Origin of the sequence: Lysinibacillus sp. NPDC092081 (genome assembly GCF_044755845.1) — a bacterium.
Classification (GTDB): Bacteria; Bacillota; Bacilli; order Bacillales_A; family Planococcaceae; genus Lysinibacillus.
Window position 1 is genome coordinate 1 of record NZ_JBIVRU010000010.1, and the last position, 57671, is coordinate 57671.

At 35.7% G+C, this 57671-nt stretch carries 50 protein-coding genes, 3 pseudogenes, 2 riboswitches and 1 other annotated feature (1 of these 56 running past the window's edge); of the genes and pseudogenes, 44 read left to right on the top strand and 9 right to left on the bottom strand.

Annotated elements, in window-relative coordinates; translation table 11 throughout:
* Positions 1-164 precede the first annotated feature (164 nt).
* Complete coding sequence (locus ACIQLB_RS14925; RefSeq protein ID WP_400727120.1) at positions 165-359, bottom strand: hypothetical protein; 195 nt, start codon at positions 357-359, stop codon at positions 165-167.
* Between the two features lie 416 nt (positions 360-775).
* Between ACIQLB_RS14925 and ACIQLB_RS14930 the strand changes: the two genes are divergently transcribed.
* From ACIQLB_RS14930 to ACIQLB_RS14970, 9 genes are all read left to right on the top strand, one after another.
* Positions 776-1750 (top strand): PstS family phosphate ABC transporter substrate-binding protein, encoded by a 975-nt coding sequence (locus ACIQLB_RS14930; protein ID WP_400727122.1) that lies wholly within the window; start codon positions 776-778, stop codon positions 1748-1750.
* 64 nt (positions 1751-1814) lie between these two features.
* Positions 1815-2762, top strand: a complete 948-nt coding sequence (gene pstC / locus ACIQLB_RS14935; RefSeq protein WP_400727124.1) for a phosphate ABC transporter permease subunit PstC — start codon at positions 1815-1817, stop codon at positions 2760-2762.
* 1 nt (position 2763) lies between these two features.
* Entirely contained in the window at positions 2764-3642 is an 879-nt protein-coding gene (gene pstA, locus ACIQLB_RS14940) for a phosphate ABC transporter permease PstA (RefSeq protein ID WP_400727126.1), read from the top strand.
* A 12-nt stretch (positions 3643-3654) separates the two neighbouring features.
* On the top strand, positions 3655-4488 hold the full coding sequence (gene pstB, locus ACIQLB_RS14945) for a phosphate ABC transporter ATP-binding protein PstB (protein WP_400727128.1): 834 nt from the start codon (positions 3655-3657) through the stop codon (positions 4486-4488).
* A 12-nt stretch (positions 4489-4500) separates the two neighbouring features.
* Positions 4501-5160 (top strand): phosphate signaling complex protein PhoU, encoded by a 660-nt coding sequence (gene phoU / locus ACIQLB_RS14950; protein WP_400727130.1) that lies wholly within the window; start codon positions 4501-4503, stop codon positions 5158-5160.
* Positions 5161-6224: 1064 nt separating this feature from the next.
* Positions 6225-7097 carry a vWA domain-containing protein gene (locus ACIQLB_RS14955; protein WP_400727132.1) on the top strand — a complete coding sequence of 291 codons (873 nt, stop codon included), beginning with the start codon at positions 6225-6227 and terminating at the stop codon, positions 7095-7097.
* 72 nt (positions 7098-7169) lie between these two features.
* The gene (locus ACIQLB_RS14960; protein ID WP_400727134.1) at positions 7170-8240 is read left to right on the top strand and encodes a mechanosensitive ion channel family protein; all 1071 of its coding nucleotides are present in this window, start codon (positions 7170-7172) and stop codon (positions 8238-8240) included.
* Positions 8241-8279: 39 nt separating this feature from the next.
* Positions 8280-8545 (top strand) — a binding site (T-box leader).
* A 184-nt stretch (positions 8546-8729) separates the two neighbouring features.
* Positions 8730-10115, top strand: coding sequence for an anthranilate synthase component I (gene trpE / locus ACIQLB_RS14965; protein ID WP_400727136.1), 1386 nt, complete (start codon positions 8730-8732; stop codon positions 10113-10115).
* On the top strand, positions 10112-10684 hold the full coding sequence (locus ACIQLB_RS14970) for an anthranilate synthase component II (RefSeq protein WP_400727139.1): 573 nt from the start codon (positions 10112-10114) through the stop codon (positions 10682-10684). The genes trpE and ACIQLB_RS14970 overlap by 4 nt, the downstream gene beginning before the upstream one ends.
* A gap of 80 nt (positions 10685-10764) precedes the next feature.
* Here ACIQLB_RS14970 and ACIQLB_RS14975 read toward each other — a convergent pair whose 3' ends face one another.
* Positions 10765-11262 carry a hypothetical protein gene (locus ACIQLB_RS14975; RefSeq protein WP_400727142.1) on the bottom strand — a complete coding sequence of 166 codons (498 nt, stop codon included), beginning with the start codon at positions 11260-11262 and terminating at the stop codon, positions 10765-10767.
* A 3-nt stretch (positions 11263-11265) separates the two neighbouring features.
* A complete protein-coding gene (locus ACIQLB_RS14980) occupies positions 11266-11718 on the bottom strand; it encodes a hypothetical protein (RefSeq protein ID WP_400727145.1) in 453 nt (150 codons plus the stop codon).
* A 151-nt stretch (positions 11719-11869) separates the two neighbouring features.
* On the opposite strand from ACIQLB_RS14980, the gene rpmG reads away from it, so the two are divergent.
* From rpmG to ACIQLB_RS15000, 4 genes are all read left to right on the top strand, one after another.
* Positions 11870-12019 carry a 50S ribosomal protein L33 gene (gene rpmG, locus ACIQLB_RS14985; protein ID WP_008408521.1) on the top strand — a complete coding sequence of 50 codons (150 nt, stop codon included), beginning with the start codon at positions 11870-11872 and terminating at the stop codon, positions 12017-12019.
* Positions 12020-12185: 166 nt separating this feature from the next.
* Entirely contained in the window at positions 12186-12770 is a 585-nt protein-coding gene (locus ACIQLB_RS14990) for a 5-formyltetrahydrofolate cyclo-ligase (RefSeq protein ID WP_400727151.1), read from the top strand.
* 1 nt (position 12771) lies between these two features.
* Positions 12772-12981 (top strand): YqgQ family protein, encoded by a 210-nt coding sequence (locus ACIQLB_RS14995; RefSeq protein ID WP_049663926.1) that lies wholly within the window; start codon positions 12772-12774, stop codon positions 12979-12981.
* A 282-nt stretch (positions 12982-13263) separates the two neighbouring features.
* A complete protein-coding gene (locus ACIQLB_RS15000; protein WP_400727155.1) occupies positions 13264-15159 on the top strand; it encodes an LTA synthase family protein in 1896 nt (631 codons plus the stop codon).
* A 343-nt stretch (positions 15160-15502) separates the two neighbouring features.
* Here ACIQLB_RS15000 and ACIQLB_RS15005 read toward each other — a convergent pair whose 3' ends face one another.
* Positions 15503-15682 (bottom strand): DUF2759 domain-containing protein, encoded by a 180-nt coding sequence (locus ACIQLB_RS15005; protein ID WP_370042986.1) that lies wholly within the window; start codon positions 15680-15682, stop codon positions 15503-15505.
* A 167-nt stretch (positions 15683-15849) separates the two neighbouring features.
* Here ACIQLB_RS15005 and ACIQLB_RS15010 point away from each other — a divergent pair, with 167 nt between their 5' ends.
* A complete protein-coding gene (locus ACIQLB_RS15010; RefSeq protein ID WP_400727159.1) occupies positions 15850-16494 on the top strand; it encodes an MBL fold metallo-hydrolase in 645 nt (214 codons plus the stop codon).
* A gap of 441 nt (positions 16495-16935) precedes the next feature.
* Here ACIQLB_RS15010 and ACIQLB_RS15015 read toward each other — a convergent pair whose 3' ends face one another.
* Both ACIQLB_RS15015 and ACIQLB_RS15020 read right to left on the bottom strand, forming a co-directional pair.
* The gene (locus tag ACIQLB_RS15015; protein WP_376074512.1) at positions 16936-17178 is read right to left on the bottom strand and encodes a DUF2626 family protein; all 243 of its coding nucleotides are present in this window, start codon (positions 17176-17178) and stop codon (positions 16936-16938) included.
* Between the two features lie 119 nt (positions 17179-17297).
* Positions 17298-18008 carry a helix-turn-helix transcriptional regulator gene (locus tag ACIQLB_RS15020; protein WP_400727163.1) on the bottom strand — a complete coding sequence of 237 codons (711 nt, stop codon included), beginning with the start codon at positions 18006-18008 and terminating at the stop codon, positions 17298-17300.
* 326 nt (positions 18009-18334) lie between these two features.
* Here ACIQLB_RS15020 and comGA point away from each other — a divergent pair, with 326 nt between their 5' ends.
* From comGA to ACIQLB_RS15080, 12 genes are all read left to right on the top strand, one after another.
* On the top strand, positions 18335-19354 hold the full coding sequence (gene comGA / locus ACIQLB_RS15025) for a competence type IV pilus ATPase ComGA (RefSeq protein ID WP_400727166.1): 1020 nt from the start codon (positions 18335-18337) through the stop codon (positions 19352-19354).
* On the top strand, positions 19332-20405 hold the full coding sequence (gene comGB, locus ACIQLB_RS15030) for a competence type IV pilus assembly protein ComGB (RefSeq protein WP_400727168.1): 1074 nt from the start codon (positions 19332-19334) through the stop codon (positions 20403-20405). The genes comGA and comGB overlap by 23 nt, the downstream gene beginning before the upstream one ends.
* Before the next feature lie 10 nt (positions 20406-20415).
* Positions 20416-20754: a competence type IV pilus major pilin ComGC gene (comGC, locus tag ACIQLB_RS15035; protein WP_400727170.1), complete on the top strand. Its 339-nt coding sequence runs from the start codon at positions 20416-20418 to the stop codon at positions 20752-20754.
* Positions 20754-21194, top strand: a complete 441-nt coding sequence (gene comGD, locus ACIQLB_RS15040; RefSeq protein WP_400727173.1) for a competence type IV pilus minor pilin ComGD — start codon at positions 20754-20756, stop codon at positions 21192-21194. Before comGC ends, comGD begins: the two co-directional genes overlap by 1 nt.
* The gene (locus tag ACIQLB_RS15045) at positions 21187-21504 is read left to right on the top strand and encodes a hypothetical protein (protein ID WP_400727176.1); all 318 of its coding nucleotides are present in this window, start codon (positions 21187-21189) and stop codon (positions 21502-21504) included. The genes comGD and ACIQLB_RS15045 overlap by 8 nt, the downstream gene beginning before the upstream one ends.
* Entirely contained in the window at positions 21497-21922 is a 426-nt protein-coding gene (comGF, locus tag ACIQLB_RS15050) for a competence type IV pilus minor pilin ComGF (RefSeq protein ID WP_400727179.1), read from the top strand. The genes ACIQLB_RS15045 and comGF overlap by 8 nt, the downstream gene beginning before the upstream one ends.
* Positions 21900-22100 (top strand): hypothetical protein, encoded by a 201-nt coding sequence (locus tag ACIQLB_RS15055; protein ID WP_400727183.1) that lies wholly within the window; start codon positions 21900-21902, stop codon positions 22098-22100. Before comGF ends, ACIQLB_RS15055 begins: the two co-directional genes overlap by 23 nt.
* A gap of 19 nt (positions 22101-22119) precedes the next feature.
* On the top strand, positions 22120-22635 hold the full coding sequence (locus ACIQLB_RS15060) for a shikimate kinase (RefSeq protein ID WP_400727186.1): 516 nt from the start codon (positions 22120-22122) through the stop codon (positions 22633-22635).
* A 147-nt stretch (positions 22636-22782) separates the two neighbouring features.
* A riboswitch (glycine riboswitch) is annotated at positions 22783-22875 on the top strand.
* A 269-nt stretch (positions 22876-23144) separates the two neighbouring features.
* The gene (gcvT, locus tag ACIQLB_RS15065) at positions 23145-24248 is read left to right on the top strand and encodes a glycine cleavage system aminomethyltransferase GcvT (RefSeq protein ID WP_400727189.1); all 1104 of its coding nucleotides are present in this window, start codon (positions 23145-23147) and stop codon (positions 24246-24248) included.
* Positions 24249-24273: 25 nt separating this feature from the next.
* On the top strand, positions 24274-25620 hold the full coding sequence (gene gcvPA / locus ACIQLB_RS15070) for an aminomethyl-transferring glycine dehydrogenase subunit GcvPA (protein ID WP_400727192.1): 1347 nt from the start codon (positions 24274-24276) through the stop codon (positions 25618-25620).
* Entirely contained in the window at positions 25613-27076 is a 1464-nt protein-coding gene (gcvPB, locus tag ACIQLB_RS15075) for an aminomethyl-transferring glycine dehydrogenase subunit GcvPB (protein WP_400727195.1), read from the top strand. The genes gcvPA and gcvPB overlap by 8 nt, the downstream gene beginning before the upstream one ends.
* Before the next feature lie 897 nt (positions 27077-27973).
* Positions 27974-28900, top strand: coding sequence for an iron-hydroxamate ABC transporter substrate-binding protein (locus tag ACIQLB_RS15080; protein ID WP_400727197.1), 927 nt, complete (start codon positions 27974-27976; stop codon positions 28898-28900).
* Positions 28901-29242: 342 nt separating this feature from the next.
* Here ACIQLB_RS15080 and ACIQLB_RS15085 read toward each other — a convergent pair whose 3' ends face one another.
* On the bottom strand, positions 29243-30496 hold the full coding sequence (locus ACIQLB_RS15085; RefSeq protein WP_400727200.1) for a DUF418 domain-containing protein: 1254 nt from the start codon (positions 30494-30496) through the stop codon (positions 29243-29245).
* Positions 30497-30856: 360 nt separating this feature from the next.
* Here ACIQLB_RS15085 and comX point away from each other — a divergent pair, with 360 nt between their 5' ends.
* From comX to ACIQLB_RS15130, 9 genes are all read left to right on the top strand, one after another.
* Positions 30857-31018, top strand: coding sequence for a competence pheromone ComX (gene comX, locus ACIQLB_RS15090; RefSeq protein ID WP_400727203.1), 162 nt, complete (start codon positions 30857-30859; stop codon positions 31016-31018).
* Positions 31009-33342, top strand: coding sequence for a sensor histidine kinase (locus ACIQLB_RS15095; protein ID WP_400727206.1), 2334 nt, complete (start codon positions 31009-31011; stop codon positions 33340-33342). Before comX ends, ACIQLB_RS15095 begins: the two co-directional genes overlap by 10 nt.
* A 291-nt stretch (positions 33343-33633) precedes the next feature.
* Positions 33634-34932, top strand: coding sequence for a serine hydrolase domain-containing protein (locus tag ACIQLB_RS15100; RefSeq protein WP_400727209.1), 1299 nt, complete (start codon positions 33634-33636; stop codon positions 34930-34932).
* 242 nt (positions 34933-35174) lie between these two features.
* Complete coding sequence (locus ACIQLB_RS15105) at positions 35175-38228, top strand: rhoptry family protein (RefSeq protein ID WP_400727212.1); 3054 nt, start codon at positions 35175-35177, stop codon at positions 38226-38228.
* Positions 38229-38424: 196 nt separating this feature from the next.
* Positions 38425-41289 (top strand): hypothetical protein, encoded by a 2865-nt coding sequence (locus ACIQLB_RS15110; RefSeq protein WP_400727215.1) that lies wholly within the window; start codon positions 38425-38427, stop codon positions 41287-41289.
* 429 nt (positions 41290-41718) lie between these two features.
* Positions 41719-43023, top strand: coding sequence for a hypothetical protein (locus ACIQLB_RS15115; RefSeq protein ID WP_400727218.1), 1305 nt, complete (start codon positions 41719-41721; stop codon positions 43021-43023).
* Positions 43024-43485: 462 nt separating this feature from the next.
* The gene (locus ACIQLB_RS15120) at positions 43486-44712 is read left to right on the top strand and encodes an MFS transporter (protein WP_400727221.1); all 1227 of its coding nucleotides are present in this window, start codon (positions 43486-43488) and stop codon (positions 44710-44712) included.
* 32 nt (positions 44713-44744) lie between these two features.
* Complete coding sequence (locus ACIQLB_RS15125; RefSeq protein WP_400727224.1) at positions 44745-46160, top strand: M20 family metallopeptidase; 1416 nt, start codon at positions 44745-44747, stop codon at positions 46158-46160.
* A gap of 139 nt (positions 46161-46299) precedes the next feature.
* Complete coding sequence (locus ACIQLB_RS15130; RefSeq protein WP_400727226.1) at positions 46300-47268, top strand: glutaminase; 969 nt, start codon at positions 46300-46302, stop codon at positions 47266-47268.
* A gap of 139 nt (positions 47269-47407) precedes the next feature.
* On the opposite strand, the gene ACIQLB_RS15135 is transcribed toward ACIQLB_RS15130, so the two are convergent.
* Together ACIQLB_RS15135 and ACIQLB_RS15140 are read right to left on the bottom strand one after the other, a co-directional pair.
* Positions 47408-48760 (bottom strand): amino acid permease, encoded by a 1353-nt coding sequence (locus tag ACIQLB_RS15135; protein ID WP_400727228.1) that lies wholly within the window; start codon positions 48758-48760, stop codon positions 47408-47410.
* A gap of 161 nt (positions 48761-48921) precedes the next feature.
* Positions 48922-48998, bottom strand: a riboswitch (glycine riboswitch).
* A gap of 522 nt (positions 48999-49520) precedes the next feature.
* Positions 49521-49904 (bottom strand): rhodanese-like domain-containing protein, encoded by a 384-nt coding sequence (locus tag ACIQLB_RS15140; RefSeq protein ID WP_376074129.1) that lies wholly within the window; start codon positions 49902-49904, stop codon positions 49521-49523.
* A gap of 611 nt (positions 49905-50515) precedes the next feature.
* On the opposite strand from ACIQLB_RS15140, the gene ACIQLB_RS15145 reads away from it, so the two are divergent.
* The 9 genes and pseudogenes from ACIQLB_RS15145 to ACIQLB_RS15185 form a co-directional block, all read left to right on the top strand.
* A complete protein-coding gene (locus ACIQLB_RS15145) occupies positions 50516-51346 on the top strand; it encodes a lipoate--protein ligase family protein (RefSeq protein WP_400727231.1) in 831 nt (276 codons plus the stop codon).
* 209 nt (positions 51347-51555) lie between these two features.
* A pseudogene (locus ACIQLB_RS15150) lies at positions 51556-52347 on the top strand (ribonucleotide reductase N-terminal alpha domain-containing protein); the annotation flags it as partial.
* 351 nt (positions 52348-52698) lie between these two features.
* A pseudogene (locus tag ACIQLB_RS15155) lies at positions 52699-53346 on the top strand (vitamin B12-dependent ribonucleotide reductase); the annotation flags it as partial.
* Between the two features lie 100 nt (positions 53347-53446).
* The gene (locus ACIQLB_RS15160) at positions 53447-53908 is read left to right on the top strand and encodes an HNH endonuclease (protein WP_400727239.1); all 462 of its coding nucleotides are present in this window, start codon (positions 53447-53449) and stop codon (positions 53906-53908) included.
* A gap of 202 nt (positions 53909-54110) precedes the next feature.
* Positions 54111-55238: pseudogene (locus tag ACIQLB_RS15165) on the top strand (hypothetical protein); the annotation flags it as partial.
* A 194-nt stretch (positions 55239-55432) separates the two neighbouring features.
* Complete coding sequence (locus ACIQLB_RS15170) at positions 55433-55873, top strand: LytTR family DNA-binding domain-containing protein (RefSeq protein WP_400727243.1); 441 nt, start codon at positions 55433-55435, stop codon at positions 55871-55873.
* Between the two features lie 10 nt (positions 55874-55883).
* Complete coding sequence (locus tag ACIQLB_RS15175) at positions 55884-56351, top strand: DUF3021 domain-containing protein (RefSeq protein ID WP_400727246.1); 468 nt, start codon at positions 55884-55886, stop codon at positions 56349-56351.
* Positions 56341-57066, top strand: coding sequence for an ABC transporter ATP-binding protein (locus ACIQLB_RS15180; protein WP_400727249.1), 726 nt, complete (start codon positions 56341-56343; stop codon positions 57064-57066). The genes ACIQLB_RS15175 and ACIQLB_RS15180 overlap by 11 nt, the downstream gene beginning before the upstream one ends.
* Positions 57063-57671: the 5' portion of an ABC transporter permease gene (locus tag ACIQLB_RS15185; RefSeq protein WP_400727252.1), read on the top strand. 123 nt of this gene lie beyond the right edge of the window; 609 of the gene's 732 nt are visible here — the first part of the coding sequence; it begins with the start codon at positions 57063-57065; its stop codon lies beyond the right edge, outside the window. Before ACIQLB_RS15180 ends, ACIQLB_RS15185 begins: the two co-directional genes overlap by 4 nt.

Below are 57671 nucleotides of genomic sequence, written 5' to 3' on the forward strand. Positions count from 1 at the left end.
CAAAAATCTTATTAAATTTAAAGTATAAAGAAATCGGAGTTCATTTGGGCTAACGTGCTGAGAGATTAGTGCACCCCAACATTTGACTTAGAACCCAAAAAAACACGGTATGAAAGATCACAATTTTCATACCGTGTTTTAATTATTTTTATATACAAGACTTACTATACAGATAATTGTTGGATAGCTATTTCAAATTGTTGTTTCGGTTTTATTCCATAAAGCTCTATATTATTACAGAAATAAGACTCTACCATAAAATCAACGGCTTCCTGTAGAGTAAATTCCCGATGTTCCATAACAAGTGTTAAATATGTTTTAAAGTAATCGGCATTTGGTACTTTTGCATGCTTAACCACAAAGTCAAACTCCTCTTAAATTATTTCCTGACACAATTGATTATTATAGCATCTTTCCAATAGGAAGCAAGTTTATCTTCATTCAGAAGAAGACTCTCAACCCTGGAGGTGGTGAGATGAATACGGATGTGGTCCCTTTTTCAACGGGTATCCATACACCTACTGAAATAGAGGAACTCAGTCTAAGAACGCCACGTATTGTGGTAATTTATATGTAGCGAAAGTAAAGCGACAGCTACAATTACGCTAAGGCGAAATTAATTGCAATTGTAAATTCATCTTTACAATCATTTACAAACCATTACATTCCTTTACGTCTCTTTTACGAACTGTTTATACGACTTCAACATTTAGTCATTATAGTAAAGATTGTAAGACAAATAACTATAAAAATGTTAGTAACGGAGGCAAATGAGATGAAAAAGTGGAAGTACTTAACGATGACAGCGGTAATGGGTTCAGCATTAATGCTTGGTGCATGTGGTAGCGATTCTGCACAAAAAGGTAACAATGCAGAAACTAGCGCACCAGCGAACTCAGGACAAAGCACTGCTGACGAAAAACTGCAAGGGACTGTAACGGGAGATGGCTCATCAACAGTTGCACCAATTATTGAAGCAGTTGTAGAAAAGTATGCAGGGACTCAACCAGATGTCAAAGTATCGGTAGGTATTTCTGGTACTGGTGGTGGTTTTGAAAAATTCATCGCAGGTGAGACAGACTTTTCGGACGCATCTCGTAGTATAAAAGATGAAGAGAAAGCGAAACTTGACAAAGCAGGAATTGCTTATACAGAGCTTCCTTTAGCATATGACGGTATATCAGTAGTTGTGAATCCTGAAAATGATTGGGCGAAGGATTTAACAGTTGAGCAATTAAAGAAAATTTGGATGGAAGATGGTAAAGATAAAAAATGGTCTGACATTGATCCATCATGGCCAAATGAAAAAATCGTGTATTACTCAAAACCTACTGTCTCAGGGACATTTGATTACTTTGATGAAGTTATTTTAGACGGCGCTGATCTAGTAAAATCAGCAACATTATCAGAGGATGATAATATACTTGTGCAAGGTGTAGCAGCTGATAAAAATGCAATTGGTTTCTTTGGTTATGCTTATTACCTAGAAAATAAAGATAAATTAGGGCTAATAAAAGTAAATGGCGTTGAGCCAAATAATCAAACAATCGAATCAGGTGAATACAAACCACTTTCTCGACCACTATTCGTATATGTGAAAAATAGTGTTATCAAAGATAGCGAAGCGGCATATGATTTCATGAAATTTACACTTGAAAACGCAGGAGAAATGGCAGATGCAGTAGGTTATGTCAGTCTACCTGCAGAAAAATATAAAGAAGCTTTAAAAACTTTAGAAGGCTTAAAATAAGTAGACATGCATAGAGGGAAAGAGATGTATGCTCTTTCCCTCTCTTGTATGAAAGGAGTTCCCAATGGTTTCTCAAAAAGAAAATAAGACATCATCTGTGCAGCAATTAATTGCAAAATCGCGCAATCATAAAACAAAGAAAATAGTGGAAAAAGCAATGCCAGCTCTATTATTTTCTGCAGCTCTTATCTCAATATTGACGACATTTGGCATTGTTTTCACCCTTATTTTTGAAACGTTTGAATTCTTTAAACGTGTTTCGATTACAGATTTCCTATTTGGTACACAGTGGCTACCATTTTCAGGAAAGGAACCGTTATTTGGGATTTTACCACTAATCGCTGGAACAATGAAAATTACGCTAATTGCTGTAGTAGTAGCGGTGCCGTTCGGAATTGGTTCAGCCATTTATTTAAGTGAATATGCAAGTGAAAAAACAAGACGTATTGTTAAGCCTATTTTAGAGGTGTTAGCAGGGATACCAACTATCGTTTATGGATTCTTTGCATTAACATTGGTGACACCATTATTACAGCAAATTATTCCAGAACTGAAACTTTTCAATGCACTAAGTCCAGGGATTGTTGTTGGGATTATGATTTTACCTATGATTACGTCACTTTCAGAGGATGCTATGTCATCTGTTCCAAATAGTATGCGTGAAGGGGCTTTAGCTCTTGGGGCGACGAAGTTTGAAGTATCTATTAAAGTAGTTTTACCAGCTGCATTATCAGGTATTATTGCTTCGATTGTTCTCGCCATTTCCCGGGCAATTGGAGAAACAATGATCGTATCACTTGCCGGTGGATCTACACCTAAATTTGATTTCAATGTGTTAGACTCGGTTCAAACGATGACTGCCTATATTGTACAAGTTTCAACAGGTGATGCTGGCTATGGTACGACGATTTATTACTCTCTTTATGCAGTTGGATTCACACTATTTATCTTTACATTAGTGATGAATTTACTCGCTCACTATATTTCGAAACGCTTCAGGGAGGTTTACTAACATGCGCTATATTGATGATAAGGTCGTCATGAAACGAATGACAAAGCGTATTGCATTCAACAAAGTCTGGAAAGTTTTATTTTTCCTAGCAACTGCCTTTGCATTAGTAACATTAGCTATTTTGCTTTATCGTATTTTGACACAAGGCGTCGGCTCTTTATCGATGGATTTCTTAACAAATTTCGCATCACGTTTTGCAGATAAAGCCGGTATAAAGACTGCATTAGTAGGCTCTCTTTGGCTAATGGCAGTTGTTGCTCCAGTGTCCATTATTTTAGGTGTAGGGACTGCGATTTATTTAGAGGAATATGCAAAGAAAAATAGATTAAATGACTTTATTCGTATGAACATCTCTAACCTATCAGGTGTACCTTCCATTGTTTTTGGTTTACTTGGGTTAACAATTTTCGTTCGAATGATGGGACTAGGAAAAAGTGTTTTAGCGGCCGGCTTAACAATGAGTTTGTTAATTTTACCAGTTATTATTGTTGCGGCACAGGAGGCGATCCGCGCAGTACCAAATGAGCAACGAGAAGCTTCATATGGTATGGGGGCAACGAAATGGCAAACGATTTTGCATGTTGTATTACCAGCAGCCATCCCCGGGATTGTAACAGGAAGCATATTAGCATTATCTCGTGCTATTGGTGAAACAGCACCGCTTGTTGTTATTGGGGTTCCTGTTATTTTACAATTTTTACCTAATGGTTTGTTGAGTCAATTCACTGCGTTACCAATGCAAATTTATGATTGGGCAAAGCGTCCGCAAGAGGCATTTCAAAGTGTAGCAGCCGCCGGTATTTTAGTGCTTATGATAGTTCTATTATTGATGAATTCTATTGCCGTCTTTATTCGAAATAAATTCCAAAAACGTTATTAATGAGGTGACCTTATGGTACTAGATTTAAAAGAGGAAAAAGCAGTTGTCCAATCGATTCATACGGCTACAAAGCCTTTAGCCGATGTTGCCAAAAAAGTAGTATATGATACACGTAATTTAAATCTATGGTACGGCGATCATCATGGTTTAAAAGATATCAATTTAAACATCTATGAAAATGAAGTAACAGCAATTATTGGCCCATCTGGCTGTGGGAAATCTACCTATTTAAAAACTCTTAATCGAATGGTAGAGCTTGTACCGAGTGTTCGAACATCAGGGGAAATCGTTTATCGTGATCGTAATATTTTAGATAAAGGCTATACTGTTGAGGAGTTGCGGACTCGTGTTGGGATGGTATTCCAGAAGCCAAACCCATTCCCGAAGTCTATCTATGATAATATTGCTTATGGCCCACGTATCCACGGGATAAAAAATAAGAAGATTCTTGATGAAATTGTCGAAAAGTCTTTACGTGGTGCGGCAATTTGGGATGAAGTAAAGGATCGCTTAAATCAAAATGCATATGGTTTATCAGGTGGTCAGCAACAACGAATCTGTATGGCGCGTTGTTTAGCGATTGAACCAGATGTTATATTAATGGATGAGCCAACATCTGCACTTGATCCGATTTCTACATTAAAAGTAGAGGAACTTGTACAAGAGCTGAAAAAAGATTATTCAATTATTATTGTGACACACAATATGCAACAAGCGGCACGAATTTCTGATCGTACAGCATTTTTCCTAAGTGGAGAGGTCGTTGAATACGATAAAACAGACGTTATCTTCCAAACACCAGCAGATCAACGTACTGAAGATTATATTTCAGGTCGTTTCGGTTAAGGAGGAGATTAGATGGTAGTGCGTGAACGTTTTGAACAGGAATTAAAAGAAGTCCAAGAACAATTTATCGAGATAGCCAATAGTAGTATCAACGCTCTTAAAATAGCATTTGAAGCATTATTAAATCAGGATTTAGAAACATCCTTAAAGATTCTTGAGGACGATTTAATCATCAATCGTCTTGAAGAAGAAATTAATGATCATGTTATTTTAATGATTGCTAAGCAGCAGCCTGTTGCTACTGATTTGCGTCGTCTCATGGTGCTTGTCAAAGCAGCATCTGATATGGAAAGAGTGGGGGACTATGCAGTTAATATTGCAAAAGAGACAATTCGAATTGGCAAAGAACCACTTGTCTTTCCTACAACAAATTTGCAAACGATGTGTAATAAGACTGTAGAAATGCTAGAGAGTATTATCAAAGCTTTTACAGAAGAAGATACTGTTCATGCCAAGGAAATTGCTGAACTAGATGATTACGTGGATGATTTATATGGAGCGACAATAACGCTATTGCTACGTGCCGGAGCTGAAAATTCAGCACATATTTCACAAATTACACACTTAACTTTTGTTTGCCGATATTTAGAGCGCTCGGCTGACCATGCAACAAATATTGCTGAACACTTATTTTACTTAGTTAAAGGTAAACATTATGAATTAAATAATTAGTTAGAGAAGAGCCAATTATAGGCTCTTTTTAGTTTGTCGGCACAAGAATAAAAATTAAATAATGTGTATCAATCAACAAAGGTTGATTTTCACTCCGAGTTGGCGCTTTCCGCGGGCTTGGCTTCAATCTCCTCGTCACTCCGTTCCTGCGGGGTTTTCAGCACAAGCTTATCCCAGGAATCGCCACTCTCCGTGAAAAAACAACAGTTCCTCATCATTAGTATGAGCGGATAAGCTGAAACAAAATATTATTATGACTATGATTAACAAATAAAAAAGATCTGGTTATAAAGGAGTGTGTTCCGTTATTTTCTATATAAAGAAAGTCTCACCTTAAAAAAGCGAGACGATTTCAACGCTCCTACAAAATACTGATTGTTTAAGACTCACGATTAAATCATCATACAGCTTAATTCAATTAGGGGTAACATTAGTCTGCAAATCAGAGAAGAGCCAATAATAGGCTCTTTTTTCATAGTGTTAAAAAACAAACGGTTAAGGAGATTATTGTAAATATGGTGTTGCTTTAAATGAGAATTGTTCCATGCTACTCGCTTTCCTATGGCGAGTATCCAGCCGCTTCCTTCGCTTGCGTTATTGCTATCGTTCCACTTTCGTAAAACCACTTCTGTTGCCACCGCTCCGCTTTCGCACATAAAAACATTGCTGAAGTTGTGTTTTAACACTATAAATTAGAATAAAATGCCAGAATATACATACTACGCGGAGTGTTTAATTGGAGTGGAGGCTGGGCGACTCCTTAGGGATCAGCGTCACAGATGAGACCCTGGAGCGAGCAAAGCGAGTGAAGCGGCTCATCGGACGCCCCTAGGAAAGCGCCCAGCTGGAACGGAAATCAAACACTCGTTTTATCGAAGTGCCATACTTTATTTAATAGAATACTTAATTTTGTAGGCATATAGTTTTTAATGACATTATTAATAACAGCAACATTGTTATTAAAAATAGCGTCAAAATACTGCAAGCGATATTGTATTGTCAAAAAAATATTTTGGTTATACTATAGACATTATCAAAAAAATGTGCTGAGGAGGTGCTGCTTCGTGAAAGACGCTGTAGAATCACTCATAGAGAAATTTGATCTGGAATTCACATCAGAACAACGTGATTTTTTACGTTTTCTATATGAAAACTTACATCTTGAGGAATTAAGTAACAAGGAACAACATTTTTTTATTGATTATTTTTACAAGAGTGAAACATTACGAAATATGGCAGCATTTGCACTTGAATTGGCAGATAGTATGCATGAAATATGCGAAAATATACCGGCTATTCAGCAAGCAGAACGATTGGCCAATGGAAAAGAGCAACGCATGTATTATGAGCGAAAGTGGCAGGTAGCTAGGCGCCAAAAGTTAAATCGTCAAACAATAAAAAAAGGAAACATCCTATATGTTCCGTTTGATGAATACAAAAAAGAAACAGGTCCAATTATTATCTGTCTTGAACAAACAACTGGTATGGCGGCATATTCTGAGCTTTGTAAAAGCATAATTTTACCGTTATTTATGAACGCTCATCGTGAACATCGAGATTTGTATATCGTTCCGTATGACTGTCAAATTCATGTACATTATCGATTCGAAAACGGCCATTTAAATTTATCCGATTTTAAGGATTTTATTGAATACAAGGCAAAGGGAGAAGCTGCAGTTCTGCCTGTTCTTCATTTTGTTAAGGGCTTGCTACAAGAAAATCAAGATTGTACAGAAGCGGATATTATTATTTTTACAGAAGGTACTCCGACCGATGGGCAGCATCTCGTTGGAAAGCAAGCGAAGGCTGTCCTTGAGGAAATGAAACGTAAGTATCATGCTGAATTTTCGGTGATCGCTATGCATGAACATAATTTTAATGAGCAGCAATTTTGGTTTGCCAATAAAGCTTTTTTTGCGGATGACGCTATTCAATAAAAACGGAGCTGATCGCATTGGTGATCGGCTCTTTTTCTGCGAATATACATAGTAGTTAGAGGAGAATGAGATTTGAATTCATTGAAATGGTTATTACCAGATATTTCAACCCCAACGTGGATGGAAGTTATTATTGCCGTTGCACTTTGTGTAATTGGTTGGCTTTTTCAGCATTTTGTTATAAAGAAAGTTATTAATTTTACTGTTACATTATTGAGAAATCGTCAGCGTAACTTTCAGGCAACAGTGCTCGCACAATTTAATAAAGCGATTCGCTATGCATTTATGTCTGCAGTGATTGTACTCAGTTTATCGATATTATTAGAAATCTTTTTATTTACACATGTAGCAACTAAAAATTTTGTGTTGTCTATTATGGTATTTTTTGCCTTTAAAGGCGTATATGATGTATTACATTTTTATACAAAGCAGCCACTACCGTTGAATAATGATGAGGAACCAAATGTCCTGTTACCTTTTTTTCTTCGTATAGGAAAAGTACTTATCATGATATTAGCAATGTTTTCGATTGCTTCATTCTGGGATTTTAATTTAAATGGCTTTTTAACGGGGATTGGTTTAACGGGTGTGGCAATTGCCTTTGGTATTCGGGATACACTAGGGCATGTTTTTGGTGGGATGTCAGTCGCATTAGACAACCCGTTTCAAATTGGCGATTGGATAGCAACAGAGGACCAAAAAATCGAAGGAACCATCGAGGATATTAATCTTCGAAGTACTTTAATTCAAACGGGTGATAAAGGGCTTGTTTATGTACCTAACTCCTATTTGGTAAATCGACCAATCTATAATTTATCGAAACGAGAAAAACGAAAATGTGAGCAATTTTTATTTGTAGCTGCTGAAAATGAAGAAGAAACATTACGCAGTGCTTTAAGTGCCATTCAAAAGCAAATTTATTTACATGCTAAAATAGAAAAAGAAATGATTCATGTATTTATAGATGAGTTTTATCCAAACTCTTATCGCGTCCTTGTGCGTTTCTATGTGGCAACAAATGATACGGCTGAGATGTTAAATGTGCGACAGGATATTTTGTTTGCTATTCGTCAAATCTTTCAAGAACTAAATATAATACTAGCAAATCCAGCTGAAGATGAATGGCTTCGTAATAAAAAATAAATTGAATTGTTAGTTTTTATACTTTACAATGAATACATGTAATCAGCTTTGATGAAGAGTAGTAGCTATTATTATTTGTTATAGAGAGCTAGTGGTTGGTGGAAACTAGTACAAATGAATGGTGAATGGACTTCGGAGCTCTAATCCTGAATAAAGTATGGATTAGCGTCTGCCTACGTTACAGGGTATAAAGTGGGTCTTTTAACTCTTTCAGCGGGTATCCAAACATCAGCTGAATGCAATTATGCCGGGGCATAATTGATGAAGACCAATGAAGGTGGCACCACGGCTTTTCCGTCCTTTTGTGATGGAAAGGCCTTTTTATATGTTTTGGTGGGAATGAATTGTGTTTACACAGTTCAAAATACGGACGCAATGTTTATAGAAGAGAAAGAGAAGTGCTAAAGAAACGGCAGCGTCCATTACGCCAATGCATAATTGATTAATTTTGGTGTAGAAGAGCAGAGCAGAGAAAAGGAGAGAAAGAGTATGACAGTTGAGCTTAGAAAGTTTGCTATGAAGGCATTGCAGGGTGATATGATGACGCCAATTTCAGTTTATCAATCACTTGAAGGAAAGCATAAGATGCTTTTCGAATCGTCTGCCAAGCATGAAGAAAATGGGCGTTACTCGTTTATTGCCGTCAACCCAATTGCAGAACTGATTGGAGATAGGAATGGTTATTCATTTACCAAAGATGGAGAAACAGAAACATCGAGCGACAATGTATTAGTAAAATTACAGCAAGTTATGCCATTTCATAAGGCACAGTACCCTTTTGCCTTTTTTGGGGGAGCCATCGGTTTCTTTGGTTACGAAACAGCGTTTTATACCGAGAAAATAGGTGAATACTTGCAGGATGATTTAGAAATGCCAGATGTTCATATCTTTTTCTATGATACATTCATTGTTTTTGATCATTTAAAGCAAGAGGTAACATTAGCAGCGATTGATTTATTTGGTGAAGGGCGTTCATATGTAGCGATGGAGCTGGCTATCTCTAAGATGGAGGAACAGCTATATGCTGGAATAACGTTTGACGTCATGACGGTTGGCGAGCTAGATTTCAGACCAATGATTGCCAAAGAAAATTTTGTAGCAATGGTTGACCGCGCTAAGCAGCATATTCGTAAGGGAGATATTTTCCAAATTGTCTTATCACAACGTTTCACTTCACCATATTCAGGTAATCCTTTTGCTGTATATCGTCAGTTACGTACTTCTAATCCATCACCATATATGTTTTATATGGATTATGGTTCGTATACCATTTTAGGAACATCCCCTGAAAGTCTCGTCAAGGTGAAGAATCGAAAGGTAACGACAAATCCAATCGCAGGAACGAAGCCTAGAGGTAAAACCGTGGAGCAGGATAACGCAATTGCGGAAGGGCTACTAAATGATGAAAAAGAAATTGCTGAGCATCGTATGCTAGTGGATTTAGGTCGGAATGATCTTGGACGTATTGCCAAAGTGGGCTCAGTGAAGCTAATAAAATATATGAATATTGAGCGTTATAAACATGTTATGCATATCGTATCAGAGGTTATCGGCGAATTACGTGATGATGTCCATGTATTGGATGTTCTTCGTGCTTGCTTACCTGCGGGTACAGTATCAGGTGCGCCGAAAATTCGCGCTATGCAGCTTATCAATGAGCTTGAGCCTGTGAAGCGGGGGGTCTATGCAGGGGCGGTAGGCTATATTTCCACTACAGGGGATATGGATTTAGCTCTAGCCATTCGGACAATGATCATTAAGGATCATCGTGCTCATGTTCAGGCAGGGGCTGGAATTGTTTACGATTCAGCGCCATTGTCTGAATACGAGGAAACACTGAATAAAGCTCGCGCACTATTGGAGGTAAAAAAATGATTTTACTGATCGATAACTATGATTCATTCACCTATAATTTGTTTCAACAAATATGTATACTTGGGAAAGATGTAAAAGTAGTGCGTAATGATGAAATAACAATTGAAGACATTAAGAAAATGCAACCTGAAGCCATTATTTTATCGCCCGGCCCAGGTACGCCAATTGATGCAGGAATAACAGTGGATGTTGTCAAAGAGCTTTATACGAAATTTCCGATTTTGGGCATTTGTCTTGGACACCAATCGATAGGGCAAGCCTTTGGAGGTAGCATCGTTCAAGCTAAAAATATAATGCATGGAAAATTATCTACGATTCAATACGAAAAAACAGGCTTATTTGCTCAGTTAGACGGTAAAATCGAAGTAATGCGTTATCATTCCCTCGTCATTGAGCAAAACACCTTACATGAGGATTTTAATATTTTAGCAAAGTCCAGTGATGATGGTGAAATTATGGCAATTCAACATAAGGAGTACCCACTTTTTGGACTACAATTTCATCCAGAATCTATTGGGACACAAGAGGGTAATATAATGATGAAAGCTTTTTTAGAACAAATTTCATAAACTAAACAAAGTAGGCTGTCGTCAAAAATCAATAGTTGTGATTTTTGGTGACAGCCATTTTTACCAATGGGATCGTAATGTTATTGCTTTTTCCCTGTAATCAATTTTGCAATTTCCTCTAAAGACATCGAAGAATGGACCTCGTAGGAGCCAATTTGTAAGCTTCGAGCGTATTTAGGGTTAGCAAGTAAAAGTTCCATTTCAACACTATTTTCGATGATGCCACCATCTTCAAGCTTTTGCGCCACAATATATGGTGTAATACCGCTGTAAATTTGGAGTGTCATTGTTGTAGCATTTTTCGGTGTATCTGCCGGTTTATGATTGTCTTTAGCCTTTGTTTCAGGTGCATCTGTCTTCTGATTATTTTCCTTTGGAGCTTGCTTAGCTTGTTCCTTTAACAAAGCAATTTCTTTATTTGCCTGTTCAAGCTCTTTTTGTAGCTCCTCTACATGTTCTGTATTTTTGGAAGCTTTAGTTGGAAGACCGATATTGAGATCAAAACGAGCGGCTAAAGCTAACAATGCTCCGACAAGAAAAAGTGCAATGCCAAATGCACGGATAGCGGATTTATTCATGAATTACCGACCTCCGTTTGCAATCACTTGGCGGACTTGCTCTTCAGTTAAATTTGAACGAATACTTATATCTGCTACAGAAAGACCCTGCTTATTTAGTTCAAGCACCTGACTTATTATAATTTGATGTATAGGTTTCGTTTTTGGAGCAACTTGTCCTGTTTTCGATGTTTGAGCAGCCTGTTGAACCGCTTGCATGACCTGTTGGACCTTTGGATTTGGAATAGTGTTAGTTTGCGCTGACTGTGATTTAACCTGAAACTCTGGCTCTAATAACAGTTCCTCTTCAACAATTTTTAGACGACGTTTTAAAGTATTTGTTTCTTGAAAAATTGAGATGGATAGCTCCTCTACATCTTGTTCGACTTTTTTTGCGCTATTTTTGAAAAAGAACGACGCAATAATTAGGAGAATCCCCACAATCATAAGTATGATGGATAAATCCAATAGTTTCACCTCATTAAGTTATGTAATTATAAGGTATTTTACCATATGCGAACTTAATATGAAATGAAGGTAGATTTTTTTTCGTTTTATGTTATAATAGGTTAGTCGTATAAATCATGCTCAAAATTTAAATTCTTGATATAGAGTGGGAGGGTTAATAATGCGCGTAAACATTACTTTAGCTTGCACAGATTGCGGCGAACGTAACTACATTTCTAAAAAGAACAAGCGTAACAATCCAGAGCGTCTTGAACTTAAAAAATATTGCTCTCGCGAGAAGAAATACACTCTTCACCGTGAAACTAAGTAATCGCTCATTAAGCCAAAACCACAAGTGGTTTTGGCTTTCTTACATTTTATCTTCGATAAAGCCTCCGGCGGATGTCACGGATTTTCAAAGGAATGAATTGTGCTAGCACAATTCAAAATCCGGACGCAATTACGCCAAGGCGAAATTGATTAGGAGGTAGCTTAACTTGGACAAAACAACTTTGCGGAACGAGGTAAAGGAAGCTCTTGCCAAAATGAGCAGAGTAGCTTACCACGATCAATCATTTGCTGTAGTAAAAAAAGTGCTACAGGAACCATATATAATAGAAGCAACTACAATAGGTATCACCATTTCTAATATGCCAGAAGTCGACACAATTCCATTAATAGAAGAACTGTGGCAACTTGGTAAAAAAGTCGCTGTACCTAAATGTAATCCAAAAACAAGAGAAATGTCATTTTATGCCATAGAATCATTTGCCCAGCTTGAAACTGTTTATATGCATTTGCGTGAGCCAATTCCAGAGAAGTGTGAGTTTGTTGACGCAAATGAAATGGATGTCATCCTTGTTCCAGGAGTTGTTTTTGATCAGTTCGGCTATCGAATAGGCTATGGCGGTGGTTATTATGATCGCTATGTATTAAACTATACGAAGGGTAAGCTCATGTCTCTGCTATTTAATGAACAGCTATATGAACACCTACCTACAGAAGCGCACGATTGCCCAGTAGATATCATTGTGACACCGACAAAACGTATTGACTGTGTAACACAACGAGGAGCGAACTAAAATGGACAAAATGTTAGATATTTATGAATTATTAAAAACATATGGCACTTATATTTACACACGAGATCCCATTGGTGATTTGATGTTAATGGAGGATGAAATTCGTGAGTTGTATAAAGCGAATGTACTAGATATTAAAGATTACCAAATGGCATTATTACTAATTCGACAAGAAACAACAAAGCTTCGCATGAAAGAAAATAATCAGTAATGTTTTAAATATAATTCATTTGTGGTATTGTAAAGATAATGTAACATGTATGTAATATTCTTAAAAAACAGTGGTTTTTCCACTGTTTTTATGATTTACGAAACTTTTTACAAACAAAAACGTATATATTACTATCCGGCGCATATACGAACAAGGAGCACAGTTTTTCCCAAAATATATCTATTGATTATCTGTAAAAAATGGATTAAGATATATTTTGTTTCAGTAACAAATTGTTAAAAATTATTATTTTTTTGTAAGAAAGTAGGGAGGATGTTAGGGATGAAATCAATAAAGTGGCCTAAACATTCATTTATGATACTAGCAATTGTAGCAACTTGGATAAAAACGGTCATTGTTTATCACACAAGCTTTGAGATGAAAATCGAAAATGCGATGCAACAATTTATTTTGTTTATTAATCCATTAAGCTTCGTGCTATTCGCTTATGGTATATCGTTATTCTTTAAATCGCCAAAAGTTAAAAGTCGTTATATAATAACTATTAGTGTTATTTTGTCCATTGTCTTATATGGGAATGTAGCGTTCTATCGTTTCTACAATGACTTTATTACGTTACCGGTATTATTCCAAACAAGTAACTTTGGTGATTTAGGAACTTCAGTAGCAGCGATTGTTAGCCCTTGGGATTTATTATATTTCATCGACGTACTTATTCTAATTTTAGCTAATAAATATTTGCCTAAAATGAAAGATGCAGTAAAAGTCAACGTGGAATTCCGTCGCGCGTACTTCGTATTAGCGATTGCTGTGTCGTTCTTAAACTTAGGATTAGCTGAAACAGAGCGTCCACAATTGTTAACACGTAGCTTTGACCGTGAATTACTTGTGAAAAATATTGGTACTTATAACTACCATTTGTATGACATTTATATTCAATCAAAATCTTCTGCTCAACGTGCACTAGCGGATGGCAGTGAATTAGTAGAAGTGAACAACTATATTCGTTCTAATCAAGCAGCAATCAACCCTCAAATGTTTGGTAAATACAAGGGTCGTAATTTGATTCTTGTTTCGATGGAGTCTTTACAAAACTTTGTGATTAATAATCAAATGGATGGTCATGAAATTACACCATTCTTAAACTCTTTAACAAAAGATAAAGATACGTATTATTTCAGTAACTTCTATCACCAAACTGGATTAGGGAAAACTTCTGACTCAGAGTTTATTACAGAAAACTCATTGTTCGGCTTAGGTCGAGGTGCGGTATTCTTCACGCATGGTGGAAATACGTATAACTCAATGGCTGAGCGCCTTGGAGATAATGGCTACTTTACAAATGTCATGCACCCGAATAATAAATCATTCTGGAATCGTGACATGATGTATCAATCATTACACATTAATAAATTCTATGACATAGATTCATATAAGATTGGCGAAGGGCAAGCTGTTAACTGGGGTATGAAAGATATCCCATTCGTAGAGCAATCTGCAGCATTAATGAAAGATATGCCACAGCCATTCTATTCTCGACTAATTACTTTAACGAACCACTATCCATTCACATTGGATCCAGAAGATGTAATGATTCCTGAATATACTTCAAACTCAGGTACATTAAATCGTTATTTCCAAACAGTTCGTTATATGGATGAAGCACTTAAAGACTTCTTCCAAAGTTTAAAAGATCAAGGTGTATATGATAACTCTATTATTGTAATGTATGGTGACCATTACGGTATTTCAGAAAACCACAATAAAGCGATGGCTCAATATTTAGGAAAAGATAGCATTACACCATTTGATAATGCATTGCTACAAGAAGTACCTTTATTCATCCACATTCCTGGATCAGGTGAAGGTAAAGAAATGAAAGAGGTTGCTGGACAAATGGATTTACGTCCAACAATTTTACATCTTCTTGGCGTTGAAACTTCAAAAGATATGCAACTTGGTGCAGATCTATTCTCACCAGAGCATGAAGACTTCGTTGTTTTCCGCGACGGTCGTTTTGTAACAGATAAATATGTATATGCTGGTGAAGCTTGTTATGACAAAGCAACTGGCGAAGAAATTGATGGTGAGCCTTGTCAGCCATACGCTGATCGAGCTACGAAAGAACTTGAAAATTCGGATGCCATCATTAACGGTGATTTACTACGCTTCTATGATACAAAGACAGGTAACTTGAAGCAAGGGGCAGCCAAGTAACAAAAAAGAGATCTCACGTTAGTGAGATCTCTTTTTTGCACTGCTGAGGGTGAGGCACGATGTTCAATCTTCATTTTCTGATTTTTAACAGAAGTGACGAGCTATTTCCCTCCATATGATGGATACCCAAACGAATAGTGTGAACACTCCTTTTAACACTTCAAGTAAGGGCATATGGAAAAATTTTAATGTATAATATCAAATTGAAATTTTTAACGCACGGGTAGCCAAATAAACAGCTTAAAGGAAAGTGGTTATTATCATTTTTGGAAGGGTATAAATATAAAAACGACAGAAAAAGAGCAGTCTCGTAATGGAGACCGCTCTTTTTTCTGTCTGAATTTTAGTGTAATTTTGGTGGGTATCCGCTATTAATTACAGTCATAATTACGAACCAACCGAATACTACAGCACTTAATAAGTTGAAACCGATGCTTAAAAGGTTCTTTTCTTTAAGTGCTTGGAATGTACCAACTACTGCTAAAATTGCAACTAGACCAAAAATAACCATTAATAAGTTCATTAGAAATTGACACTCCTTTCGACATCAGAAAATGAATGTCGTAACAATATTCCTCCTTAATTGTAAACGTTCTACCTGTTTTTGTCGAGAACTAATATAGCTTAAACTATGAACATTTATCGTCAAATTGTGGCAAAGGTTGTATAATTGTAATTGAGGTGATAACAATGATGAACGTACGAAGTTATTCACTTGGACCTGTCCAAACGAATTGTTATATCGTATCGAATAAAAATAAGGAATGCTTAATATTTGATCCTGGAGAAGAAGCAGATCGAATCATCAAGGCTATCCGCAGTAACAATCTAAAACCACTAGCCATTTTTTTAACACATGCACATTTCGACCATATCGGCGCAGTGGATGCTGTCCGCGAGACTTTTAATGTTCCAGTATGGATTCATGAAAAAGAAGTGAGCTGGTTAGGAGATCCAACAAAAAATGGCTCTAGTAAATACGCAGCATTACCAGATTATATTGTCGGTGCCCCAGCTGAAGAAAATATTATTAAAGTAGAACAGCTATTTGAAATAAGCGATTTTTGCTTTAAAGCTATTTTTACGCCAGGGCATTCACCGGGTAGTATATCATATATATTTGAAAATGATGGCTTCGCTATTGTTGGAGATACACTTTTTGAGCAAGGTGTTGGTCGTACAGATTTACTTGGGGGCTCAACAAAAATATTACTTGCATCCATTCATGATAAGTTATTGACTCTACCTGAAGATACTATTATCTACCCTGGTCATGGTAATTATACAACGGTCGGTGCAGAAATGGAGACAAATCCTTTTTTAAATGGATTTTAAGATTAGGCGATAGTTAAAAATGGCTCATCATAGCGTGGGTTGAGTTCCGTTTCGGCTGGGCTTTCCTGGGGGCGTCGAGGCAACAGATGTTTTTTGTGCGAAAGCGAAGCGGCAGCGACAGGATGTTGGTCATGAAGGTGTTATCACAGACGTGATGCTTTTAGCCTTCGTTCCTCTATTGCTGATCCTCAAGGAGTCCCAGCCTGCACTCCAATGAACTTACAGAGCTTCGTGTTTAATAAATTAAAGCCTAAATTAACTTTATAAAATGAAAAAATCCCTCTAGCATTTCGTAGGATAGATAGAATCTAACCTATTTAATGCAAAGGGGGATTTTACTATGCTTTGATAAATGATCATCTATAATTTCTGCATCTGATGAATAAATTTACATAAAAAAAGCATGTCTCATACTTAATGAGACACGCGTTTTTCTCTGTATTAATGACCGACACCAGGTACGTGAATGAATGTTGTATAGTACGTGAAGCCAGCAAAGAATACAGTTAAATATGCTCCGAAAATGTACATGTACATACGTTCTGAAAGGTTTAAGAAGCCTAATAATAAGAATAAACCTGTATTACCTACGAATAATAGCGATACTTCGTTCATACCACCAAGGTAGAACATAACTGCAAAAATACCTGTCCAGAATGCCATAACTTTATACATATTATCCATGAAGATTTCCCCTCCTTTTGCCCACGACACAATAATCTCTTACTCATTATAAATGATATGAAAGGTATCTGTAAACTGGAACTTCTTCTTCTTTGTGACAAACAATTGATTTTTAAAAATTAGCTATCGATTTCTGTCACGTTTATTTCATATTTACATAAATCGCAATTATGTATCATGCTATCAATTTGTATTAACTCATTGCTCGAATATAACGCATCTACCTGTCCCTTTAAATAGGATTCATGTAAAGAACAAACAATTTCTGAATGAGTAGTAAGCTGCTCCTGGAATGGACAATTAAAAATGGAGAAAGTCACACTTTTACCATGCTCTGTTTGTAGTACTTGCGGAATATAGCCAATTAATGCTGCGTTGTCAGTTAATAGCTGAAGCTTCTGTTCGAAGGAAAGGGTATTATTTAATTGTAACTCAGCATTTACATAATTCTTCATTTGCTGATAACCATCTTGGTAGCTAATATCCTGACATCTTTCTAATGCAGATGGTCCAAATTCTTCAATTAGTTGGATTGTCCATTTTAATAGTCGATCTTCATCACGTCTCGGGAACGTTAATGATACACCTTTATCTGAGGCCTTATAAACACGACCAGGTCTACCACCTTTCCCAGTTTTGGCAAAATCAGCTGTAATTATATTGATTTCTGAGAGCTTTGTTAAGTGTAAACGTGCAACGTTTGGATGGATACCGAATTTATCAGCGATATTTTGGACCGTTACAGTTTTCTTCTCTTGTAGTATGTACTCATAAATAGAGTATCTAGTTTCATCGGCTAATGTACTAGTAATTTTTAATGGATGGATCATTTTCTTCACCTCTATGTAATATTTTTGAATATTATTTTTTCTACCAAGTGTAGGAAAAAAATCATGTTGTTTCTATTATATTGCATTATTGAAAAAGATACAGTTCCTTTAGTCATAAATATTAACTTTTTCATAGGATTATGTTCAAATTTAGTGAAAATTTGCATGTTATCCACATTTTTATAGCAAAAAACATGTTTGATAGGAAATTTTATAGCAAATTTTTATTTTAAGAAAAGGGCTTTTCTCGTGACAAGTTTCTATCTATACTAGGAAATAACGAATAGAGCGGTCATATTCGAATGAACCAGAAGAGGGGTGCGAGTATGCAGAATTTTGAAACAGTTGTTGAACAAAAGTGTGAGCAACTTTTACTAAAAGCCTATCATTTCGGTGCATCAGATTTATTATTAGTTCCAGAGCGTATACGATATCGTATTTATTTTCGAAAATATGATAAGTTACTCCAAGCAGGTGAATTACCAAACGATCTTGCGGAACGAATGATTTCCTTTTTTAAATTTTTATCGGCATTAGATATTAGTGAGCGTCGCAAACCCCAAAGCGGCTCCTTCCAAAAAGCTATGGAACAAGATCAATATGCCTTTCGTGTTTCTACACTTCCCTCGGTATTTTTAAAAGAAAGCCTAATTATCCGATTGCTTCTACAAAATCATGCATTCCCACTTACTTCCTTATCTTATTCCAAGTATGCAGCAGACTTGTTAATGGAACTAGTGAAACGTCAACAAGGACTTTTATGTTTCACAGGTGCAACAGGCTCTGGTAAGTCAACATCCTTATATTCCCTAATCCATTACTGTTCGACAGAGCTAAATCGACATGTCATTTCATTGGAGGATCCTGTAGAAAATAACCAAGCAAACCTTTTACAAATTCAAGTAAACGAACGAGCTGGCGTTACATATGCTACAGGATTAAAGGCTATTTTACGCCACTCACCTGACATTATTATGATTGGTGAAATACGTGATAAAGAGACTGCAAAAATCGCAATCGAGGCTTCATTAACAGGTCATTTAGTGGTAACGACCATTCATGCCAAGGATTCGGTAAACTGCCTTTATCGATTTATAGACTTAGGTGTTTCAATAGAAGAACTTCGCCAAACTTTGGTAGGAATTGTTGCTCAGACACTTTTCCAATCACCAATAGTCCAGGAGGAACGCCGTGCATTGTTTGAAATATTAAGCGATGTTCATCTTCAAATGGCCATTAAAGCAATTATGCAAAAAACTAGCTACGAGCTACCACAGGATTTAACGCTTACAGGTCAAAAAGAATTGATAGAGAGTCAGAACTATGCGAATACGAAAGTTTATTGAAAGAATTCGATTAAATTACAAGAAGGCAACAAAATGGCGAGTAAGAGAACAAGCTCGTTTTTTTAGTCGATTAAGCGTGTTAATGCACGAAGGTTATTTATTCCCACAGGCTATTTCAATTCTATTACCTCATCATATTGAAGCACATGAAGAAATACAAAAGCTAATCAATGAAAAGCTGAGGCAAGGAGTTGGTGTTGCAGGGGTTTTTGAAGCATTGCAACTTCCAAAGCAGCATTTAGTCGCCATTACAGTTGCAGAAAACAATGGGGATATGATTGAGACGTTAAAAGGTGTGGCCAAGCAAATGGCTTTAAGTGAAACGACGAAGAAAAAATTAATGAAGCTACTCTTATATCCAGTAGTACTCATTTTATTTTTGTTGCTGTTGTTTTTAGTATTTCGCACCATATTCTTTCCTAATATAGAAAAAATGGTAACAAGTCGAACTGTCGGCACGGAGGGGACAAGCATTGCTTTATCAAAAGTATTATTGCATTTTCCCGATGCTTTAATAGTCGCTGGCATAGCAGTAATATGTAGCATTTTGATTTTCCAATTTTATCTCAAACGACGTCCGATCGCTCGCCAGTTAAACATTATCCTAAACACGCCATTGATTCGGATTTATATACGAATGTCTTTAACGAGACAATTTGCTGCGTATTTAGGAAGTCTACTACAAAGTGGATTTTCTTTACAGGCAAGTCTACAAATCTTAGAGGAGCAGCGACTTCAACCGTTTCTACAGTATCTGGCACGATGCATAAAGGAGCGTGTTGTTTTTGGTGATACACTTACACAAGCTGTTAATTTGATGACAGTTTGGCAGAAGGATTTCTCGATATTTGTTGAACATGGAGAGCAAAGCGGCTATTTAGGAAAAGAGCTAGTACTATACAGCGAATTATTGACAGAAAGGCAAGAGCAACTATTGCATAAAGTCCTTGCGTTTGTGCAGCCTATCTTCTTTATCATTATTGCGATGTGCATAGTTGCCGCATATGTAAGTTTATTATTGCCAATATATCACATGATTGAACTAGTATAGGAGGATAATAATGAAACGTATAAAGCAGCAAGCTGGTTTTACATTGATTGAAATGCTAATTGTCCTTTTGATTATTTCGGTATTAATTTTAATTACAATCCCCAATGTTACAAAACATTTTGCTACCGTCGATGAGAAGGGTTGTAAAGCGTATGTAAGCATGGTACAAGGGCAGGTAGAGGCGTATCGAGTAGATTTTATGGCTTATCCAACAATTCAAGATTTGGTAGAGAAAGGCTATTTGAAGAAGAATGAAACGACTTGCCCTAATAAAGAAGAGATTATGATAACTAAGGATGGGGAGGTACGATTGGCGAAAACTTCTACCGATACTGGTTCTAGTAACTGATGGATGATATTAAAAGTGAGCGTGGCCATACGTTTGTTGAAATGCTAATTGTATTGTTTATCGTTATGTGTTTAACAACGATTGTCGTAAAGTATTCGTTAAAAGCAGCGGAAAATAGGGAGCTTGAGCGATTTTTTACACAAATTCAATTAGATATCCAATATATCCAAACTTATAGTATGCACCAAAGGGAATATATCTCGATGAAATTTGAGAGCTCATCAAAGAGATACATCATTAAAAAGGATATTTTTACAGAATTATTTGAACGACCTTTTCCAAAAGGGGTTGAGTTCATGCCTACGTCAAGTTCGATTTACACGATTATATACAACTTCAATGGAAACGTCATGACCCCAGGAACGGTTTATTTTAAGACGCCCAAAGGCATTAAAAAGGTTGTTATTACGTTAGGACGAGGGAGATCGAGAGTTGAATGAATCTGGTTATTCATTTGTAGAAACGATTTTATCAGTAGTCATTGTCATGTTATTATGCACGACATTAATACCAATTAGCTACACGATGAAAACGACTCTTTATAACAAGAAGTTAGAAGTTATCGCAACGGAAACTGCCTATGAAGGCTTAAAGCATTTTCGCTATTTACAGCAAACGGAAGGTACTAAAACAATTGAAAATGTAGATTTTCAGTGGTCTATGAATGGACAAGGGATATGTGTAAGTTTTCAAAATACGCGAGAATTACGCAAAAAATGTATACAACTGACAGGTGTAGTCGATGAATGAGAGAGGTTATACTTTATTAGAAGCGTTGTTTCAATTAGTTGTTTTTGTGCTTATTGCGCATCTTGTCGTGTTCATTATGCTTTGGTTTGCAGAAATGAAAACAACGGTACTATCTGATGAACAATCAAAGTGGGAGCTTTTTGTTTATGATTTGAGTATGTATTTAAAGGATATTTCATCTTTTACGATTCGACAAGATCAAAAGAGAATTACCTTCCAGGCAGAAGATACGATTCATAATATTGATTGTTATAGCAATATAATTCGTGATCAAGTAAATGGTGGTCATGTTCCAATGCTAATTGGTATTAATAAATGTCAGTTCCAATTTGAAAAAGATATGTTAACAGTAGCTGTTGAATATCCAAGTGGTATCAAAAAGGAGCGAACTTTCTATGTTCCAGTTATTGAAAAATGACAGAGGGGCTATTTTTTTAATCGCAATTGCATTATTATTTTTTGTAACTACTTTTGTTCTTACGTATTGTACGTCTTATGAGATTCAGTTTCGAACATATGATAGCCTAGAAAAGCTGAATGTTCGAGCTACGATAAATTTATTAGGACAAATTTTGTCAGACAGTGTAGAATCGTAGTTATAAGAAGGTGATTCGAATGCGAAAAATATATTTAGTGGGCTTTATGGGCTGCGGGAAAAGTGCGTTAGGAAGACGTTTAAGCTATTTGTTAAAGATGCCATATTATGATATGGATCATGAAATTGTTAGACAGCAGGGTATGACAATTCCACAGATATTTGAAAAATACGGAGAAGCACGTTTTCGAGAAATAGAAACAGAATTTTTGAAAAAATTCCGAGACGAAGCTTGTATTATTTCAACTGGTGGTGGAGTTGCAGTCAATGCTGAAAATCGAAAAATAATGAGACGCAGCGGACTCGTGTTTTTTTTAGATGCGACATTCGAAGATATATATATACGAATACAGCATGATCCGAACAGACCGATTGTACAGAGTTCAACGAAAGAGGAACTAGAGAAGCTGTATCATTACAGAAGAAGGTTCTATCGTGAGGCAGGACATATACAGGTGTTAACAGAGAGGCGAACAATCCGCCAAATTCTTGAGTATTTAGTATTCCAAGTCAAAAGACTGAAAGGCGAACTATAACGAATTTAAACAAATGGAATGTTCGTGTTTTAATATAAAATAAAAAATGTTTGCCTTTTCAATGCAATTAATGTTAGGATATAGACAAATAAGTAACTTAATGTTCATTGAATACTAAATAGTACCAAGATGAATAATCTTGGGCGGATGATTGTACGGGGAGAGCACGTATAGACGTCACCGAAGGAGCAAATAGCAAAATGTTATGAATCTCTCAGGTAAAAGGACTCGTACAAGACGCAACTCTGGAGAGAGCTGTAGTACAACAGCCACCAAAGGGGAAAGCCGGCTGATTGGCATTGTAGGTATGCGAGTCAGTCTGGTGTAACTTTCAGGTTTAAGGACAGAGAATCCCGAAAAGGGGTTCGTCTGTCTTTTTTTATGTCTAAATGTTTCTCCTGTTATTTCCTTATTTGGATGAACAAACAGGGGAAGCATGAGTGTACAAATAAAAAGCAGACGAACTACTACCAGTAAAAAATGTAACTAACAATAAGGGGGCAAAAACAATGACGAATGAATTACAACGTACACCTCTATTTGAAGAATATGCAAAGCATGGTGGTAAAACAATTGACTTCGGTGGATGGGAATTACCAGTGCAATTCTCTTCTATTAAAGAAGAGCATGATGCAGTACGTAATCGTGCTGGCTTATTTGATGTATCACATATGGGTGAAATTTTAGTAACTGGACCTAATTCACTAGATTTTTTACAAAATCTTTTGACAAATGATATTTCAAAAATTGCAGTAGGTCAAGCGCAATATAATGCTATGTGTTATGAAGATGGTGGCGTTGTCGATGATTTATTAACGTATAAATTAGCAGATAATCATTATTTATTGTGCGTAAATGCTGCAAATATTGGAAAAGATTATGATTGGATGATGGAAAATCAACATCAATATGATGTGACTATCGACAATCAATCAGATGCTTATGCACAAATTGCCCTTCAAGGCCCATTAGCAGAAGAGGTTCTTCAAACATTAACAGATACTGATTTAAAAACGATTAAATACTTCCGTTTCCAAGCAGATGTTGAAGTTGCTGGTCATAAAGCATTAGTATCTCGTAGCGGTTATACAGGAGAAGATGGTTTTGAATTATACGGCTCTCCAGAAGATATTAAAGCTTTATGGAATGAAATTTTAGAGGCTGGAAAAGACAAAGGTGTTGTTCCAGCAGGTTTAGGTTGTCGTGATACACTGCGCTTTGAAGCAGGTCTTCCATTATACGGGCAAGAGCTATCAGCGACAATTTCACCTCTTGAGGCTGGTATTGGTTTTGCTGTGAAATTAAATAAAGAGGATTTTAATGGTCATGATGCATTAGTGGCACAAAAAGAAAATGGACTGTCACGTAAAATTGTAGGCATTGAAATGATCGATAAAGGAATTCCTCGTCATGGCTACAAAGTGTTTAAGGATGGTAAGGAAATCGGTGAAGTGACAACAGGTACACAGCTTCCTTCCTCTAAACGTAATGTTGGTCACGCATTAATTGACAGTCAATTCGCAACTATCGGAACTGAATTAGAAATCGAAATTCGTGGTAAGCACTTAAAGGTAGTAACAGTTGAAACACCGTTTTACAAGCGTTCAAAATAAAAATTGAAAAGAGGGACCTACATTTATGAAACATCGTTATTTACCAATGACGGAGCAAGATAAACAAGAAATGTTAGACGTAATTGGCGTATCCTCAGTTGATGAGTTATTTGGGGATATTCCAGAAAAAGTACGTTTTAAAGGCCTATATGATATTAAAGAAGCAAAATCTGAATCAGCTTTATTAAAAGAATTAACGGCACTTGCTGGAAAAAACAAAGATACAAATGCTAACGTATCGTTTTTAGGTGCGGGCGTATATAACCACTATAAACCAATTATCGTGGACCATGTTATTTCTCGTTCAGAGTTTTACACAGCGTATACTCCATATCAACCAGAAATTTCACAAGGGGAATTACAAGCAATTTTTGAATTCCAAACGATGATTGCAGAGCTTACAGGTATGGATCTTGCAAACTCTTCTATGTATGATGGAGGAACAGCATTAGCTGAAGCAGGTATGCTTGCAGCTGGACATACACGCCGTAAGAAAATTTTAGTATCTGAAACGGTTCATCCTGAGTACCGCGATGTCGTTGCTACATATGCATACGGTCAATCCATTGAAATTGTTACTGTTCCACATAAAGATGGTGTGACAGATGTAGAAGCTTTAAAAGAACTAATGGATGACAATACGGCAGCTGTTATTACACAGTATCCTAACTTCTTTGGTCAAATAGAGGACTTACAAGTAATTGGCGACATTGCACATGAAGCAAAAAGTTTATTTGTCGTATCTTCAAACCCACTTTCACTAGGAGTTTTAACACCACCTGGTAAGCTAGGTGCTGATATTTGTGTAGGGGATGCACAGGTCTTTGGCATTTCTGAAGCATTCGGTGGTCCGCACTGTGGTTTCTTTGCAGTAACAACGAAGCTAATGCGTAAAGTTCCAGGTCGTCTTGTGGGTGAAACAGTAGACGGTGAAGGTCGTCGTGGTTATGTTTTAACATTACAAGCGCGTGAACAACATATCCGTCGTGATAAAGCAACGTCTAATATTTGTTCGAACCAAGCGCTTCTTGCACTTGCTGCTTCTGTAGCAATGACTGCTCTAGGTAAGCAAGGCGTTCGTGAAATGGCTATGCAAAATATCGCGAAAACTCGCTATGCTAAAAATGCCTTTGAAGCGGCAGGCTTCACAGTTGCATTCCAAGGTGCACACTTTAACGAAATCGTAGTGAAGACAAATAAATGCGTGAAAGAAATTAATAAAGGCTTAATTGAAAAAGGTATCATCGGTGGTTATCCTTTAGGTCAAACATATGACTCTCTTAAAAATCACGTGCTAATCGCAGTAACAGAATTACGCACGAAGGAAGAAATTGATGCACTTGTTGCAGAAATGGGGGCTCTTAATGCATAACGAAAATCAATCACTCATTTTTGAAATTTCCAAAGAAGGTCGAGTTGGCTACAGCTTAGAAGCGCTTGATGTACCAGAGGTTGATCTTGCAGATTTACTTCCTACAAACCTAGTACGCGCGGAAGCAGCGGAATTACCAGAGGTATCTGAGCTTGATATTATGCGTCACTATACAGCACTTTCTCGTCGAAACCACGGTGTAGACTCTGGCTTCTACCCTCTTGGTTCTTGTACGATGAAATATAATCCTAAAATTAACGAGGCTGTTGCACGAATTTCTGGTTTTGCCAATGTTCACCCATTACAGGATGAATCAACAGCTCAAGGTGCAATGGAGCTTCTTTACGATCTACAAACATCATTAGTTGAAATTACAGGTATGGATGAAGTGACATTACAACCAGCGGCTGGTGCACATGGTGAATGGACAGCGTTAATGATGATTCGTGCCTTCCATGAGGCAAACGGTGAAGGTCATCGTAATAAAGTTATCGTTCCTGACTCTGCTCACGGTACTAACCCAGCATCGGCAACTGTTGCAGGCTTTGAAACTATCACTGTTAAATCAGATGAAAATGGCTTAGTAGATATTGAAGATTTACGCAAAGTAGTTGGTTCTGATACAGCTGCATTAATGCTAACAAATCCAAATACACTTGGTCTATTTGAAGAAAATATTATCGAAATGGCAGAGCTTATTCACTCTGTTGGCGGTAAAGTATACTATGACGGAGCAAACTTAAACGCAGTTATGAGTAAAGCACGTCCTGGTGATATGGGCTTTGACTGCGTACATTTAAATTTACACAAAACATTTACAGGTCCTCACGGTGGCGGTGGCCCTGGTTCAGGTCCAGTAGGTGTAAAAGCAGATTTAATTCCATTCCTTCCAAAACCAGTTTTAGTAAGAACAGAGGAAGGAACATATCACTTCGATTCCGATCGTCCACAATCAATCGGACGTGTTAAACCTTACTACGGTAACTTTGGTATCAACGTACGTGCATACACTTATATCCGTACAATGGGTCCAGATGGCTTAAAAGCTGTAACAGAATACGCTGTATTAAACGCAAACTATATGATGCGTCGCTTAGAGCCATTCTACGATCTACCATATAACCGTCATTGTAAGCATGAATTTGTATTATCAGGTCGTCGTCAAAAGAAACTTGGCGTTCGTACTTTAGATATTGCAAAACGACTGTTAGACTTTGGCTACCATCCACCAACAACTTACTTCCCATTAAATGTGGAAGAGGCATTAATGATCGAGCCAACAGAAACAGAATCTAAAGAAACATTAGATGCATTCTGCGATGTAATGATTCAAATTGCAAAAGAAGCAGAAGAAAATCCATCAATCGTACAAGAAGCACCACATACAACAGTCGTAACTCGCTTAGACGAAACACGCGCTGCTCGTACACCTGTGCTTCGCTATCAAAAAGCATAATTAACTGCCATAAGGCGTCCAATGAGTATTTTGTTACTTATTGGACGTTTTTTTTATTCTTTTTTTGATAGGCATTTAAATGAAAAAGAGTTGGATCAATGAGGCAGAGCTTAGAATAGAACTCACGAATAATGGATAAAAGAGGCAGCGTATCTGATAGAACCAGCAGATTGATGGAAATAAGAGCTAAAGTGATAGATAGAACTGCAAAGTGACGGATTGAAATGTCAAAGTGAAGCGAGCTTCCGACGAGATTAACGCTAAGGTGCAAGCATGGAAGGCCAAATGGCAAAAAGAGCTAGAAAATCATTAGGGTAAAACTTAGAAAAGCAAGCGAAGAGGGGCTGTCAACTGACAGCCCCTTAGTTCATTTTATCGAGAAGAATCCTAAATTCATCTTATTTTACACTATGTCGTATCTAAAGTACTTTAACAAAGAGAATTGTTGCCTATCAAGGTTTTTTTGACTCAGTGAATCTATTTCATCAATTGTAAAAATAGTTAAGTTAAGAGAGGTACTTACTTTAGGTAATTATTGGTAGATCTTGCGTGTATTGTCATATGATGCTAATGGCGATAGCTTCTGATTACGTTAGATGTTAGGGACGATATAAGGTAGTAGTGAAACATCTTAAAAAAGTATTTGACAAAACCTTTTCGAATAACTAGACTAACCTTAGTGATAATGATTATCATTATCGTTGTTTTATGATTACCTTGGAAAGTGAGGTCACGTATTTTTACAAGCTAAATCGATTGGAACGGAAACTATACTTTTTAATATAGAAGCATTTGTATTCTACAATCGATTTTCATATTGATGCATTCTTGGCAAGAACTCACGTACTAATAAGCCAATGTGCATTACATAGAACACTATTAAAAGGAGATTTGACAATGAAAAAATGGTTATTACCGATGATGATGGTGGTCATACTAGTGCTAGCAGCGTGTGGCAATAAGGAAGACAATTCGAAGAAAGATGATGAGGGTACAAAAGAAGCTTCTTCAGCGGAAACAATTACTTATCAATCAGAAACAGGTCCGATCGAAGTACCAGCTCATCCAAAGCGTGTAGTAGTGTTATCATCATATGCTGGAGATTTGTTGCAGCTTGGAGTTAAAGTTGTGGGTGTTGATGCATGGGAGGCAAATAATCCAAACTTCCATGATGACCTTAAAAATGCGAAAATAGTTGAAAATACGGATATTGAAAAAATTATTGAACTTGATCCAGATTTAATTATTGGATTAAATAATATTGAAAATGGAGACAAATTAGCTGAAATCGCACCAACTGTACTGTTTACATACGGTAAAGCGGATTATTTACAGCAATTTATCGAAATTGGAAAAGTTGTTAATAAAGAAAAAGAAGCAACAAAATGGGTAAAGGATTTTAAAGCACGTGCTTCAGAAGTAGGTAAGAAAATTAAAGAAAAAATCGGTGAGGATGTCACAGTTACTGTTGCAGAAAGTTTTGATAAACAATTATATGTTTTTGGAGATAACTGGGCCCGTGGAACAGAAATTTTATATCAAGAAATGGGCTTGAAAATGCCAGAAAAAGTGAAGGAAGTGGCCTTAGAGCCAGGCTATTTTGCAATTTCACAAGAAGTATTAGGCGAATATGCTGGTGACTATATCATTTTAAGTGTACCAGAAGACCAAGATTCTTCATTTACAAATACAGCATGGTTTAAAGATATAAAAGCTGTAAAGAATGATCATTTATATGAAGTGAATGCGAACACATTTTACTTTAATGATGCAAAAACTTTAGAATACCAATTAGATTTTTTTGAAAAGAAATTCTTACAATAACCAATACAGTAAAGGTAAGATCTTCGTCATATGTCTATTTTTTTAAAAAAATAAGAAGTGAACAGAAAGAGGTTGGGACATAACTAAATGGTTCCTTCATTAAGCCAAATAATCTCTAAATTAACAAAACACGATAAATAGAAAAACCGAACTATTCCGAAACACTTCATGAGCGTTTCATTGGATAGTTCGGTATTTTTGTTTGCTGAAACACTTTTGTCCCAGCCTCTTTTCCATTATATTTAGAAGCGATATGTTAAATCTGGAACCGACTTTCATGTTTACTTGAAAATTTGTGAACTACAAATCAAGCGGATTTCCGTTATGTTAAATAACCAAATATTATTTTTTGATACCTAAATAAGTGAATGACCTCCAAACATATTCTAATGGCCCGAAGTGGAATTTGGATAACCAAAGCTTACTTATAATCATTTGGAAGACAAAAATGACAATGGCAATAATGATAGCTGACGTTAAGTGGAGTTTTCCGTATACGCCAAATGCAAATGGTCCAAATAAAAATGTACAAATGATAGATTGGCCGATATAGTTTGTGAATGCCATTCTTCCAGGGAACGCTAACCACTGTAAAACTTTCTTCCCTTTCACCGAGTGATAAATAAAGATCAAGCTAATAGCATAAAAGATTGTTAGAAGTGGTGAGCTAATATATTGAACAGCTGAAAAATTTTCTAAAAGGAAAGGTAAGATCCAGCACAATGTTCCACCAAAAATAAATGTTAGCAACCACGTAATGAAAAAGCCTTTTCGATATTCTTCAAAACGGTGAATCCATTTTTTCTTCGCAACAGCTGCTCCGAATAAGAACATTAGTAAGAACGGAAGATTTGTAAATAAATAAAATATAGGGTTTCCTAGTGAAAGAACATATAACCCATTACGCATTGTATAAAAAGTTCTTTCCATAAAATTAGCATTCATTAATTCTTGAAGACTACCATTTTGATGGGCATCTATCGTAAATTGCATGAGCTGACGACTTTCCTCTGACATTGCCATTGACATTGTCGTAGTAGATTCGGAGGATAGAGCTCCTAACGTAAATAATCCAAAAAGTAAGCTATATAAAATTACGCTAATGATTAACATAGCATTAGCTTTTAACTTATGCATGAATAGGAGTAATAACCCTAAGATTGCATAGTCTGTTAAAATATCTCCGAACCAAATGAAATAGGCATGGATACAACCAAAAATAAATAACGCAATAAGTCGTCTAGAATAAATTGCCCAAAAGTTTAGTTGCTTTGCGGTTGCTCTTTCCTGCATAATGACCATTCCAAAACCGAACAGCATGGAAAAGAGCATAACAAATTTCCCATCGACAAACATTGAAAGAATAGTATGAACTGTATAATCTGCTTGATTCCAAAAAGAAGTCCATTCATTTTTAAAACTTAGATCTTCCTGCATATAGGCCGGATAAAGGAACCAAACAATATTTGCTAATATGATTCCTAATAATGCGAACCCCCTTAATACATCGAGTGTTTCAATCCGCTCTTTTGCAGATATGGGTGAAAGCTTTTGCTTCATATAATCATCCTTTTCATTGTTATTTTGTTCTTTCAACAAGTGCCTACTGTTGAAAAAAACCTTGTTAATGAAACTTTAAATTATAATTATCAGGATTTTATAAGGGGAATTAAGGAATCTAAATTTGTTAAATATTTCTGCTGAATTTATTAACAGTAGAAATTTATAATAGCGATATGACGAAGTATTGCGAAAATTGGTACATTTTGTGAAAAATACTACATAATCTATTATTTTTTAGCAATTAATAGAAAATATTGTTGATTAAGTGTAAAACGATAGTATAATGAAGTTGTAATTACATTTATGGTTTTTAATCCCTTGTGAAATAATTGGTATCATATCTTGGTGAAATAATAGATGTGATTACAATAACTAATGAAATGAGGAGATTTTATGATTAACGTTATTCAATATTTAGAGCAAAATCCGTCGTTGATAACTTTGTTAAAAGAAAAAAAGGTTTCTCTAGTTGGTGTTACAGAACTTGAACTAAATGCGATCATCGAATCCTTTGATGAAGAGGTACGTTTAGAAAGTACTGGCTTTTGGTTCTAAAAACTATAAAAAATAACTGGCTTTGGCTTGCTATAAGTACTTATCTCATATTGGGATGCTATTTACTTTATGTTACTTATAGCACGCCTTTTTTGGGAATTAAGTTAAAAGAAGAGAATGGACAATGGCTAGTAATTGAACCGTATTCTAAGGGATGGGCAGATTCGGAAGGAATTTCGACTGGGGATATTATAGTAGAAGTTGATGGCGAAAATATTGATGAAAATATAAAATATGATCCTATTATTAGGGTCGCTAAAGAGTTAACGTTGATAAAGCAAGATAGGCAGTTACTTCAAATACAAATAGACGCATTGGACATTCCTGAACAACTTTTGTATATATTGATTCTACCGGCATGTTTTTACTTATTAAGTCTAATTATTTCTATCTTCTTATATTATAAGCAAAAGAAATCGAGTTTGATAAATTTACTTATTTTGTTTATTCTTACAGTATCTTTGGCTTATGTTAGTATTGGAGCATCTGGAAGGTTAGATAGTGTTGGAACTGTCGTGAATCGAAGTAGCATGATTCTTTGTCTTGTTCTATTGATTCACTTTTTAAGAAATTATTTTTTATTTTTACATTTAAAATGGCTATTAATTTACAACATTAAAATAATATATGTATTACCTTTAGTGATAGCTGTTTTTAGCTTTTTTAGTATTTTTTATCCCTCTATGAATCCTTTATTCTCTAATTTTACTCTGTGGTTATTTTTTATTTTATTAATAATAATTTTGGGTGTTTTAGGGATAGGCTATTTAAAATATAAAACCCCTCAATTGAAAGTGTTTTTATTAAGCATTATTATCCCATTCTTACCATTTCTTTTTTTGTTTGCTATACCGGAAATTATTTTCCAGATGCACCTACTCTCCGGTGAAGTATGCTCTTTATTCTTAATTCTTATCCCATACGGCTTTATATGTACACAGCTCACTGAACGTATATTTGATATGGAATACTTTATTACCCGTTTACGCCATTATTTTAATTTTTCATTTGTTTTTACAATTTGGCTGTTAATGGGTCTTTATTGGTTTACTGATTTATCTATTTCAAGAATGACGGAAATTTTCTTTTTTACGTTTCTTTCTTTAATAGCACTTTTCTACATTAAAGAAAAAATAGATTATCATAAGCGAAAAATTCTTTTTTCAACAAAAGGTGATTATATCCATCGATTGTATACGACAGTTGATAGTATTGGAAGGGTCGTAAAGATTGAAGACTTGCTTGATAAATTTGTTCAAGAAATTGCTTTACACCTTGAGATTAAACATGTTTACGTATTAACCTACGATTTGCAAAGACATCAAGTTACTTCCACGAGCCCATCGAAAGAATATACTCAAAATCAAATGAACGAAATATTGCTTGAGAAACTACGCTTGGGAGATGTAAAGAAGACAGAGCATTTTTATATTGCTTTTATCCACCAAGATGTAAATTATAAAAGAATATTAGTCGTAGACCATAATAAATCTATTTATCTAAAGGATGAGGAGTTATTATGGCTTGAATTATTGCTTTTATATTTAAATAATTTTATAGAAAATACGAAAATGGTGGAAGGTCTACTAGAACAGTTAAAGCATATAAAAGAGGCTGATAAAAGTCAGCTACCTTGGCTCAATAAGCTTCTTTGGCTACGATTTGAAAAAGAAAAATATCAATTTGCTCAAGAGCTTCATGATACGATTTTACAAGAACAGCTCCATATTGCTAGAGAGATGGATATATTTATTCATGCAAAGAAGACAACAAATATTCATGGAAACCTTGCTAAGATTCATGATCAAATGATCGCATCATTGAATGATTTAAGAGGCTACTGTGAAAATTTGAAACCGCCATTATTAGATACATTAGGCTTAAATGCGGCGCTTGAGAAGTTTATTCAAAAAGTTCATAAGCGAGCTGATTTTGTTTTAATTTACAAAATTGATCGTCTGTATTTAGAGGATGAGCGTTTAAACTTGATGATTTATCGGCTTTTCCAAGAGTTGTTAAACAATTCATTAAAACATTCGTATGCTAACACTGTCGAAATTCATCTGTTAGAAACAGAAGATGGCTTTGAAATTATTTATTCGGACGATGGTGTAGGATATAAAATGGATGAAATTATTGTTTCTGATTCGATGGGGATCAGGGGAATGCAAGATAGGGTACAGGCCTTTAATGGTCAGTTTTCTATCAACACCAATGTAGGAGAAGGAATGTCCATTCGAATTATGGTAAATGAAGGGAATGACACCCATTCCTATGGCTACGATACCTATAAAGACCAACTAATAGTAGAGGATAATAGATGAATAGAAAGAAAGATATGAACCATTTTCACACCTCCTAATCTTTTTGTATTGTGCAGAATTCACAGTACGAGTTGAATTGGGAGGTTTTGCTTTGAAGTATATTTATATAGAAAGAAATTGATATTTATATGGAAATAGAAGAAATGATCCTACACTAGACATCGCAACAAAATGAATTAAGGAAGCGTCTTTACAAAACTATTTCAAGATATGCGGATTTGGCAACTCATCAAGTACGGAAAATCCATCAATAGAAAGAATGATTAATCATTTTAGTAAGGAGAAACTCACATGCTATTAGAAGAACGGTTAAATAATTGGGTAGATTCTTATAATCGAAACGGTTATTTGAATGGTACTTTATTAATTGCATCGAATGAGAATATACTTTTAAACAGAGGATTTGGTACGGCGAATTGGGAGCATAGCGTTCCAAATGTGCCAACAACAAAATTTCGTATAGGGTCACTTACGAAAGCATTTACAGCGATGGCTATATTCCAATTGCATGAAAAGCAAAAATTGAATATAGACGATTACGTAGGAAAATATCTGCATGATTATCCGAATGGTCAACAAATAACAATATATCATTGTTTAACTAATAGTTCCGGAATACCTAATTATACAAATGCCCCTGATTTTTGGTTTCGCACAATGAGACTGCCATCAACATTAGATCAGCTAATTGATTCCTTTAAAGAAAAAGAATTAGAGTTTGAACCTGGTAGTAAATTTGGCTATTCAAATTCAGCGTATGCGTTGTTAACGGCCATTATTGAAAAAGTTTCAGACATGTCTTATGCAGATTACATACAGCAGCATATATGCCATCCATTAGGTATGTATCATACAGGCTGTGATGATGGAATAAAGGTGGTTACAGGTTTAGCATCTGGCTATTCGTTTTGGGAAGAACCAATTCATTCAGCGTATGCGGATATGTCGTTTCCATTAGGTTCCTACGGTTTATATTCAACAACAGAGGACCTATTTACTTGGGATAAGGCCTTAAAATCTTTCAAAATCCTTCATAAGGAATTAACAGAGAAAATGTTGACTCCAAATATTGGGTCTTATGCGTGTGGTTGGATGGTCTCTGAATTAATGGAGAAAAAATATGTGCATCATTTTGGTGATATTAGCGGTTTTTCAAGTGATTTTCTTAGATTTGTAGATGACCAAGTTACGATTATCTTTTTAAGCAATATGAATGTTTCACCTGTCATGCATTTAAGTAGAGAGATTGCAAAAATCGTATTTAATAAAAATGTATCTTCACCAGCACCTGCAGTTCCGATATCATTCACAAAGAAAGAATCTATTGTGGGGAAATATGTAATAGAAAATGGAGACAAAGTACTTATCCTGTCTATTAAAAATGAAGAACTTTACCTAACAGTCCCTAAGATGTATGGAGCGTTATATAAATTTAAGCTTATTCCAATTAGTCATGATTCCGTGAAAACAGCTTTTTTAACCGAGATGATTTATGAACGATTGATATTTTATTATTCATTATCAGGCGAAATAGAGCGTGTGCAATACGTTGATTGTTATGAAAAAGCGAATATGCTTTATAAACAATAAATTTAGATCTAAGAAAGAGAGACATTCCTTAAGTAGGTCATTATATATTAGAAATAAAGATGAGTCTAAAGTAGTGTTTTTGAAAAAAGATACTACTTTTTTTAGTGAAATTATCATAAAACTTTAGTGATTGTTTAATTATTATTATACCATATTTTATATAGATTAGGGTGTCATTGCTAGTAGGTGGAAGATGTTGCTATAATGTATAGCATATACATATTACGAGGAGCGAAATTTGAATGACGAAGGCAAAATTCTTTTTAATGGCAGCAGCTCCAGCAGCACTTATCGTGCCTATTGATGCATATGCTGCCGCAGCACAAGTAACTATTGTAGGGAATGGTGTAATTAATTCAGACCTAAAAGTAGATATCCCTTCTTTACCAGAAGATCCTAGTTATAAATATCAGTGGTATTATGTTGATGGTAGTACAATAACGAAGATTGACAATGAAACAAATCCAACATTTCAAATTCCTAAAACAGCGCTAGGGAAAACAATTATTGTGCAGGTCACAGATAGTAATGAAAAAGTTTATGAAAGTAAGAAAATTGTAGCAAAGGGAATACTCCATGTAGATGGGGATAATTACATAAATGGTAAACTAGTTGCCGACATCAAAGGTGTAAAAAATCCAAACGATCCAGATAAACCGAATACTTTTAGTAGTTATCAATGGTTCATTATTGATGGAAACGCTGTGAAGCCTCTTAAAGGCGCTACGAAAAATGAAATAATCGTGCCAGTAGAGGCTTCCGACAAACATATATTTATAGAAGCGAAAACGGAAGATGGCTTAGTATATGTAAGTGAAAACAAGTACATTAAGAAATTGGAATTAAGTATGGTTGATTTAGATTTTGAAGGTTTTTCTAAAGGCAACTTAGTGGTACCAGGGGATACTCTTAAAGTTAAAGCGCCGGAAGTGAAGACAGATGTTGGCTCTTCTATAATTCCATTAAACACAGATCAAATATCATATTCGTATCAATGGTTATATAAAGTAGGCGAAAATTACTCGTTTATTCCAAATGCTACAGCGGCTTCATATACTATTCCGAAAGATGCGATGGATTCGGATATGAAGCAAATTGTTGTGAAAGTAACTGCAAAAGTAGGGAATGAAACAGTATCTAAGATTGCATCGATACCAATGGAAGTTTCTGATGAACATATTACAGAACTTATCAAGCAAATTGATGAATTGTTATCGGCAAAGGATAATAAAGTAACTTATGTATCAGTCATAAAATCACTAGCACCTGAAAAAGAAAAAGTCTATCAAAGTTTGACTCCAGCAGCAAAATCACAGGTAACAAACTATAGTATTTTAAAACGCGCACTGGAAGATATAAAAAAAGTTGAAAATATTGTTGAGAAAATTAATAGTTTAGATCAAAACAGTAGTCAGCAGCAGTTGCAAGCATTAAAAGCAGAATATGATCAATTAGACTATCTCCAACGTAGCTTGGATACAAATGGTGCTTATAAAAATTTATTGAACAAACTGATTGAGAATCCTAATAATATAAACGAGCTTTCTAAATTGAAAGATATAAATGCAAGGATTATCAAGTTGTTAGATGATAGTAATGGTTCAGTACCTATATACAAGGTAACTACTACCGCTGAATTAGATAGTCTAATACAAAATATAGAAAAAGAGATTAACTCTCTCTCAAATGATTATAAGGCTGCTGTACAAAATCGAGAAATTTTAACGATGGCTAAAGCTGACGTTAAAAATGCTCAGAAGTTTGAAAAGCTTTTTGATAAGCTTAAAGGACAAACAGCACAACAAAAGGTAACGACAGCCAAAAATATTCGTACTGCTTATTTAAAGTTAAGTTTACGACAACAAGGGCTTGTAGAATATAAGTTACAAGAATTAGAGGATGCTGAAAATGCAGAAAGTAGTGAGATAGCTGAGTTAGAGAATCTAATAAACAATTTATTAGAACCAGTAGATGCAGAAACATGGAATAAATATGTTGCAGACGTTAATTCAATTATTTCTAAACAAAAGAGTCTAAAATCTTATCAGAATGTTGCTAAGAAGAATGAATTTATTCAAATACAAAAGGATTTAAAGGCTGCTGAAAAGGTAATTACTCAAATAAAAAAATATGAATCATTACACACAACGGATACAAAATATTCAACATTACAAACGACTTATAATTCAGCATTAAATGCATTTAATAAATTAACAAAAAATCAGCAAGAATATGTTTATAATAAAAATATTCTTAATAAAGCTCCTGAGAATAACGGAAATGCATTACCTAGTGAGTCAAGTGATGCAACTGCAGGAAGAGATTTCAGTGAAAAAATTAAGAATGCGCTTAATACAAGTACAGCTGATTTTCAATTGTATGCAAGGAAAATTGAAGAGATTGCAAATGAATACACAAATGATTTACCTAAAGGTGCACGAAAATATGTTACCAATTATTCAGAGTTGAAAACAGCAGAAACGAATGTAAAAGCAGTTAGATCCTACGAAAAGAAAGTAACTGATGCCCTAAATGAAACTAACTCAAACAAGCGTTATTCAAAAATGCAAGATGCAGTCAAAGCATACAACAAATTAAATTCAAGCCAACAGGAATTAGCAAATGCTTTTTATTCAAAAGTAACTGAAGCTATTAAAGAGTATACTAGTGGCAATAATGATTTAAATAATCAACTATCTAACTTAAAAGAGGATATAGAAAACAACAAATATTCATCATCATTGGAAGAAGTAAAGGACATTATTAATAAATACAATGCTTTATCTTCTGCTGAAAAAAAATTAATGGAAAATGGCCAAGCTATAAAACAAGCAACGAGTGATGTTAAAGCGATCGAGTCGTTTATAAAAAAATACCATTCGAATATTGATAAAAATCCTTCATCTATCATTAAAGATTTCCGAAAACTAACATCATTACAGGTGAGCTTGTTAGATGGTGAGTTATTAGGGAAAATTATTGATTTAGAGACAAGTGGACAAACAGACAACGATATAGCATTGGATATCATTGAATCAATAAATAAACTGCAAGAGAATGATGGCTACTATGTAAAAAGTCTAGAGAATGACGTAGCAAAAATTAAAGAGGACTACAATAAGTTAACTATTGCGCAGAAGAATCTTGTGAAAAATTATTCAAAACTAACACAGGCTGAGGGTGATTTACAAAAAGTAAAAGCAGTTGAAGAGCTAAAAGAAAATGTTGAAGCATGGCAAAAGGCATATAACAAACTGACGAAAAAATTAGAAAAATTATATGACGATAGAAATTAATAAAAAAAGAGAAATCTAGCAGAGAATACCTGCTAGATTTCTTTTTATTATAAAAAATAAAAGAAAATCAAAATATTATTATTTTATACATTAAAATAGGGAGGAAATACACTTTTTAGAATTGTTCAATAAAATAAAGAGAATTATTAAGAATGTAGCCGATATAATTCAAAGAAGATAGAGGAGGTAAGGAAATTTGAATAAAAAATTACTTTTCACAGCAGCAGCTATTCCAGCAGCTCTTATTGTACCAACAGTTGTAGGAGCGGAGGTAGCCAATACAGTTACCGTCACAGGAAATAATATAGTAAATGAAACTTTAAAAGCTTCTATTGAAAACTTACCAGCAAATTCGATTGTTAATGGTTATCAGTGGTACTATGTAGATGGTTCCAGCGATTCAACGAATAAACCAATCTCTGGTGCAACAACAGCGTCATTTACAATACCAGTAGAAGCGGCAGGCAAAGCAGTTTTCGTGGAAGCGACTACAACAAATGGCGCTAAGTATAAGAGTGAACCCCGTACTATCAAAGAACTGCAACTTTCAATAACTGCACCAAAAATTAATAGTAGTTCGAATTATGCAGTACCTGATGAATTGGTACAAGTCGCAGGTGCAATGGTAACCGATGATGCCGGAGCAAAGTTACAAAGCAGTCAGATTACATATAGCTATCAATGGTTTTATAAAGTTGGTGAATCCTTCACAATAATTGATGGAGCTACTAACGACACATATAGAATTCCTAAAGATGCTTTAGAAAAAGGCATAAAAGATATCATTGTTAAAGTAAAGGCAAAGGTAGGATCTTCTTTCGTAGAATCTGATGTTTCTGATGTGATAACAGTATCTAATGAACCTTCTGATTCAATGATTACTGAAATTCAAACTTTACTATTAAATGACAACAAATATAATGTAACAAGTCTAGAGTCTTTTAAGGCAGAAGTAACTGCATTAGAAAGTAAATATCAGGCACTATCAACTCCTGCGAAGGCCAATGTGACAAATTATGATGTATTAAAGAGAGCAGTAGCTGATGTAGAATTAATAAGCAAGTTAAATGAGAAAGTAGATAAGGTTAATGAGGTTGAAGAAAAAGATCTACCAAAATATTTAAAAGAAATTGAAGAGGCCTATACTAAGTTTGATTTATTACAACGTAGCTTAGATCTAAATGATGCCCTATACAATAGCATTAAAAATATTTTGATAGATCCGTCACATATTGAAGAATTTAAAGAAGTTAGAAGACTAAATCAGGCAATTGTTGCATTGCTAGCATATGAAAATTCCTTTGCAAAGTATGTACCTACTAGCATAGAATCTTTACAAACAGCAGTTGAAACAATTGAAAAGGATATAGCAAAATTATCTCAAAATTACCGAGCAACTGTTCAAAATCAAACAATTTTAAGTGATGCTAAGTCGGATATCAAAAAAGTTGAACAATTTATTAAACTTTTCGATAAGCTGTCACAAAATGATTCACCTAGCAAACAGGTGACTACAGCAAAATCAATCCGTACGTCTTATGAAAAGTTAACTTATAAACAACTTCAACTTGTACCAGCAAAATATATTAGTACATTACTTCAAGCGGAAAACGCAGAAAACAGTCAAATAGACAGATTAAATATTGAGATTGAAAGTTATGTAGGCGATGCAGATGAGAGTTACCCAATAGATCCGTCAGTAACTACTTGGCAAAGTCATGTTAATAATGTAAACCGCATTATTAATGAATATAAGGGCTTAACAAAAAATTCAGCGGCTAAAATTGTCGGATATGATAGCATTGTAACCTTGCAAAAGGATTTTAAAGCGGCTGAAAAAATTATTAAGGACATGGACGCCTATCAAAAGCTTTCAGAAACACCAGGGGTAGCTGAAAGTAAGTTGAAAACTAACTATACTAATGTATTGAAAGCTTATAATAAGTTAACTAGTCTACAACAATCCCTTGTTTATAATGCGAATGATTTTTTATTAAATACGCCGAATGTTACAGTTGATTTAAATGGTAAGGAACCTGCTGATAAAGCTGCTGCATTAACTTTAAAGGCTGATGTTGATAAGCTTGCTGATGTAACGAAATATACATTTGCTCAATTTGAATCAGCCGTTAATGCAGCAACAACAAAATATAAAAACCTATCTTCCGCTGGACGAAAGTATGTAACAAACTATTATTTATTAACAGCGGCTAGTAAAGATCTTTCTGGTGTAAAGTCATTCCATAAAAAAGTGCAAACCGCACGAGAAGAAACGGATGCTACGAAACAAGCGAAAAAAATTCAAACTGTACAAACAGCTTATGCTAAACTACCTGCAAATCAACAGTATTTAGCAAAACAGCAATATGAAGATTTGCTCAATCATCGTTTAGAAGATGGGAATGCACCAGATATCACAAAGTTAAATAATGAAATTGCAAAAATTGTCTCAAATGATACGTATACAGTTTCAATGGAAAAAATTAATGAGCTTTCAACTCAATATAATAAGCTGAGCTCTAGTGATAAAAAACGTATTACGAATGCTTCTATCTTAACAACAGCGGTTTCTGATATGAAGAAAGTGGAGTCATTCATAAAGACGTATGAAAAATCATTTGTTAGTAGCCCAACGACTGTCATCAAAGCTTTTGCGAAGCTTACATCAAAGCAAATGAGTTTAGTTAGTCCAGAAATGCGACAATCTATTATTGATAAAGATAAAGATCAACAACAGTCTAATGAAATTGCTTTAAAATTAATAGAATCAATTAATTCACTGCTTGTAAAAGGTGAATATATTGATGACTTGGAGACGAAAGTAAAAGAAATTCGTGCAGCATATGATGACCTTAGTGCTTCTGAAAAGAGCATCGTGAAAAATTATTCTACTCTAACTACGGCCGAGAGTGATTTGAAAAAGGTAGCAGAGGTTCATGCTCTTTACGTACCTTCCACAGACGATAATGCAGCAGCTCGTAAAGCTTGGCAAACTGCATATGGTAAACTCTCGAAAAAAGTAGAAATTTTATATAAGCAAATGTATGCAAACGATTTATAAAAAATAGTTGAAATCAAAACCCCGAATAATAAAATTTTATTCGGGGTTTTTAGTGTGTGAGCCTGGAATGAGGATGTCGATAAAAATTATAAGTTGGGTGATAAAACGTGAAAGTTTATCGATAAAACTCAAAAATTGGGTGATAAAACGTAAAAGTGTTCCGATGAAATTCAAAAGTTGATGACATTATGTTAAAAAGTATGTCATGTGGATAAGATGATTGGAGCGCAGCGAAGCGCCTTCTGATATGCACCCTTAATTTCATTGATAGAATTGTTTTTCAGTAGAAAAAGCCTATTGGTTAAATTTATCTTTTTCATTTGTGTAGAATATCAATTCTTAGATATACTATTTACAGTTGATCTGTATAATAATTGAGAATTTTTTGTCAGAACAAGAGTAGTTTGACATAGAAGGTAGGTACTAAAGATGTATAAAATAGGTGTTGTTGGCCCAATAAAATCCGTAGAAAAAATTATCAAATTAGCACGTGAAATTGAACAGGATATGGAATTTATCCCGTATATTTATTCAGTTGCTACAGAAACAAAGCATCTTGTTGAGACTCATAATCAAGATGTTGATTTTTGGTTATTTTCGGGATACATACCTTATAAAATTGCTAGACAGACAAGCGTTTCACAGGATAAGCTGGCACATATAATCTTTTCTGAAGCGGCCATTTATAAAGGATTTTTAGAGCAGTCCTTTAAAATAAAAAAATTTATTGAGAATGTCAGTATTGATATTATCCCATCACCTGCACAAGTGGCATCAGAAGGGTTGGCGGAGATAGAGAAAAATGTAAGGAAAATGTATGTAAAGGAATTTGATGTGGCTATTGATCCGAAAGAATTATTTGATTTTCATTATGACCTATGGCTTAAAGGGAAAATCGATTTTGCGATAACATGTTATCCGTCAGTCGATGAAGAATTGAAAAAGATGGGGGTCCCCTCCTATTGGGTATCGCCTACTAAACCAGAAATTTACAATACTGTTCAGCTATTTACCGAAAAAATTAAAACGTCGTATTATAAAGAAACGCAAATTGGTGCTGTCATGCTCGAAATAAAAGATTTCGATTCATTAAAGGAAAGAATGAAGCAAGGATATCGTATTCAATATCTAGAATTACGCATGAAAGAAAACTTATTGCAATTATGTGAACAGATTGATGGCTCCTTAATCGAGGAAGGGAATGGGAGATATACGATTTTTAGTACGCGGGGAGCAATCGAAGGGCAGATTCAATTCATCAAGGAAAAAATGTATCAGCTGTTCATTGAAATGGAAGCAAAGGTCACAGCAGGAATAGGTTTTGCGCAAACGGTATTTAATGCCGAATTAAATGCACATCGAGCTTTACGTCAAACGAAAGACAATGAATCCATTGATATTGTCATGATACAAGATGATGGCACAATGATTGAATCTGTCGGTAATACAGAGGAGCTAACATATTCCTATAGAGCTGAAGATCCTACTATCCTTGAAAAATTAAAAAAAGGCAGTGTTAGCATTAAAACCTATACAAGAATACAAGCGCTAGTTCAAAAAATGAGCTGGAAGCATTTTACGACAAAGGATTTAGCCACACAGCTTCAAATGAGTGAACGAAATGCGCAGCGCATCATGGCTGATTTATGTAGTGTAGGCTTAGCGGAAATTTGTGGAGAAGAATTACAGCATACACGTGGTAGACCAATAAAAATATATCAGCTTGTGATGTAGGTCAACCACATGAAATATAAAATGTCCCAAACCAATTAATGGTTTTTGGGGCATTTTTTTGTTTGGTGGGTAGCTTGTGGAAGGAGAAGGATACAGAAAATTTTTAGTAATTTTTTGTTTATGGTGAAATAAAAAATGTAGATAAATCAACGCTTTACCAGTTATTATGGCTTATTTTAGATACCATTTTTGTGCGATTATCTATTAGGAATTTTCAAAAAAATATTGTCAATTTATAAAAAGTCGATTATTATACGAATATATAACGAAAATATCGTTATATAAGGGGCATATTTTTATAGATAGGGAGAGATGGGAAAATATTATATAAAGGTTGCAAAAGATATCGAAAAGGAAAGAAAAAGAGTTTGAATTATCTTAATTTTCTGATGATAATTAAACTTTTGTCTTATTACTATCAATCAATTGCAGCGCTATCGTTTAAACATGGGAGGGATTTTAATGACAACAAATGAAGTAACAAAAAAGTCCAGAAATTTAATCCTTGCACTCTTATTTTTAGGATGGTCATTAGGAAATCTAGACCGTTACATCATGAACTATGCAGTAGTATCGATTACTGGTGATTTAAATTTAGATGCTTCTTCTACTGGAATTATTTTAAGCGCTTTCTTTTTAGGTTATGCAATTATGCAAATACCTGGCGGATGGCTTGCCGATAAATTTGGTGCTAAAAAAATCTTACTTTTTTCAGTAATTATGTGGTCCATATTCACGGGTTTAACAGCTCTAGCTTGGTCCTTAGTTGCAATGATTATCATTCGATTTTTATTTGGTATTGGGGAAGGTGGGTTCCAACCATCTAGCTCTAAAATTATTGCGACGATTTTCCAAAGGGAAGAAAGAGGGCGAGCGATGTCAATTATGCTTTCCTCTGGAGGTATCGTTTCGTTAATCGTACCTTTACTCGCAGCTTATTTGTTAGGAACAATTGGTTGGCGTACGATGTTTGTTGTAATTGGTGCTATCGGTGCTATTATTGCATTTTTATATTGGAAATATATCAAACTTCCACAAGATGAAGTAATAGAAAATAGTCATAGTAATGAAAACGCTTCTACTAAAGTTAACTTTAAGGAACTATTTAAGACACCGCTTATGTGGAATTTAATTATTGCTTATTTCTGTATTTATGCGGTGAATTGGGGATTAGTTTCCTGGATTCCAACATACCTTCAAAAAAATCGTGGACTCGATTTAATGTCGATTGGATGGGCACAAACAATTCCAGCTATCGCTACTATTATTGGTATTTATGGTAGTGGTTATATCATTGATAAGTTGCCACGAGGAATGGACAAGATTTTAGGTTCGATTTCATGTGGAGTTATTGGTATTTTATTGTACTTCATGTTTACAGCTAAATCTGTGACGATGTTTATTGGTTATCAAACTGTAGTTACTTTATTTATTGCATTTGTTATTACGTTACTACCTGCCATTGTGTTAAAGAAATTACCTTCTTCTATTACAGGTTCCGCAATGGGGGTTGCTAATACAGGTGGACAATTAGCAGGATTTGTAACGCCGATGGCAATCGGCTTTATGGTAGATGCTTTTAACGGCTCCTTTGATGCAGCGTTTTGGATGTTAATTGGATTTGCGGTTATTTGTATTATTGCGCTCTTAACGTTAAATGATCAAAAAGGAAGTCTTTTGAATTCATAATAGGAACAAATTTTTCTTTGGAGGTAAAAAATATGAGTTTATATGAAAAAATTTCTTCGTTAGTAGAGTCAAAAAAAGATGCTAGCATTCAATTAAGTGATGCCATTTGGGCAGTACCTGAACTTCACTTTCAAGAAAAGAAATCTGTTCAATATATGAAGGCAGCTTTAGAACAAGAGGGCTTTGCAACAGAGCTTGGAATTGCAGGGCTTGATACAGCACTAGTTGGAACGTATGATTCTGGAAAGCCTGTTATTGCTTTTCTCGGTGAATATGATGCACTTCCTGGATTGAGTCAAAAAGGCGGGGCTACTCATTGCGAACCATTAGAGGATGGAGGAAGTGGTCATGGTTGTGGGCATAACTTATTAGGAACAGGAGCGTTTGCTGCGGCCGTTGCGGTGAAAGATTACTTAGAGCAAAATAATCAATCAGCTACGATCCGTTTCTACGGCTGTCCGGCAGAGGAAAATGGTTCAGGTAAAGCTTATATGGCGAAGGCTGGTATTTTCGATGATGTTGATATTGCAATATCTTGGCATCCTGGAACTTTTACAACTGTTATGACATGCAGCTCTCTAGCAAACTATGCAGTTACTTTTAAGTTTACGGGAAAAAGTGCACATGCAGCAGCTGCTCCACATCTGGGACGAAGTGCACTAGATGCTGTTGAATTAATGAATGTTGGGGTAAACTATTTACGTGAGCATATCATTCCAGAAGCGCGCGTGCATTATGCGGTTACAAACACAGGAGGAACGTCTCCAAATGTTGTTCAACCATATGCAGAGGTGACATACTTAGTTAGAGCGCCTAAAAAACATCAAGTACAAGAGATTTATCAACGTGTTGAAAATATTGCTAAAGGCGCAACGCTCATGACTGAAACATCGTTAGAAATCGCCTTTGAGGGAGCTGCGTCAAATCTTATTCCAAATAAAACACTGTATGATGCGATGCAAAAACAAATACTTGATTTAGGTATGCCAACTTATACAATAGAAGATGAGCAGCATGCCCAAGCTATTTTTAATACATTTTCTCCTGAAATTCAGGCATCATCGTTAGTTGGTCTAAAAAAAGAAGATGTCGCGCAGTTACAAGGTAAAGTTATTGGTAACCACATCCCAAGTGTCCTACCTGAATTTATATTGGGTGGATCAACGGACGTTGGAGATGTAAGCTGGAATGTCCCAACTGTTCAATGTACTACGGTATGTATGGCATTAGGTACACCACTTCATACTTGGCAGGTTGTATCACAGGGGGTTATGCCAATAGCACATAAAGGGATGTTACAGGCAGCAAAAATTATGGCCTGCACTGCTGTTGATTTAATTGATAATCCAACACTTATTGAAGAAGCTAAAAAAGAATGGAAAGAACGTCTGGATGGAGAGACTTATGTTTCGCTAATTCCGGAAGGTACTAAGCCTCCAAAACTGTAAAAAGTTATTCCATATAGAGTCTTCATAGGGTAAACTATGGAGGCTCTGTTTTTGCCTATTATTAAGTTTTTTTCTTAGTAAAGTGTACTTATTGAGTAGTTATGGTGTAAAATGCCGTTTTTTGAAAGGAGATCACAAAATGCCGACAGATCATATCAATCATAATAATCACCTTGCGGCAGAATGGGTGAAACAGTTTCGTCCTTATGCAAAAGAGGGACAATGCGCAAGTTATATTCCCGCATTAGCGGAAAAAGATCCAAATCAATTAGCGATTTCGATTATCGGTACTAATAATGATGAAATGAAAGCCGGAGAGACAACTGAACTATTTACTCTGCAAAGTGTTTCAAAAGTTGTTACATTTATTTTAGCGTGTATGGAACGGGGATTACCTTATGTTTTAGAACGAGTAGATGTTGAACCTACAGGTGACACCTTCAATTCCATTATTCGTCTAGAAAGCCATCAGCCTGGAAAACCTTTTAATCCAATGATTAATGCAGGGGCGATTACAGTATCCTCTATGCTTGACGGAAATTCTCCGCAAGAGAAGGTTTCAAAAATCCTTCAATTTTTAGAACAAATGGTTGGCAAGGAATTAAAAGTTAATGAAGAGGTTTATCAATCTGAATGGCAAACTGCAAACCGAAACCGTTCATTAGCCTATTATTTAATGGATTCTGGCTTTTTAGACTGTCCTGTGGAAGAGGCATTGGAGGTTTATTTGAAACAATGTGCTATAGAAGTAAATGTTTCGGATTTAGCGATGATTGGTTTAGTAATCGCCAATGATGGCTATCATCCTTTATTAAAAACACAAATTTTTCCAAAGCAAGTAGCGAAATTAGCGAAGGCATTGATGGTTACTTGCGGAATGTATAATGCTTCTGGTAAATTTGCAGCATTTATCGGGTTACCTGCTAAAAGTGGTGTCTCTGGAGCAATTTTGGCGGCTGTGCCAAGTCACGCAGGCTTAGATTCACCTTTTCCTGCTGGCTGCGGTATAGGCATTTATGGACCAGCAATTGATGACATCGGGAACAGTGTAGCAGGAGTGAATTTGCTAAAGCATATCGCTACCGAGTGGAATATGAATATTTTTTAATCATTATGAAAGATGACTTCCGTAAATGGAGTCATCTTTTGTGATTTTATTTCGCACCTGATTATCTCGTTAATTTGCAAAAAAAAGCCCTGAATAGGTTTACTTTCTTTAAAAGTGTCACTATCCAGGACGATTCATTTTAGCGTATTAGTTTCTTTCTTTTCATTTTATAAATAATTAGTAGCATAATAAACCAAATTGGTGTTAGCAGTAATGCAGTACGTGTTGCCTCTGAAATGAACATCACTACTAATAGAAATGCAAAAAAGGCAAGTACTAAATAGTTCACGAACGGAGTAAAAGGCGCCTTGAAAATCGATGCTTCATGAAGTGCACGATTTTTACGTTTATAAATGATATGAGAGATTAATATAATACTCCACACCCAGATAAAACAAATAGCACTAATCGTTGTCACAACACTAAAGGCGTTTTCAGGCATTAATTTACTCAGTAATGCACCGGCGGAAACTACAATTGCAGACACAACGAGTGCGTTACTTGGGACACTGTTTTTATTGAGCTTTGCAAACGTTGGCGAAGCTTGTTTGTTGTTTCCAAGATTAAACAGCATGCGACTTGTAGAAAATAAACCACTATTACCAGCTGAAGCAGCAGATGTTAGAACGACAAAATTAATAATACCTGCAGCAATTGGAATTCCAGCTAGTGTAAATACTTGTACAAATGGACTACTTGAGGCAGACATCTCAGACCAAGGATTAATACATAAAATCACAAATAACGCTCCTACGTAAAATAATAAAATACGTAATGGAATTTTGTTAATGGCAGAAGGAATATTTTTTCTAGGATTGGCCGTTTCAGCAGCAGAAACTCCTACTAATTCGACACCTACAAAAGCGAAAACAACCATTTGGAATGCCATTAAGAACCCATATAGGCCGTTCGGGAATAACCCGCCATGTGCCCAAAGATTATCAACAGAAACTGTGCCAGAGCTTGTTTGAATGCCTGTAAATAACATGATTAGGCCAATAATAATCAGCGCAACAATGGTGATGACTTTTATAAGGGCAAACCAAAATTCTAGTTCGCCAAATAGTTTTACAGTCAATAAATTCAAAATTAATAACAGTACTAAACAGCCCATTGCAGGCACCCATTGAGGTATATCAAACCAATAATGTGTATAAACACCGACAGCAATAATATCTGCCATAGCGGTCATAATCCAGCAGAACCAGTATGTCCACCCAGTGATGTAACCTGCCCAAGGGCCTATGTATTCAGATGCAAAATCAGTAAATGATGTATAGCCAGCATTCGATAACAATAGTTCGCCTAACGCCCGCATGACGAAAAATAAGGCGGTTCCGACAATTAGATAGGCAAAGATGATGGAAGGTCCAGCTAAAGCAATGGCTTTACCAGAGCCTAAAAATAAACCAGTACCGATTGTTCCGCCAATGGCAATGAGCTGCACATGGCGATTTTTTAAATCACGTTTTAATTGATGTTGTTGTTCCACGTTGCTCCCCCTCAAAGATACGTAAAAACTATGACTGGAAATAAAAAAGAGACTAGTAGTGACACTAGTCTCGTAAACGACAGAATAACAAATACCGATAGCGAATGTTGTATGTAAAAAAGAAAACATTCCTGTGGTATAGCTTTCATGATGAAAGTTGATATTACTCCTCTGTCCTTTTGCCTGAGATAGTGAACCCTTCGGCGACGCAAAATGCGCTCTCTCCAGAACTGCTCCTGCTATAGTGTTATCCATAGCATTCATAGCTTGTATTGTATGTCTTGATGACATTATTTTAAGATATTATACATCCTATCAGTGCTACCATAATTATTCAAGGGTAAATTTCAGTCATTTTCAGAAAAAAAGAAGATTGGAGTTCGTCTAGGTAAAAATTTGACGAAAAATAGTATTTTTAGACATACGTTAAAATATGGATAATATTTAATGTTTGGTAAAAAGAGTTAAAAGAGGCGAGGGAAACGGCTAGAATTTTGGTAAAGGTAGTTGGATGTGAGCAGGATATTGTCTACTCACATTTTTTTGTTCAATGCAAGATTAAGAACTAACTTGTCAGACGTTAAACAATAAATATAATATAGTAGAAACTCAGAATTTTTTGCAAAAAAGAAACCATCTCATAGTCATTTGAGATGGTTTTTTCTGTTTAAAGCAAAGTGAGATAGGTATATATAAATAAATTTACTTAGTTTCCGTGAGTAAATTTATTTATAGTAGTCACTAATGCCTTAAATTAAGATTATTTTTTTGTCTTTATTTTACCTGTCCAAGTACGGAAGCCGCCTTGAAGTTGGTAAATTTGGTTGTAGCCACGTTTTTTAAGAAATAGAGCAGCACGTGAGCTACGGCCTGTATTTTGACAGTATAAATATACTGGTAAATCTGGGCGAATTTCTTTGTGACGTTGACGTAGAGTAGTTGAAGGAACATTGCGTGCACCAAGGATGTGACCAGCATCAAATTCTTTCTGTTCACGTACGTCGATAAGCTGTGCTTTACGGTAGCCTTCAATAAATTGTTCTTGTGTTAGGTTTGTTACGGCTTTTTTTAGTCGTAGGGCATTGATGCCGATATATGCAATTACAACTACTAAAATAACACCGATTGTGATAAGTATGTTCAACAAAATTTCTTACCCCTTTCTATCTTCTTTATTATTATAAAAGATGCGCTAGCGATAGTCCAATGAGTTTGATAAAATTAATTAGATTGTGGCTAGAATTAATCTATCTATATTTATGGATGTTATTAGTGAAAGGTCACAAAATCATTTCACTACATTTATAGACTTGGGTGGATGATTACTTCAATAAAGAATAGAACTAAACGCAGAGTGTCAAAATTTTGAGAAGTATTGTTTTTTGCTCATCACCTAGAGTAGGATTACATTGTTAAAACGTATGCCATATATAGGTTGATTGAAGTGAAGGCAGGGCGACTCCTTGGGGATCAGCGATAGAGGGACGAAGGTTAAAACCATCACATCCTGTGATAACGCCTTCGTGACCAACATCGTGTTGTCCCGAGACCCTGCAGCGAAGCGAAGCGGCTAGAGGAACGAAGGCTAAAAGCATCACGTCCTGTGATAACGCCTTCGTGACCAACCTCGTGTTGGCCCGACGCCCCCAGGAAAGCGCCCAGCCGAAACGGAAATCAACCCCACGTTATGGTGATGAGACTTATTTTTGTACACGTTAGCTAATGTTCAATTAAATATTTGTAGGAGATGAAAATATGACAACTTGGTATTTTCTTAATTCAGGGAAATGTAGCCCTTCTTTTAATATGGCGTTAGATGAAGCATTACTCGATTGGCATAGTGAAGGTTTAATTCCACCAGTCATTCGTTTTTATGAGTGGGAGCCAGCAACACTTTCAATTGGCTATTTTCAGCAGGCGAAAAGAGATATCAATCTAGAAGCGGTACGAGAACAAGGACTAGGCTTTGTTCGTCGACCAACAGGTGGTAGAGCCGTTTTACATGAACATGAATTGACATATAGCGTCATTGTTTCAGAAAGCTATCCAGATATGCCTGAATCAGTGACAGAGGCATATAGAGTGTTAAGTGAAGGGATATTGCAAGGTTTTCATAATCTAGGCATGGATGCTTATTTTAGTGTGCCTGATACGGAAGAACAAAGAGCGGACTTAAAGAAACCTAAAAGTGCTGTTTGTTTTGATGCACCGAGCTGGTATGAGCTTGTCGTAGAAGGTAAAAAAGTAGCTGGTAGTGCACAAACTCGTCAAAAAGGTGTTATTTTACAGCATGGAGCAATTTTACTTGATTTAGATCAAGAAAAATTATTGTCAGTCTTCAATTTTTCAAGTGAAGAGGCGAAGGCACGTATGCGTAGAAAGATGCCTGAGAAAGCGGTTGCTATCAATAACCTTGTTAAAGAACCCGTGTCTATTGAACAATGTGTGACAGCTTTTCGTGATGGTTTTGCAAAATCGTTGCAAATTGATTTAAAACCATTTACACTTTCTGAGGAGCAATTAGAATATGTACATGCACTAGAAGAAAAAAAATATGCATGCGATGATTGGAACTTCAAAAAATAAAAAATGGTATAAGAAAAATATTTTTTTATCGTTCAAACCTTGTGATAACAAGTGATTAGGATTCTATTCGAAATTGCAAGAGTTGAATTAAAAAACTATATATAGTATCTTTTTTAAAGACATATACACAATATGTAGTGTTTAACGACACATGATATTGTGTATTTATTATGTAATGCAAGTAATGCAAAAATAAGGGAGGCAAAACGATGGTACTTACAAATCATCAACCCGAAGTAAACAAATTTGAACAGTTAAACAAAGATATTGAACAATTTCCGCAGGTTCATCCTGTAACATCTGAAATGCACATTACGCATAAAGGTGTATCAAGACTTGTGATGATCGATCGCTACTCGTTTAAGGATACGGAGAAGAAAACGTTAAAAGCCGGTGATTTTGTCGTATTAACAGTGAAGTCAGATCCAAAATTCCCTGCACGTGGTTTAGGGACAATCCAAAAGCTTGATATGTCTACGAAAACAGCAGAAATTTTGATTGAGGAAGATTACCGTAGTGCTTTAGATGATCCGAAAGAGCAAGAAACGGGTGTGATTACGCGTTCAATTGACGTGCTAGAAAAGCCTCTTGAAATATTTTATGAACAAATCGCAAAACGAAATGCAACAGGACTTGCTGCTGTTGAAAAAACACCAGAGAAACGCCAAGAATGGTTTGAGAAGTTTTATGAGCAGCTAGTATCATTAAAATTCATTCCAGCTGGACGAGTTATTTACGGAGCAGGATCTGAAACAGATGTAACGTTTTTCAACTGTTACGTAATGCCATTTGTAGCAGATTCACGTGAAGGAATAAGTGATCACCGTAAGCAAGTGATGGAAATTATGAGCCGCGGTGGTGGTGTAGGGACAAATGGTTCAACATTGCGTCCACGTAACACTTTAGCACGTGGTGTAAATGGTAAATCATCTGGTTCCGTTTCATGGTTAGATGATATTGCTAAACTGACTCATCTTGTCGAACAAGGTGGTTCGCGTCGTTAAGACTCGGCGACGTAATCTCGTGAATTGCTGGAACACCCTTAGAGCTTTTCTTGCTACAACGTAAGCTGTGAAGCTAGGCGTGAATGCTTGAAAAAAGAAAAGATTGGGCAATCAGCAGCGAAGCATCTATGGAAATGTAGATGAACGTTCAACGACTATTGAAACTTTCTAAGCTTGGCAAAGTATGAAAGAAGTAAATCATATGAGGCGATGACGCTCTTATGAGGCACGAGACAAAGAACAGTATTCTTTGATGATATAGTCTGATCTTATGTGAAAGCATAAGAGTATGGCAGAAATGACCATACCAGAAAAATTAAATTTAATATTTTTCTGTAACAAAAAATGGGGGCACAAATGATTATGCTGGCAGATTGGCATCCTGATATCGTGGAATTTATTATTTCAAAAATGCAAAATCCACGTATTCTACGATACCTAATCGAAAATACAACGGATAAAACAATTATTCGTCTAGCAAAAGAAAAATTAAACTTTAAACCTCTTTCATCTCAAGAGGAAGCTATGTATCAAGGGATTGTTAACTATAAAGGTATCGAAGGCTTAGGCGGTTTTGATACGGCTATTATTCGTGAAGCAGAAAACAAACTACGTGATGGTGGTACTTATACTGTTCACAATCTAGAGTTTTTAACTGGTGCAAATATTTCTGTAACATTAACAAAAGAATTTATGCAAGCTGTAGAAAATGACGCTGACTTTGAGCTTCGTTTCCCAGCTGTTGAAGAATATACAAAAGAAGAGATGGCTATTTACAACAGTGAGTGGCATAAAGTTGGAGATGTGCGCGAATGGGAGAAAATGGGCTATAAAGTACGCACATACCGTACGATTAAAGCGAAGGAATTATGGAATTTAATCAACGTTTGTGCAACGTACTCTGCAGAGCCAGGTATTTTCTTCATCGACAACGCGAATGACATGACAAATGCAAAAGCCTATGGTCAAAGCGTTGTAGCGACAAATCCGTGTGGTGGACTTCGCCTCACGTTAAAAATTGCGGGATAAAGCGGGAAGGCTGAGAAATAGTAATTAACGATACTTTCAACATGATTTTCATTTATTAGGTGATAACATGACTAAACAATGTAGGAAGTGTAATAAGATAAAAAATTTAAGTTGTTTTGGAAAACGATCCGACAGTAAAGATGGCTATAGAAACGATTGTAAAGAATGTGTATCTCAAAGAGTGAAGGTTTGGGGAAAAAATAACTTTTGGAAAAATAGAGCAAAATCTTTTAATAATGGCTCTGGAAGAAGAAATGGAAAAGCTGGAGATATTATTAGAAATTCAGACCCTATATCCGAGAATGACTTGAAAAAGCTCTATGAATCTGAACCGTTTTGTAGCTATTGTAAAATTGCACTTGAAAAGGAACATGTAGTATTTGAACATAAAACCCCTCTAAGTAGAGGAGGAAAGCATTGTATCCAGAATGTTTGTATAAGCTGTCATGATTGTAATCAACTTAAAGGGACAAGAACGGAAGATGAATTTCAGAAGTTCATATTTAGTTACATTGAAAGATTTCGTTAATTATTTGCTAATCCGAACCGAAGGCTAAAGGTAAAACTTTAGTCAGGGGCAACGCATACCCGGTGATCCTACTTAGTAGACTATAATCCGGGCACGAGACCGCAACATTACAGAAAGTAGTGTAATGAAAATGTATGCTGAACTTACAGGAATTGAACTGTAAGAACTAGAGGATAAAAAGCCTTTAGGATAACAATAATTGGAACAACCACTTGCACCATATTCTGTGTGTAACTTAGCAGCTGTGAACTTAGCACAGTTTGCGAATAAAGAAAATCAAACAATTGATTATGAAGCACTACGTGAAACAGTTCGTGTTGGTGTTCGTATGCAGGATAATGTTATTGATGCTACACCATACTTCTTAGAAGAAAACCGTGTACAAGCTCTTGGAGAGCGTCGTGTTGGCTTGGGCGTAATGGGCTTAGCGGACTTACTAATTTATTGTGAGAAAGAATACGGCTCAGAAGCGGGTAATGAATTAGTCGATGAAATCTTTAAAACGATTGCTGAGACTGCGTATGAGGCATCAACAGAGCTTGCAAAAGAACGCGGTAGCTTCCCATTCCTTGTAGGAGCAACAGAGGAAGAGACAGCACGTTTACGTAAAGCATTTACTGAAACAGGCTTTATGCAAAAAATGCCTGCGCACATTAAGGAACAAATTTTAGCAACAGGTATTCGTAACTCGCATTTACTGACAGTAGCTCCAACTGGTTCTACCGGTACGATGGTTGGCGTGGCAACTGGTCTTGAGCCATACTTCTCGTTCACATATTACCGTTCTGGTCGTCTAGGTAAATTCATCGAGGTAAAAGCAGAAATCGTTCATGAATATTTAGAACGTCATCCAGAAGTAAATGAGAATGACCTTCCTGAATGGTTTGTTACGGCGATGGAATTAAAACCAGAGGCGCATGCTGATGTACAATGTATCATTCAAAAATGGATTGATTCATCCATTTCTAAAACTGTAAACGCACCAAAAGGTTATACAGTACAACAAGTTGAAAAAGTATACGAGCGCTTATATAAAGGTGGCGCTAAAGGTGGTACGGTCTATGTAGATGGTAGCCGTGATTCACAAGTACTGACACTAAAAGCTGAAGAAAATGATATGGATCAATTATCATTTGAGGAAGAATTAGTAGAAGTACCAACGAAGCGTCCTGTTGTATTAGTAGATACGATTCAAGCATTAGAATCGACAACAGTGATTGGTTCGGATGTAGGGAACACTTGCCCTGTATGCCGAAAAGGAACTGTAGAGGAAATCGGTGGCTGTAATACATGTACAAACTGTGCTGCACAGTTAAAATGTGGTTTATAAAATAATGAAATTGTGTCTATCTCGTCAAAAAGGCGGATAGGCACTTTTTTTATATTCATTCAGAAAATGTTGAAAGCAGGAAGGAGATGGATGTCCAAACCACTTATCCCGTGTAGACGACCAGTCGTCAAAAATTCATTTACATAATTAGATGAAAATTTTATAGTAAAAACGAATGAAAGGACTGTGATGATATGAAGGTAGAAGTGTCGATTGACCCGGCATGTAAAGAGCCGAAAGTTATTATTCACACAGATAAGATGACCGATGAAATAGAAAATCTCATGCAGTGTATCGCTTCCGCTGAAATGAATACATTATCGGTCTTATCATATAAAGGTGTTGAATTTATTAATTGTGGGGACATTGTGCGCATTTATACGGAACAAAAGAAAGTTTTCGTTCAAACGATGGTTAGTATTTACAATGTACGTTTTCGCTTGTATGAGCTTGAAGAAAAACTAAATACACAGCTATTTGTACGTATTTCAAATGCTGAAATGGTCAATCGAAATATGATTATACATATGGACATTAGCAAGACAGGAACGATCGGGGTTGAGCTAAAAGGCGGAATTAAAACATACGCTTCAAGGCGCTATGTAACAAAAATTAAGAAGAAATTAGGATTATGAGGTGAAAAACGTGCGAAAAGACTTATTAATTCGGATTATCGGTGGATTTGTCATTGGTGCTGTACTTGGACAAGTAGTGCAGTTTTTTGTATCAATGGGGATAGCGCAAGGAAGTTACGCTTGGGTAGTTCCTGAATTTCGAACATTATTTACAAATGAAATAATCGCAATTATTACTCAAGTGTTGTTGACTGGTTTGATTGGAATAACTTTCGCTTTAGCTGGACTATTTTTTGAAATGGCTAGATGGGGAATGCTGAAGCAGTATATTGTGCACTTTTTTGTAACGGCAATTATTTGGATACCGATTGTGCTGATTTTATGGATGCCGAAAACGGTGACTAATGTTTGTTCCTTATTAGCAAGTTTCTTAGGAACATATGTCTTGACATGGCTATTTCAATATAAGCTTTCAAAGTGTGATATAGAAAAAATTAATGCCATGCTAATCGAGAGAGGTGAGTCTCATGACGATTGAAATTAAGAGCTTAACAAAGCAGTATAAGGAACATGTAGTAGTGGATCAGTTATCTTTAACTATAAAAAGTGGGGAATTCTTTGCACTTCTTGGGCAAAATGCAGCCGGGAAGACGACAACGATTAAAATGCTTTGTGGACTTTTACCACCAACAGCTGGTGATGCCCTTTTAGATGGTGAAAGTATTGTTCATCATCAGGTCGCTGCTAAAAAGAAATTAAATATTTCTCCGCAGGAAACAGCAGTTGCACCAAATTTAACAGTAGTAGAAAATTTGATATTAATGGGCCGAATCTATGGGTGCTCAAAAACAGAGGCACAGAAACGAGCAAGCGCACAAATGAACGTATTTGGCTTGACTCCTCGTCAGTCTAGTAAAGCTAAAACGCTATCGGGTGGCTATATGCGCCGCTTAAGTGTTGCGATGGCTATGATGTCTAATCCGAAAATACTTTTTTTAGATGAACCAACATTAGGTATGGATGTACGTGCACGCCGGGATTTATGGAAAATACTAATTCAGTTAAAAGGTCAGGTAACGATTGTTTTAACGACTCACTATTTAGAAGAGGTCGAGGTGCTGGCTGATCGTGTAGGAATTATGCATCGTGGGAAATTACGTGCTCTTGGTACAATCCAGCAATTAAAACATGAAACAAAAAAGTATTCTTTAGAAGATGTATTTTTAGAGCTTACAGAGGAGGAGTCACTTTGAAAGCAAGTGTATTTGCAACAAGAAATCATAAGGAAATAGTACGTGATCCATTAACACTCATTTTTGGCATGGGCTTGCCAATGCTTCTTATGTGGCTATTTTCTGTCATGCAAAAAAATATGCCGTTTGCATTATATGAAATTAGTAAGCTCACACCAGGTGTTATTGTTTTTAGTTTCTCATTTCTTACTCTTTTTTCGGGTATGTTACTAGGCAAAGATAAAAGCTCATCGTTTTTAATGCGGATTTTTGCTTCTCCTATGTCAGCAAGCGATTATATTGTGGGCTATGCCCTGCCTCTGTTACCAATTGCATTATTACAAATCATATTCAGTTTACTTACTGCTGTATTTTTAGGTTTGTCCTTGAATATATCCGTCTTTTTAATGGTAGGCGTACTTATTGTAATTTCCTTATTGTATATAGGATTTGGTTTATTACTTGGAACAATTTTTACGGATAAGCAGGTAGGAGGTATCTTTGCGATATTTGTCAATTTATCAACGTGGTTTAGTGGTATTTGGTTTGAGCCTGATATGATAGGCGGAACATTTCAATCTATCACGCAGTTTTTGCCCTTTGTCCATGCCGTGAATGCGGCTCGT

Bases quoted from the DNA above. Each gene is read 5' to 3' on its own strand.
- ACIQLB_RS14930 (WP_400727122.1), top strand. From the start codon at position 776: ATGAAAAAGTGGAAGTACTTAACGATGACAGCGGTAATGGGTTCAGCA.
- pstC (WP_400727124.1), top strand. From the start codon at position 1,815: ATGGTTTCTCAAAAAGAAAATAAGACATCATCTGTGCAGCAATTAATT.
- pstA (WP_400727126.1), top strand. From the start codon at position 2,764: ATGCGCTATATTGATGATAAGGTCGTCATGAAACGAATGACAAAGCGT.
- pstB (WP_400727128.1), top strand. From the start codon at position 3,655: ATGGTACTAGATTTAAAAGAGGAAAAAGCAGTTGTCCAATCGATTCAT.
- phoU (WP_400727130.1), top strand. From the start codon at position 4,501: ATGGTAGTGCGTGAACGTTTTGAACAGGAATTAAAAGAAGTCCAAGAA.
- trpE (WP_400727136.1), top strand. From the start codon at position 8,730: ATGACAGTTGAGCTTAGAAAGTTTGCTATGAAGGCATTGCAGGGTGAT.
- ACIQLB_RS14970 (WP_400727139.1), top strand. From the start codon at position 10,112: ATGATTTTACTGATCGATAACTATGATTCATTCACCTATAATTTGTTT.
- ACIQLB_RS14975 (WP_400727142.1), bottom strand. From the start codon at position 11,262: ATGAATAAATCCGCTATCCGTGCATTTGGCATTGCACTTTTTCTTGTC.
- rpmG (WP_008408521.1), top strand. From the start codon at position 11,870: ATGCGCGTAAACATTACTTTAGCTTGCACAGATTGCGGCGAACGTAAC.
- ACIQLB_RS14995 (WP_049663926.1), top strand. From the start codon at position 12,772: ATGGACAAAATGTTAGATATTTATGAATTATTAAAAACATATGGCACT.
- ACIQLB_RS15000 (WP_400727155.1), top strand. From the start codon at position 13,264: ATGAAATCAATAAAGTGGCCTAAACATTCATTTATGATACTAGCAATT.
- ACIQLB_RS15005 (WP_370042986.1), bottom strand. From the start codon at position 15,682: ATGAACTTATTAATGGTTATTTTTGGTCTAGTTGCAATTTTAGCAGTA.
- ACIQLB_RS15010 (WP_400727159.1), top strand. From the start codon at position 15,850: ATGATGAACGTACGAAGTTATTCACTTGGACCTGTCCAAACGAATTGT.
- ACIQLB_RS15015 (WP_376074512.1), bottom strand. From the start codon at position 17,178: ATGGATAATATGTATAAAGTTATGGCATTCTGGACAGGTATTTTTGCA.
- ACIQLB_RS15020 (WP_400727163.1), bottom strand. From the start codon at position 18,008: ATGATCCATCCATTAAAAATTACTAGTACATTAGCCGATGAAACTAGA.
- comGA (WP_400727166.1), top strand. From the start codon at position 18,335: ATGCAGAATTTTGAAACAGTTGTTGAACAAAAGTGTGAGCAACTTTTA.
- comGB (WP_400727168.1), top strand. From the start codon at position 19,332: ATGCGAATACGAAAGTTTATTGAAAGAATTCGATTAAATTACAAGAAG.
- comGC (WP_400727170.1), top strand. From the start codon at position 20,416: ATGAAACGTATAAAGCAGCAAGCTGGTTTTACATTGATTGAAATGCTA.
- comGD (WP_400727173.1), top strand. From the start codon at position 20,754: ATGGATGATATTAAAAGTGAGCGTGGCCATACGTTTGTTGAAATGCTA.
- comGF (WP_400727179.1), top strand. From the start codon at position 21,497: ATGAATGAGAGAGGTTATACTTTATTAGAAGCGTTGTTTCAATTAGTT.
- ACIQLB_RS15055 (WP_400727183.1), top strand. From the start codon at position 21,900: ATGTTCCAGTTATTGAAAAATGACAGAGGGGCTATTTTTTTAATCGCA.
- ACIQLB_RS15060 (WP_400727186.1), top strand. From the start codon at position 22,120: ATGCGAAAAATATATTTAGTGGGCTTTATGGGCTGCGGGAAAAGTGCG.
- gcvT (WP_400727189.1), top strand. From the start codon at position 23,145: ATGACGAATGAATTACAACGTACACCTCTATTTGAAGAATATGCAAAG.
- gcvPA (WP_400727192.1), top strand. From the start codon at position 24,274: ATGAAACATCGTTATTTACCAATGACGGAGCAAGATAAACAAGAAATG.
- gcvPB (WP_400727195.1), top strand. From the start codon at position 25,613: ATGCATAACGAAAATCAATCACTCATTTTTGAAATTTCCAAAGAAGGT.
- ACIQLB_RS15080 (WP_400727197.1), top strand. From the start codon at position 27,974: ATGAAAAAATGGTTATTACCGATGATGATGGTGGTCATACTAGTGCTA.
- comX (WP_400727203.1), top strand. From the start codon at position 30,857: ATGATTAACGTTATTCAATATTTAGAGCAAAATCCGTCGTTGATAACT.
- ACIQLB_RS15100 (WP_400727209.1), top strand. From the start codon at position 33,634: ATGCTATTAGAAGAACGGTTAAATAATTGGGTAGATTCTTATAATCGA.
- ACIQLB_RS15105 (WP_400727212.1), top strand. From the start codon at position 35,175: ATGACGAAGGCAAAATTCTTTTTAATGGCAGCAGCTCCAGCAGCACTT.
- ACIQLB_RS15115 (WP_400727218.1), top strand. From the start codon at position 41,719: ATGTATAAAATAGGTGTTGTTGGCCCAATAAAATCCGTAGAAAAAATT.
- ACIQLB_RS15120 (WP_400727221.1), top strand. From the start codon at position 43,486: ATGACAACAAATGAAGTAACAAAAAAGTCCAGAAATTTAATCCTTGCA.
- ACIQLB_RS15125 (WP_400727224.1), top strand. From the start codon at position 44,745: ATGAGTTTATATGAAAAAATTTCTTCGTTAGTAGAGTCAAAAAAAGAT.
- ACIQLB_RS15130 (WP_400727226.1), top strand. From the start codon at position 46,300: ATGCCGACAGATCATATCAATCATAATAATCACCTTGCGGCAGAATGG.
- ACIQLB_RS15145 (WP_400727231.1), top strand. From the start codon at position 50,516: ATGACAACTTGGTATTTTCTTAATTCAGGGAAATGTAGCCCTTCTTTT.
- ACIQLB_RS15160 (WP_400727239.1), top strand. From the start codon at position 53,447: ATGACTAAACAATGTAGGAAGTGTAATAAGATAAAAAATTTAAGTTGT.
- ACIQLB_RS15170 (WP_400727243.1), top strand. From the start codon at position 55,433: ATGAAGGTAGAAGTGTCGATTGACCCGGCATGTAAAGAGCCGAAAGTT.
- ACIQLB_RS15180 (WP_400727249.1), top strand. From the start codon at position 56,341: ATGACGATTGAAATTAAGAGCTTAACAAAGCAGTATAAGGAACATGTA.